This window comes from Cytobacillus gottheilii, assembly GCF_900166665.1.
In the GTDB taxonomy this organism is placed as follows: Bacteria; Bacillota; Bacilli; order Bacillales; family Cytobacillaceae; genus Cytobacillus; species Cytobacillus gottheilii_A.
The window spans coordinates 1,499,695-1,546,034 of record NZ_LT800494.1; the positions used below are offsets into that span (position 1 = coordinate 1,499,695).

The 46,340-nt window shown below is 38.3% G+C and carries 46 protein-coding genes (1 of these 46 running past the window's edge); 33 read left to right on the forward strand and 13 right to left on the reverse strand.

Translation table 11 applies throughout. From position 1 onward, the window contains the following. Together B7E07_RS07300 and vrrA are read right to left on the reverse strand one after the other, a co-directional pair. Window positions 1–315, reverse strand: the beginning of a protein-coding gene (locus tag B7E07_RS07300; protein ID WP_080845030.1) for a 4-hydroxy-3-methylbut-2-enyl diphosphate reductase. It extends 630 nt beyond the left edge of the window; the window shows 315 of its 945 coding nt (coding positions 1–315); it begins with the start codon at window positions 313–315; the stop codon falls past the left edge of the window. Between the two features lie 190 nt (window positions 316–505). Next, window positions 506–1,069 carry a VrrA/YqfQ family protein gene (gene vrrA, locus B7E07_RS07305; RefSeq protein ID WP_080845033.1) on the reverse strand — a complete coding sequence of 188 codons (564 nt, stop codon included), beginning with the start codon at window positions 1,067–1,069 and terminating at the stop codon, window positions 506–508. Window positions 1,070–1,654: 585 nt separating this feature from the next. Between vrrA and B7E07_RS07310 the strand changes: the two genes are divergently transcribed. Then, a complete protein-coding gene (locus tag B7E07_RS07310) occupies window positions 1,655–2,965 on the forward strand; it encodes a DEAD/DEAH box helicase (protein WP_139785584.1) in 1,311 nt (436 codons plus the stop codon). Between the two features lie 17 nt (window positions 2,966–2,982). Then, a complete protein-coding gene (locus tag B7E07_RS07315) occupies window positions 2,983–3,876 on the forward strand; it encodes a deoxyribonuclease IV (protein WP_080845041.1) in 894 nt (297 codons plus the stop codon). A gap of 149 nt (window positions 3,877–4,025) precedes the next feature. Here the strand turns inward: B7E07_RS07315 and B7E07_RS07320 are convergent, their stop codons facing one another. Further along, window positions 4,026–4,280 carry a DUF2624 domain-containing protein gene (locus tag B7E07_RS07320; RefSeq protein ID WP_257391411.1) on the reverse strand — a complete coding sequence of 85 codons (255 nt, stop codon included), beginning with the start codon at window positions 4,278–4,280 and terminating at the stop codon, window positions 4,026–4,028. 234 nt (window positions 4,281–4,514) lie between these two features. On the opposite strand from B7E07_RS07320, the gene B7E07_RS07325 reads away from it, so the two are divergent. The 3 genes from B7E07_RS07325 to B7E07_RS07335 are packed head-to-tail and all read left to right on the forward strand — an operon-like array spanning window position 4,515 to window position 6,610. Further along, window positions 4,515–5,312 (forward strand): metal ABC transporter ATP-binding protein, encoded by a 798-nt coding sequence (locus tag B7E07_RS07325; RefSeq protein ID WP_080845047.1) that lies wholly within the window; start codon window positions 4,515–4,517, stop codon window positions 5,310–5,312. Continuing rightward, a complete protein-coding gene (locus B7E07_RS07330; protein WP_080845049.1) occupies window positions 5,309–6,151 on the forward strand; it encodes a metal ABC transporter permease in 843 nt (280 codons plus the stop codon). The genes B7E07_RS07325 and B7E07_RS07330 overlap by 4 nt, the downstream gene beginning before the upstream one ends. Window positions 6,152–6,199: 48 nt before the next feature. After that, entirely contained in the window at window positions 6,200–6,610 is a 411-nt protein-coding gene (locus tag B7E07_RS07335; protein ID WP_066443572.1) for a Fur family transcriptional regulator, read from the forward strand. A 39-nt stretch (window positions 6,611–6,649) separates the two neighbouring features. Here B7E07_RS07335 and B7E07_RS07340 read toward each other — a convergent pair whose 3' ends face one another. Continuing rightward, on the reverse strand, window positions 6,650–7,231 hold the full coding sequence (locus B7E07_RS07340; protein WP_080845052.1) for a 5' nucleotidase, NT5C type: 582 nt from the start codon (window positions 7,229–7,231) through the stop codon (window positions 6,650–6,652). A 259-nt stretch (window positions 7,232–7,490) separates the two neighbouring features. Here B7E07_RS07340 and B7E07_RS07345 point away from each other — a divergent pair, with 259 nt between their 5' ends. Then, window positions 7,491–7,883 carry a hypothetical protein gene (locus B7E07_RS07345; RefSeq protein WP_080845053.1) on the forward strand — a complete coding sequence of 131 codons (393 nt, stop codon included), beginning with the start codon at window positions 7,491–7,493 and terminating at the stop codon, window positions 7,881–7,883. A 47-nt stretch (window positions 7,884–7,930) separates the two neighbouring features. On the opposite strand, the gene ispG is transcribed toward B7E07_RS07345, so the two are convergent. The 3 genes from ispG to B7E07_RS07360 form a co-directional block, all read right to left on the reverse strand. Next, the gene (ispG, locus tag B7E07_RS07350; protein ID WP_176215286.1) at window positions 7,931–9,052 is read right to left on the reverse strand and encodes a flavodoxin-dependent (E)-4-hydroxy-3-methylbut-2-enyl-diphosphate synthase; all 1,122 of its coding nucleotides are present in this window, start codon (window positions 9,050–9,052) and stop codon (window positions 7,931–7,933) included. 150 nt (window positions 9,053–9,202) lie between these two features. Beyond that, window positions 9,203–9,523, reverse strand: coding sequence for a hypothetical protein (locus B7E07_RS07355; protein WP_080845058.1), 321 nt, complete (start codon window positions 9,521–9,523; stop codon window positions 9,203–9,205). Window positions 9,524–9,874: 351 nt separating this feature from the next. After that, a complete protein-coding gene (locus tag B7E07_RS07360) occupies window positions 9,875–10,657 on the reverse strand; it encodes a DUF1189 domain-containing protein (protein ID WP_306807548.1) in 783 nt (260 codons plus the stop codon). A gap of 246 nt (window positions 10,658–10,903) precedes the next feature. Between B7E07_RS07360 and B7E07_RS07365 the strand changes: the two genes are divergently transcribed. Together B7E07_RS07365 and B7E07_RS07370 are read left to right on the forward strand one after the other, a co-directional pair. Further along, window positions 10,904–12,535: a Na/Pi cotransporter family protein gene (locus B7E07_RS07365; RefSeq protein ID WP_176215126.1), complete on the forward strand. Its 1,632-nt coding sequence runs from the start codon at window positions 10,904–10,906 to the stop codon at window positions 12,533–12,535. A 447-nt stretch (window positions 12,536–12,982) separates the two neighbouring features. Then, complete coding sequence (locus B7E07_RS07370; protein WP_080845061.1) at window positions 12,983–13,465, forward strand: DUF456 domain-containing protein; 483 nt, start codon at window positions 12,983–12,985, stop codon at window positions 13,463–13,465. Window positions 13,466–13,529: 64 nt separating this feature from the next. Here the strand turns inward: B7E07_RS07370 and B7E07_RS07375 are convergent, their stop codons facing one another. Further along, entirely contained in the window at window positions 13,530–14,225 is a 696-nt protein-coding gene (locus B7E07_RS07375) for a Crp/Fnr family transcriptional regulator (RefSeq protein WP_080845063.1), read from the reverse strand. A 345-nt stretch (window positions 14,226–14,570) separates the two neighbouring features. Here B7E07_RS07375 and B7E07_RS07380 point away from each other — a divergent pair, with 345 nt between their 5' ends. The 9 genes from B7E07_RS07380 (at window position 14,571) to phoU (ending at window position 25,568) form a co-directional block, all read left to right on the forward strand. Then, on the forward strand, window positions 14,571–15,179 hold the full coding sequence (locus B7E07_RS07380) for a superoxide dismutase (RefSeq protein WP_080845066.1): 609 nt from the start codon (window positions 14,571–14,573) through the stop codon (window positions 15,177–15,179). Between the two features lie 120 nt (window positions 15,180–15,299). Then, a complete protein-coding gene (locus tag B7E07_RS07385; RefSeq protein ID WP_080845068.1) occupies window positions 15,300–16,514 on the forward strand; it encodes an MFS transporter in 1,215 nt (404 codons plus the stop codon). Window positions 16,515–16,615: 101 nt separating this feature from the next. Then, window positions 16,616–18,751: a peptidoglycan D,D-transpeptidase FtsI family protein gene (locus B7E07_RS07390; RefSeq protein WP_080845071.1), complete on the forward strand. Its 2,136-nt coding sequence runs from the start codon at window positions 16,616–16,618 to the stop codon at window positions 18,749–18,751. A gap of 266 nt (window positions 18,752–19,017) precedes the next feature. After that, the gene (locus B7E07_RS07395; RefSeq protein ID WP_257391534.1) at window positions 19,018–20,703 is read left to right on the forward strand and encodes a methyl-accepting chemotaxis protein; all 1,686 of its coding nucleotides are present in this window, start codon (window positions 19,018–19,020) and stop codon (window positions 20,701–20,703) included. Between the two features lie 383 nt (window positions 20,704–21,086). Continuing rightward, window positions 21,087–22,103 carry a PstS family phosphate ABC transporter substrate-binding protein gene (locus tag B7E07_RS07400; protein WP_080845075.1) on the forward strand — a complete coding sequence of 339 codons (1,017 nt, stop codon included), beginning with the start codon at window positions 21,087–21,089 and terminating at the stop codon, window positions 22,101–22,103. Window positions 22,104–22,263: 160 nt separating this feature from the next. Further along, window positions 22,264–23,169, forward strand: coding sequence for a phosphate ABC transporter permease subunit PstC (gene pstC, locus B7E07_RS07405; protein WP_080849133.1), 906 nt, complete (start codon window positions 22,264–22,266; stop codon window positions 23,167–23,169). Window position 23,170: 1 nt separating this feature from the next. Continuing rightward, window positions 23,171–24,055, forward strand: coding sequence for a phosphate ABC transporter permease PstA (gene pstA / locus B7E07_RS07410; RefSeq protein ID WP_080845077.1), 885 nt, complete (start codon window positions 23,171–23,173; stop codon window positions 24,053–24,055). Window positions 24,056–24,074: 19 nt separating this feature from the next. Beyond that, window positions 24,075–24,896 carry a phosphate ABC transporter ATP-binding protein PstB gene (gene pstB / locus B7E07_RS07415; RefSeq protein WP_080845079.1) on the forward strand — a complete coding sequence of 274 codons (822 nt, stop codon included), beginning with the start codon at window positions 24,075–24,077 and terminating at the stop codon, window positions 24,894–24,896. Between the two features lie 12 nt (window positions 24,897–24,908). After that, window positions 24,909–25,568: a phosphate signaling complex protein PhoU gene (gene phoU, locus B7E07_RS07420; protein WP_080845081.1), complete on the forward strand. Its 660-nt coding sequence runs from the start codon at window positions 24,909–24,911 to the stop codon at window positions 25,566–25,568. Between the two features lie 26 nt (window positions 25,569–25,594). On the opposite strand, the gene B7E07_RS07425 is transcribed toward phoU, so the two are convergent. Together B7E07_RS07425 and B7E07_RS07430 are read right to left on the reverse strand one after the other, a co-directional pair. Continuing rightward, window positions 25,595–26,098: an MltG/YceG/YrrL family protein gene (locus B7E07_RS07425; RefSeq protein WP_080845083.1), complete on the reverse strand. Its 504-nt coding sequence runs from the start codon at window positions 26,096–26,098 to the stop codon at window positions 25,595–25,597. Then, on the reverse strand, window positions 26,091–26,453 hold the full coding sequence (locus B7E07_RS07430) for a hypothetical protein (RefSeq protein ID WP_257391412.1): 363 nt from the start codon (window positions 26,451–26,453) through the stop codon (window positions 26,091–26,093). The genes B7E07_RS07425 and B7E07_RS07430 overlap by 8 nt, the downstream gene beginning before the upstream one ends. 381 nt (window positions 26,454–26,834) lie before the next feature. Between B7E07_RS07430 and B7E07_RS07435 the strand changes: the two genes are divergently transcribed. The 7 genes from B7E07_RS07435 to B7E07_RS07465 all read left to right on the forward strand — a co-directional run bounded on the left by B7E07_RS07435 (window position 26,835) and on the right by B7E07_RS07465 (window position 33,050). Beyond that, complete coding sequence (locus tag B7E07_RS07435) at window positions 26,835–27,473, forward strand: DUF4912 domain-containing protein (RefSeq protein ID WP_176215127.1); 639 nt, start codon at window positions 26,835–26,837, stop codon at window positions 27,471–27,473. Then, complete coding sequence (locus B7E07_RS07440; protein WP_080845092.1) at window positions 27,474–29,744, forward strand: glycosyltransferase; 2,271 nt, start codon at window positions 27,474–27,476, stop codon at window positions 29,742–29,744. Window positions 29,745–29,765: 21 nt separating this feature from the next. Beyond that, complete coding sequence (locus tag B7E07_RS07445) at window positions 29,766–30,398, forward strand: hypothetical protein (RefSeq protein ID WP_080845095.1); 633 nt, start codon at window positions 29,766–29,768, stop codon at window positions 30,396–30,398. 56 nt (window positions 30,399–30,454) lie between these two features. Further along, window positions 30,455–30,604, forward strand: coding sequence for a 50S ribosomal protein L33 (rpmG, locus tag B7E07_RS07450; RefSeq protein ID WP_066443624.1), 150 nt, complete (start codon window positions 30,455–30,457; stop codon window positions 30,602–30,604). 90 nt (window positions 30,605–30,694) lie between these two features. After that, the gene (locus tag B7E07_RS07455; RefSeq protein WP_080845096.1) at window positions 30,695–31,267 is read left to right on the forward strand and encodes a 5-formyltetrahydrofolate cyclo-ligase; all 573 of its coding nucleotides are present in this window, start codon (window positions 30,695–30,697) and stop codon (window positions 31,265–31,267) included. Window positions 31,268–31,286: 19 nt separating this feature from the next. Further along, window positions 31,287–32,051, forward strand: coding sequence for a DUF92 domain-containing protein (locus B7E07_RS07460; RefSeq protein WP_257391413.1), 765 nt, complete (start codon window positions 31,287–31,289; stop codon window positions 32,049–32,051). Window positions 32,052–32,075: 24 nt separating this feature from the next. After that, entirely contained in the window at window positions 32,076–33,050 is a 975-nt protein-coding gene (locus B7E07_RS07465) for an L-lactate dehydrogenase (protein WP_080849134.1), read from the forward strand. A 53-nt stretch (window positions 33,051–33,103) separates the two neighbouring features. On the opposite strand, the gene B7E07_RS23555 is transcribed toward B7E07_RS07465, so the two are convergent. Beyond that, window positions 33,104–33,280 carry a hypothetical protein gene (locus tag B7E07_RS23555; RefSeq protein WP_176215128.1) on the reverse strand — a complete coding sequence of 59 codons (177 nt, stop codon included), beginning with the start codon at window positions 33,278–33,280 and terminating at the stop codon, window positions 33,104–33,106. A 274-nt stretch (window positions 33,281–33,554) separates the two neighbouring features. Here B7E07_RS23555 and B7E07_RS07470 point away from each other — a divergent pair, with 274 nt between their 5' ends. From B7E07_RS07470 to B7E07_RS07485, 4 genes are all read left to right on the forward strand, one after another. Next, window positions 33,555–35,096: a rhomboid family protein gene (locus B7E07_RS07470; protein WP_080845101.1), complete on the forward strand. Its 1,542-nt coding sequence runs from the start codon at window positions 33,555–33,557 to the stop codon at window positions 35,094–35,096. A 301-nt stretch (window positions 35,097–35,397) separates the two neighbouring features. After that, window positions 35,398–36,888 (forward strand): spore germination protein, encoded by a 1,491-nt coding sequence (locus tag B7E07_RS07475; RefSeq protein ID WP_176215287.1) that lies wholly within the window; start codon window positions 35,398–35,400, stop codon window positions 36,886–36,888. 605 nt (window positions 36,889–37,493) lie between these two features. Beyond that, window positions 37,494–37,706 (forward strand): YqgQ family protein, encoded by a 213-nt coding sequence (locus B7E07_RS07480; RefSeq protein WP_080845110.1) that lies wholly within the window; start codon window positions 37,494–37,496, stop codon window positions 37,704–37,706. 4 nt (window positions 37,707–37,710) lie between these two features. Beyond that, a complete protein-coding gene (locus tag B7E07_RS07485; RefSeq protein WP_080845112.1) occupies window positions 37,711–38,676 on the forward strand; it encodes an ROK family glucokinase in 966 nt (321 codons plus the stop codon). Between the two features lie 752 nt (window positions 38,677–39,428). On the opposite strand, the gene B7E07_RS07490 is transcribed toward B7E07_RS07485, so the two are convergent. Next, a complete protein-coding gene (locus B7E07_RS07490; RefSeq protein ID WP_080845114.1) occupies window positions 39,429–39,788 on the reverse strand; it encodes a VOC family protein in 360 nt (119 codons plus the stop codon). A gap of 653 nt (window positions 39,789–40,441) precedes the next feature. Between B7E07_RS07490 and B7E07_RS07495 the strand changes: the two genes are divergently transcribed. The 4 genes from B7E07_RS07495 to B7E07_RS07510 all read left to right on the forward strand — a co-directional run bounded on the left by B7E07_RS07495 (window position 40,442) and on the right by B7E07_RS07510 (window position 45,394). Then, window positions 40,442–42,286 carry an LTA synthase family protein gene (locus B7E07_RS07495; protein ID WP_080849135.1) on the forward strand — a complete coding sequence of 615 codons (1,845 nt, stop codon included), beginning with the start codon at window positions 40,442–40,444 and terminating at the stop codon, window positions 42,284–42,286. A gap of 137 nt (window positions 42,287–42,423) precedes the next feature. Continuing rightward, window positions 42,424–43,611 (forward strand): M14 family metallopeptidase, encoded by a 1,188-nt coding sequence (locus B7E07_RS07500; RefSeq protein WP_080845115.1) that lies wholly within the window; start codon window positions 42,424–42,426, stop codon window positions 43,609–43,611. Window positions 43,612–43,900: 289 nt separating this feature from the next. Beyond that, window positions 43,901–45,067 (forward strand): YqgU-like beta propeller domain-containing protein, encoded by a 1,167-nt coding sequence (locus tag B7E07_RS07505; protein WP_080845117.1) that lies wholly within the window; start codon window positions 43,901–43,903, stop codon window positions 45,065–45,067. Between the two features lie 18 nt (window positions 45,068–45,085). Further along, window positions 45,086–45,394 carry an MTH1187 family thiamine-binding protein gene (locus B7E07_RS07510; RefSeq protein ID WP_080845119.1) on the forward strand — a complete coding sequence of 103 codons (309 nt, stop codon included), beginning with the start codon at window positions 45,086–45,088 and terminating at the stop codon, window positions 45,392–45,394. Between the two features lie 52 nt (window positions 45,395–45,446). Here the strand turns inward: B7E07_RS07510 and B7E07_RS07515 are convergent, their stop codons facing one another. Further along, complete coding sequence (locus B7E07_RS07515) at window positions 45,447–45,620, reverse strand: DUF2759 domain-containing protein (protein WP_066443657.1); 174 nt, start codon at window positions 45,618–45,620, stop codon at window positions 45,447–45,449. Between the two features lie 414 nt (window positions 45,621–46,034). Between B7E07_RS07515 and B7E07_RS07520 the strand changes: the two genes are divergently transcribed. Continuing rightward, window positions 46,035–46,340: MBL fold metallo-hydrolase (locus B7E07_RS07520; RefSeq protein ID WP_139785710.1), on the forward strand; the 306-nt coding region annotated here is incomplete at its 3' end.

Below are 46,340 nucleotides of genomic sequence, written 5' to 3' on the forward strand. Positions count from 1 at the left end.
ATCCGGACAAGTTGCATCAATTGTGACTAGCCCTTTTTCTTTCGCGCGTTTGCGAATCTGAGGTGAAACGCCATGAGCTGTAAAGATGACGGTGCCCTTTTCAACCTTTTCGAGAATTTCTTCTCTGTCTTTTCCATCTAATGTGATGATTCCTTCTTCTTCGAAGGCATCTGTTACATGTTTATTGTGGACGATCATACCTAATATATATATTGGCCTCGGCAGCGTTTTATCAAGTGCTGCATTGCGCGCGATCACCATTGCATCGACAACTCCATAACAATAGCCGCGAGGTGATATCTTAATAATGTTCAATTATATTCCTCCCCAAGTGAAACGTTCTATCTCTCAGATCGCTGTTTTTCAACCTGAAGATATGTGAAACCGATCAATTCTACCCTATTATATAAAACTTACAGCAATAATTCAAAGATCGTCTATTTCAGGTTCAGCAGATTATTGCTTCCTAAATAATAAAAACCCGCCAAAAAGCAGGCGGATTCAATTATATATATAATTTAGGTGTTGAGGTCCCTTTTTTTGCTTCTTTATTTGGAGTGAAATCTACAGATTCATCATTTTTAATATCAATATTTTGGGAAGTGTTCTTATCTTTGCTTTTCAAAGGTTTATTTTCTGTTTCTTCTGTTGTATCATCTGCATCTGGCATATCTTTTAATCCACGATAAAGCTTCCACATGGCCGGAAGGTTTTTCACCATTGGGCCGTATTGCTGGACCATTGGCCCGATTTGATTTGCAGTATGAAGCACCTTCTGCGTGTTATTTAAAAAACCGCTTATGGCAGCAGGATTTGTCAGTGTCTGCAAGAATCCTCCACTTGAAGCTGCACCGGCTCCGCCAGCTGTTCTGCTGCCCAAAAGCCCGGCTGCGCCTCCAGCTTTATTGCCGCCACCACCTAGAATTTTTGCAAGTAAACCACCACCCCCGCCTTGGCCGCGCATCGGTCCTCTCATCATCTGCCCCATCTGTGGCTGACCGCCCATCGGACCCATAAACGGACTGCGTGGCATTCCTCCCTGAAAAGGCCCGCGTTGTCCTGGAAACATTTCTTTTTCCCCCTTTCAAACTACATCAATTAGCATAAAAAATTCCATCGTCTACTGTGATAAATGACTGCTTTATAATAAACTATGCACCAATATGCAAATGGTTTAGGTTCCAGCGGAAAAAAAGCTTTTATTGTTAAAAAAACAAAAAATAGACCAACATAAATATATATGCAGTGAATAGGTGGTTATTTACACAAAACTTTATTATAATAACATGATGACCAGAAAAGCGGAATCGGCTTGTTCAGCCCCGACAAGCATAAGACAAGATGGCATAAAGGTTGTTCTTTAACCTTTAGGACAGATTGGCTTATGACCTCGAGGGGCTAGCCGATGGAGCTGGACAGAGAAAAGCGGATGGCGCTTGCTCAGGGGCGACTAGCTTAAGGCAAGCCAGCTGGGAGGTGTTCTTTACCTTCAAGATGGATTGACTTAAGACCTCGAGCCCCTAGCGCCAGGAGCTGGACAAAGAAAAGCGATGAGATCCACCTGAATTGCATCTGAACGTAATTTAGAAGTGTTTACAGAGCTAATATATGTAGTTGAAGTGTTTTTGGAAGAATTGAACCTTAAGGAGTTTATATAATGTCAACAAAATTTGAACGTTTTCAATTTACACCGTTTATTAATGATGCAATTAAGGATTTGGGTTTTTATGAGCCAACGGAAATCCAAGAAAGGCTTATCCCATCCATATTAAAAGGGGAAAGTGCAATCGGGCAGTCTCAGACAGGAACAGGAAAGACTCTTGCCTATGTCCTGCCAATGCTGCAAAAAATCGACCCTTCTAAAAAGGAGCTGCAGGCAATTATCACGGCTCCTACACGGGAGCTTGCCAATCAGATCTATCAGGAAGTCTTAAAGATCACAAAGCATTGTAAGGAAGGCGAAGAAATTGCCGCGCGCTGTTATGTTGGCGGTACGGACAAGCAAAGAACAATCGAGAAGTTAAAAAACCAGCCTCATATTGTGATTGGAACACCTGGAAGAATTTCAGATTTGGTTAAAGAAAATGCGCTGTTTGTGCACACAGCACATATGCTAGTAGTCGACGAAGCAGATCTAATGCTGGATATGGGCTTTATTGAAGATGTAGATGTGATCGCGGCAAGAATGCAGGAGAAGCTTCAGATGCTTGTCTTTTCAGCGACTATTCCAGAAAAATTAAAGCCATTTTTAAAGAAATATATGGAAAATCCTAAGTTTGTGCATGTTGAGCCGAAACAAATGGCTGCCAGCAAAATTGAACATATTTTGCTTCCTTCACGTCACCGTAACAAGGTTAACCTTGTATATGAAGCTTTAAAGGCATATAACCCGTATTTGGCGATTGTTTTTACAAATACGAAGAAAAAAGCAGATGAAGTGGCAGATGGTCTCATGAGCAAGGGATTAAAGGTCGGTAGAATCCATGGTGACCTGAATCCGCGTGAACGCAAAAAAATGATGAAGCAGATTGTTGATTTAGAATTTCAATATATTGTGGCGACTGATTTAGCTGCCAGAGGAATTGATATTCAGGGAATAAGCCATGTCATTAACTATGAGCTTCCAACCGATCTTGATTTTTACATTCATCGTGTAGGTCGTACGGGGAGAGCTGGCTTTTCAGGAATTGCTCTGACTGTCTATGATCCAGCAAACGAGGATGCGTTAAACAAGCTGGAAAAAATGGGTATTGCTTTTAAGCATGTTGATTTGCAAAATGGCAATTGGACTGAATTGGACGATCGCAATAAGCGGAAAAATCGTCAAAGACAAACAGACGATACAGACAAAAAGGCACAGTCGCTTGTCCAAAAGCCGAAAAAAGTAAAACCAGGCTATAAAAAGAAAATGAAGTGGGAAATGGATAAAATTAAAAAACGCGAAAGAAGAATTAAACGCAAGTAAGCTGGGGGGAGAAGAAGATGCTTAAAATTGGTTCGCATGTTTCAATGAGCGGTAAAAAAATGCTGCTGGCAGCTAGTGAGGAAGCGGCATCCTATGGTGCAAATACGTTTATGATTTATACAGGAGCACCGCAAAATACACGCAGAAAAAAAATCGAAGACTTGAACATTGAAGAAGGTCTTAAGCATATGCAAGCTAATGGAATGGCTGATATTGTTGTGCATGCTCCGTATATCATCAATATCGGCAATACCACAAACCCTGCAACATTTGAGCTTGGTGTAAATTTCTTGCGATCAGAAATTGATCGCACAGAGGCCTTAGGCGCGCGACAAATCGTTCTTCATCCAGGTGCTCATGTTGGTGCTGGAGCGGAAGAGGGGATTAAAAAGATTATTGAAGGTCTTAACGAAGTCCTGAATGGGGAAGAACAGGTTCAGATTGCTTTAGAAACAATGGCCGGAAAAGGATCTGAGTGCGGAAGAAGCTTTGAGGAATTGGCGATGATTATGGAGGGTGTCACCCATAACGAGCATTTATCCGTTTGCTTTGATACGTGCCATACCCATGATGCTGGCTACGATATTGTCGAAGATTTTGATGGTGTACTGGAAAGCTTTGATAAAATAGTCGGTTTAGATCGATTAAAGGTTCTTCATATTAATGACAGCAAAAATGAAAGAGGCGCACGTAAAGACCGTCATGAAAATATTGGCTTTGGCCATATCGGTTTTAAAGCTTTAAATTATATTGTTCATCATCCGCAGCTGTCTCATATTCCAAAAATATTAGAGACACCATTTGTCGGAGAAGATAAAAGCAGCAAAAAGGCGCCTTATAAGCATGAAATCGCAATGCTGAGAGACCAGGCCTTTAATGAAAATCTGCTGACTGATATTCAGGGTTCATAATGAAAAAGAGGAGGCCGTCTTATGCGGCTTCCTCTTTTTGGCATTTAGAAAGCGTCAAAAAACGAAGCAGACTTGCATCAAAAACATGTTAAAATACGATATAAAACCGAATTAAACTGCGGTATGCCATTCTTTAAGTAAGTATTGGGTTACTTGGAGAACATTAAAAATAATTTATTTACTTGTTTTGCGGTATCAGGACCAGCGATTTTGGCAATTTCTTTAATAACCTTTGCACGGTCGCTATCGTTAAATATATTAATTTTTTTACCTCGCAAATATTGTGCAATTTTCTCTGCATCTGCTTTCGCAACGGAAATTTGGAATTGATTCGCATATTTTAATAATTCGGCACCAGTAATATTACTTAATTTATGATTAATAATGTTTTCAAACAGCTTCAATGTCATCCCTCCCAATGTACTCTATGACATAAGCTTGAAAATCGTGACTAATTTTATCGTGCGGGTGCAGCAAAGCTAAAATAGGCACTTGGAATTAGAAATAAAATATATGGAAGTGGAATGATTCAGTAAGCGCTGCTGCCATTCGGCGAGTTTTCTTTACTTTTAAAAGAGCATGGGGTATACTACGGTTTGTTAAAAATCGTAATGATTCTTAAATAATAGGTGATTCAGATGGGGAATAAAGATTCCATTATTGTAATAGAGGATGTTTCATATCGTTATGAAAAAGAAAATGTGCTCGAGAATATTCAGCTGACAGTAGAGACTGGCTCTTTTTTAGCAATTGTAGGTCCAAATGGCTCTGGTAAATCAACTTTATTAAAGCTTCTGCTGGGCCTTTTAAAACTGCAAAGTGGCAAAATCAAGCTGTTTGGCCAGGATATTGCCAGGTTTAAGGAATGGCATAAAATTGGCTATGTCTCACAAAAGGCCAATTCGTTTAACACTGGCTTCCCTGCCACTGTATATGAAGTGGTTTCAAGCGGACTGACTACAAAGATCGGCCTTTTCCGTTTTATGAAAAAGTCTGACGAGCAAAAAGTACTGCAGGCGATTAGATCTGTCGGCTTGCTGGAATTTAAAGATCGTAATATTGGAGAACTTTCTGGGGGGCAGCAGCAGCGTGTGTTTATAGCGCGGGCACTGGTCAGCGACCCGCAAATTCTGATCTTAGATGAACCAACAGTAGGCGTGGATGCACAAAATGTAGAATCCTTTTATGCCATGCTGGAACATTTGAATAAAGAGCTTCAAATAACACTTTTATTGGTTACACATGATATTGGAGCTGTCTCTGATAAAGTTTCCCATGTCGCATGCATGAATAAAAAACTTCATTTTCATGGAGAAACTGAGGAGTTTGAACAATTAGATATGAAAGATATGTCATTATATTATGGACATGATGTTCAAGTTCTTTCCCATGATCATGGTCATCATCATCACCATCATGGAGGTGGCCATGCATGATTGAAGGATTAATGCAGTATGAATTTCTGCAAAATGCCTTTCTTACAGGGATCATTATTGGGGTTATTGCGCCTCTGTTAGGCGTATTTATTGTGGTGCGCAGGCTTTCTCTTATTGCGGATGCCCTTAGCCATGTCACATTAGCAGGAATAGCGGCAAGTTTGCTTCTGGAAAAAAAGTTTCTTGGATTGTCAGGACTTAATCCCCTGTATATGGGAATGGTTTTTTCTGTTGGAGGATCTTTGTTCATTGAAAAGCTGCGTGGTGTCTACAAACATTATCAGGAGCTGGCGATTCCCATTATTTTATCTGGGGGCATAGGGCTGAGTGTGATCTTTATTTCAATGGCGGACGGCTTTAACACAGATATATTCAGTTATTTATTTGGCAGTGTCAGTGCCGTGAGCAGACTGGATTTATGGACCATTTTAGTTATTAGTATGGTTGTGATCCTAATAGTTGTTCTTTTATATAAAGAGTTATTTCTGCTTTCATTCGATGAAGAACACGCAAAAGCATCCGGAATGTCAGTGAAAAGTCTTCATTTTATTTTTATTGTAATGGTTGCTCTTGTTATTGCTGCTTCTATGAGAATTGTAGGGATTTTATTAGTGTCTTCTTTAATGACCATTCCGGTTGCGGCAAGTATGAGAATAGCAAAAGGCTTTAAACAAACGATATTTTATTCTATACTATTTGGAGAGATATCCGTAATTGGCGGCCTGTTTATTTCTTATTACGCAGATTTGGCACCAGGCGGAGTGATTGTTGTTATAGCTGTCTGTATTTTGATTTTAACAATCTTTTCAAAAAAAATGATGGCAGCAAGGTCTGCTTAATATATGATAGTTATAGATTATTGAAATGTTTTTTTAGAGGTGATTACAATGAATACACAAGAAGCACTTGATCTTTTGAAGGAAAAAGGCTATAAGATCACTGGCAAAAGAGAAGAAATGTTAGAGCTTTTTGCTGCCAGTAATAAATATTTAACGGCTCGAGATGTAATTGAACATATGAAAGACAACTATCCGGGACTTAGCTTTGATACGATTTATCGAAATCTGTCCCTATTTGCAGAGTTGGATATTTTTGAGATGACCGAGCTTTCAGGTGAAAAGCATTTCCGCTTTACCTGTTCACATCATCACCATCATCATCATTTCATTTGCTTAGATTGCGGTAAGACGAAAGAGATTGGCACTTGTCCTATGGAAGGACTGAGTGAAAACTTAAAAGGGTACGATATTTCGGGTCATAAATTTGAGATTTATGGAAAATGTCCGGAGTGCAGCTGAAAAAACAGCATTAACCATTTGGTTAATGCTGTTTTGTTTTTATCGGGAAACTTTATCAGCAGCAAGCCAATTTTTCACCCAGTCCTCTGCTTCTTGCCAGCTGTATACACGGATGACTCCTTCTGGAATTGGATCTCGATTGTATGGAGTATCAAAAAGCAGTACTGGAATTCCGCATTGCTCATGGATCATTACTGCGTTATCGTGTTTGTCCTCGAAAAATATATCCACATTGTGCTTTTTTGCTGCAGCAATTTTATCATGGCTTCCGATTAATTCAATATGATGGAAGGTTAGTTCATTCTCCAAGAACCAATTTCTGGTTACCTCAAGGAGATGGCTGCCTCTAGCGCTTATAAAATATAATTCATGCTCATCCTTCCACTTTGTTAAGACTTCCCCGGCACCTTCTGCCATAGGCGAATCTTTGTAAATAATGGGTTCATTTGTTGTGAACCACTCTGCAAATTCTTCTTCGCTTACATTTACAAGCGGCATTAAGTCATATTGCTTAATATCCTCTAACGTTAACTTTAACTGAAAGGAAGAATTTAAAAACGGAATCATTGAGGATGGACATGTTACAGTACCATCAATGTCAATTCCAAATCGTTTCTTCATCGTATGCTGCTCCTTTTTATATATAGTAGATCCATACCGTATAAGGTTGGTCGTCCCATGGCTAGAAATGCTATCTTAAGACATGATTCCCTATAATATCTTAACAAATGATTTGTAAACACGAAAGAACTCGATATATATTGATATAAAAGTGGATATTCAACCAGTATTTAGCATTGTAAAATCAGTGGTATTGGCCATAATAATAACTGCTTCACCTGATACACTTCAGCAGTGATAAGGAAAGCGAGGGATTTTGATGGCAGATCAAGATCAAGATCAAAAATTCGATGGTAAAACAAATCATCGATATGGTACAGATATTGGAGAAGTAAAGCAATATGGTGCCTATGGAGCGGGAGATTTTACTGAAGAAACAGCAGCAGAGATTGCTGCTCCTGTCACAACTTATAACCGAAGCAGGTCAGAGACTAATGAGCAGCCAAGAGCAGGGGAAGGAAAAGGTGTTGGCTATACGGCCCTAATCCTTTCAATTCTTTCGCTATTCATCTGGCCGGTTCTAATGGGAGCGGCAGGAATTGTTTTAGGCTTCGTTGCAAGCCGCAGGGGTTCTAAAACGCTCGGAGGATGGGCAATTGGAATTGGAGCAGTATCCATTATTATAGGTCTGTTCATATTGCCATTCTTTTAAGCAGCAGATAAAAAAAGAGTCCGGCTTTTGCCGGGCTCTTTTTCTGCTTATTGCGAAATAATTTCTGCTTGTTCAGCTTTTGCCTTTTCTTCGGCTTGTTTAGCGAAGTATTCTTCGGCGATTTTATCAATTTCAACTTTTAGTTCTTCTACCATGGTTGCTTCAGGTACTTTGCGAACAATTTCTCCTTTGCGGAAAAGCAATCCTTCTCCACGGGCACCTGCAATGCCTATGTCAGCCTCACGAGCTTCACCAGGACCGTTAACAGCGCAGCCTAAAACGGCTACTTTAATTGGAGCTTTAATTGTTGAGATATACTCTTCCACTTCATTTGCGATTGAAATTAGATCAATTTCAATACGACCGCATGTAGGACATGAAATAAGTGTTGCTGCATTAGAAGAAAGGCCAAATACTTTTAGCAGTTCTCTTGCTACCTTTACCTCTTCAACAGGATCAGCACTTAAAGAAATACGAAGGGTATTTCCGAGTCCTTTGCTTAAAATGGCTCCTAGACCAGCAGCACTTTTTACCGTACCAGCAAACAGGGTTCCAGACTCTGTGATGCCAAGGTGAAGCGGGTAATCAAAAGCCATAGATGCTTTTTCATAGGCTTCGATGGCCAAGTTTACATCTGATGCCTTCATGGATACGATGATATCGTGGAAATCAAGATCCTCAAGAATTTTAATGTGATGCAAGGCACTTTCAACCATGCCATCAGCTGTGGGATATCCGTATTTTTCCAGAATTCTTTTTTCTAATGATCCAGCGTTAACCCCAATACGAATTGGAATTCCTTTCGCTTTAGCAGCCTTTACGACAGCTTCAACCTTTTCGCGTCTGCCAATATTACCAGGATTGATTCTGATTTTATCTGCTCCGCCCTCGATCGCTTTTAAGGCAAGTTTATAATCGAAGTGGATATCAACCACAAGTGGAATATTAATTCTCTTTTTAATTTCAGCAATTGCATTAGCCGCTCTTTCATCAGGGCAAGCTACACGGACAACTTGACAGCCTGCTTCTTCTAGACGTTTGATCTCTGCAACAGTTGCCTCAACATCATGTGTCTTTGTTGTTGTCATGCTTTGTATAAATAATTCGTTGCTTCCGCCAATAGTTAAAGGACCAACTTTTACTGGTCTCGTTTTTGTACGATGTATCATCTCAGTCAATGGAGATTCGCTCCTTTTTTTATTCATAAATTTAAAGAACTATGAAAAGAAAGTTCACTTCATTGTATCAATGAAACGCTGAAGTTGACAAGAATGTTGCAATGAATATAAAAGGTTTAACACTGCCTTAATATTATTTGTTTATTTATAAGAAGGGAATTTGTAAGTTTTCCCATTTTGGATTTGTTCAGGCTGGATGCCTGTATTTAAGGTTTGGAAATCGCTCACAACCGTGTCGATTGCTACAGGTACAGGTCCGCCCAGCTGCGCTTCAATGATCGTTAATACGGTTTCACCTGGTCCGACTTCTTTTTCAAAGTACTCTAGACCTGCTTCTTGATTGGCTGCAGAGGCTTCTACGGCAATTTCCTCATTTTGATTGGGAAGTGTGCCGCTTGTTAAATCAAAATAAATAGCATAGATACAAAGAATGGTTAGGATGAAAGCTGAAAGTCTCTTCATATTGGCAGGCCTCCTAGGCATAATGTTCGTACTTAACCAATATGTATGCTCGTCCCCGATAGTTTATTCCTATAAAAATAAGGATACTGGACAAAACATAAAGTAATTCCTAAATACGAACAATTACAGTATGCGTTATGCTGATAGACCAGGCACATGCCACCTGCGCTGCGGATAATATTCTTTCAGGATCATTAAGTCTGATCCTCCTTGTCTCTAGTGCTCCGCGGGGTCTCACCCTTTCTTCTATTGCTCCTATTTAAAATTTTATATAAAAAAAACCGAATGGTGGGAATAGTAATACCCAGTCATTCGGAAATATAGCTAAACTGAACTTATGTCTCAGCAACATTAAACATTATTATTTTTAGGCTGTGGAACTTCTCTGATTGCCAGTAATAGGACAACTATTCCAACAAGCCAGCTAATCAGTGCTCCATTCGGCACAACAGTTTGAAGAGATGCCATAATGGTAAAGAAGATGGTAGACAATGTTATACTGTAAGCAGACATGCGCCAAGTTTGGCGATACTGCAGCTTGCGGTTCATCATGTTTTTGATTAGAAGGCCGATTAAAGCTAAGATGGATACTTCGATAAATCGCAATCCTGCTGAGAAGAGATAAATAATGATCGCCATAATAAGCAGAACGATGATCAAAAAGGAATCAGCAGCTGCTAAGTATTCGGTAATTTCTTGTTTTGAGAAGGTCATTCCAGTCAGCATGCTGTAATCATAAGTTTGTACTTGTCCGCCAGCAACGAAAACAAATTCGTCTTTTAACAATGCAACGGTATTCTGATCAGAGCGTATATCTTCACTTGTTAGCGTGCCAGTCGAATCGAATTGAATAACCATGTCATTTCCTGGAATAGTCAAAGGTTTGTTTTCTTCTGAATGCAATTCACCATCTTCAATATAGAAGTCTGGGAACTCATTCTCTATACTATTTGTTATTTCTTCAACACTATTCATAATAGAAGTACTGAGGAAATAAATGGTCGGAATGACAGAGATCAAAGTAAGGAAAAATACATATAAAATGGTTTTTCCAATTCCTTGAAAGCGAAACATGCTAATATCCTTTGGGGAATAAAGACTTTTAATAAACTGTTTAAAAATATTCATTTTCATTTAGTCGTACACACACCCTTTTTCGTATTCAATGCTTATTCTAGCTTGTTACTTGGAGTTGTACAAGCAAATGAAAATGACTTAATAATGAAACAATTGTAATCAAAATGTAATATTACTACTTAATGTTAAGGTAATGTAAATTCGCGTTAATAATTCTTTACTTTTGAATGTGTTCCCATAATAATTGGTAAGGGGTTTTGAAGAATATTGTCGATTGATTATTAAAAGTAGGGGTTGAAACTTTTGGAACTAGATGTTCAGCAAATGATTTTTGAATTTCTTGGAGGGCTCGGAATATTCCTATACGGAATTAAGACGATGGGGGATGGACTCCAAAAATCAGCTGGTGATCGATTAAGAGATTTACTGGACAGATTTACAACCAATCCGTTTATGGGAGTATTAGCAGGGATACTTGTTACGATATTAATTCAGAGCAGCTCTGCTACAACCGTTATTACGGTAGGTCTGGTTAGTGCTGGTTTTATGACTTTACGTCAAGCTATCGGTGTCATAATGGGTGCGAATATAGGTACAACTGTAACAGCATTTATTATTGGCATTGATGTTGGTGAATACGCATTGCCTATATTGGCAGTAGGTGCGATTCTTTTATTCTTTATTAAAAACAAAAAAGTTAACAACTTTGGTCAGATTCTATTCGGTTTTGGTGCATTATTTTATGGTTTAGAGTTAATGAGCGGCGGAATGAAGCCTTTAAGATCGCTGGAAGCTTTTCATGATTTAACTGTCAGCATGAGCTCTAACCCAATTCTAGGTGTTGTTGTAGGTACTGTATTTACAGTTATTGTTCAAAGCTCCAGTGCGACAATTGGGATTCTGCAAGGGTTGTTTGCTGAAGATTTAATCCGATTAGACGCTGCATTACCTGTGTTATTTGGAGATAATATTGGAACAACGATTACAGCTGTTTTAGCTGCCATTGGTGCTTCTGTTGCTGCTAGAAGAGCAGCAGCCGTTCACGTAATATTTAACATTGTAGGTACGACGATTTTTATGATATTACTGACTCCGTTTACCTATGTAGTGGAAAGTTTACAATCTTTCTTAGACTTGAATCCGCAAATGACGATCGCATTTTCTCATGGAATGTTTAATATAACAAACACGCTTATTCAGCTGCCATTTGTTGGGGCACTAGCTTATATTGTTACTAAGATGATTCCTGGAGAAGACTCTGTTATTGAATATAAAGCAAAACATCTCGATCCAGTTTTCATTCAGCAATCACCTTCAATAGCGCTTGGACAGGCAAAGGAAGAAGTATTGAGAATGGGCCAATTTTCAGTAAAAGGTCTTGAGGAAACTCAAGATTTCTTGACAAATGGCCAACAAAAGCATTCCGATAACGCCTATCAGCTTGAAGAAGCGATAAATAATTTAGACCGTAAAATTACAGATTATCTTGTATTATTGTCTACAAGCTCGCTATCGGAACATGAATCGGAAGAACATACAATGCTGATGGACACAGTCCGTGATATTGAACGGATCGGGGATCACTTTGAAAATATTGTTGAATTGATTGAATTTAAAAAGGCAAATAAAGTAACCATAACAGATCAAGCAATGAAAGATCTGCAGGAGATGTTCGGATTAACCATTACTACGGTCAAAGAAGCGCTCCAGGCATTAGATCATAAAGATAAAGATGCTGCCATTGACGTAGTGAAAAAAGAGGAACAAATTGACCAGATGGAGAGAAAGCTCCGCAAGCAGCATATTCAGCGATTAAACGAAGGATTATGCACAGGTCAATCAGGTATCGTCTATGTTGATATTGTCAGCAACCTGGAAAGAATCGGTGATCATGCTGTTAATATCGCTGAAGCGGTGCTGGGAGAAACAAAATAAAACTGATTTCTGCGTTGCATGCATGATTATACAGAAAGAGGCTGGGACATAGGTTTTAACACAGCCACAGAACCGAATGATTAGGGAGTAAATCTTTCTAATCATTCGGTTTTTGTTTGTTTAACATTTAATATTTCTGAGTGAAATGGAGCGGAGGACCCTTGACTCCTATGGGCAATAGAGGAAAAGGTGAGACCCCGCAGGAGCTTTGCTCCGAGGAGGCTCAGCTTCCTCCCCATGGAAAGCGAGGGTCTGGAGCGAAGGTGGAACGGGCTTTGTTAACACATAAACCTTGAAAATGAACATTCGTGTTTTACAAATAGCAGTTTCGTTTTGTCCCAGCCTCTATTTTGGTTTTTTTATGAAGAGCTTCGCTTTTCAATTCCTATTAGAGATAGTACAATAAGAAAGATGTAAATCGGATATTATTGGCAGGAGAGTGATCAGGTGGAGGCTATTTATTGGATCATCATTGCGATCTTATTTATCGTCGCATTTGTTGGACTTGTATATCCAATTATACCAAGTGTTCTTTTTATTGCGGCAGGTTTTTTGTTATACGGATTTTTATTTTCATTTGAGCCTTTCAGCTGGCTTTTCTGGACTATTCAGATCCTATTTGTCATCTTGCTATTTACCGCAGATTATGCAGCAAACTTAATTGGAGTAAAAAAATATGGCGGCAGCAAAGCAGGCATATGGGGAAGCACCATTGGCTTATTGGCTGGTCCGTTCGTAATTCCTGTTCTGGGAATATTAATTGGTCCGTTCTTAGGTGCTGTTATTGCTGAAGTCGCAGTTCATAAGAAAAATCTGAAAGAAGCTGCAAAGATAGGTTTTGGCTCAGTCGTTGGCTTTGTCAGCAGTGTTGTGACAAAAGGAATCATTCAAGCTATTATGATTATATATTTCCTGCTGGTTGTTTTTTAATAAAAAAGCAAGCATGCGTGCGCCAGGTCGGTACCGCTGCTTGCTTGCTGCTTTTCCCTTCATGTCAGTTAACCCCACAGATCTCAAGGGGACAGTGCTGACAATCAACCTCCCTTTTTAAATGGCTCATATTTAGAATCGTGAACTTTTGGTTCTCATAAGAAATAATGCCTTCTTCACGCAACTCTTTCAGAAGTCTCTGTACAACCTCGCGGGTACCGAATGTTAAATTAGCAAGTTCCTGGTGCGTAAGTACAAGGTCAATTAGAATGCCTTCTTCAGTACGTACTCCATAGCTGTTAGCGAGTCGGATAAGCATTGAATAAAGTCCGCCTTTTTTACCGTTAATAATTAAGTCCTGGCATTTCATTTGTGCTTTTAAATAGCGGGTGCTTAGCCAGGATGTTAAGTTTGCGAGGAGTTTCTTATCATTCAGCAAATACTCCTCAAATTGTTCTCTTTTAATTTTCAGAAGTTCACAATCGGATAGCGATTTGACAAAAAAGTGATAGGATGGATTTTCCTTAAATAATTGATATTCAACGATAATTTCTTCGTCCTTTAAGATCTTAAGAATAAATTCTTTGCCTTTAATATGATGCCTGCCCAATGCAAGATTTCCGGACATCAGCAAGTAAACATAGTCAACAGGATCTTTTTCTTGAAAAAGGATTGTATCTGCTTTAATATGAACAATTCTTTCATTTGCTATAAAATGCTGGATAAGAAGGCTATAAAACGAGATATTAAATTCTGACATATTGTCACTTCCTTATTGGATGCTATACCTCGATTTAAAGCAAAAGTTGGCATGGTGTCAATATAGTTAAGGTACTGTTTTATCCGTGTTTATAAGGGGATTTGCTCCTAGGGTGTTGGCATAGAGACATTTAGGTGATATTTGACAATTTAGCGAAATTTCATGGTTTGTATCTCTATTGGAGAATATAAACGAAAAAAACGGGTATTTTAACTTTGTCAGCAAAGCGTTTTGTTTGAAAGAACAGGCTATCTTTGGTAATCTAACCATGAAGTTCTTGAAGTTTCTTAAAAACGAAGAAGCTTTGGAGCCGAAACTATTCATATACATAGGGAGGAATTATTAATGGCTTTTGAATTACCACAATTACCTTACGCATACGATGCTTTAGAACCTCATATTGACAAAGAAACAATGAATATCCATCACACTAAACACCACAACACATATGTGACGAACTTAAATAACGCATTAGAGGGAAATGAGGAACTTCTTTCTAAGTCAGTTGAAGAGGTTATCTCTAATCTTGACGCTGTTCCTGAGTCTGCACGTACAGCTGTTCGCAACAACGGTGGCGGTCATGCTAACCACAGCCTTTTCTGGCAAGTAATTGCTCCTAACGGGGGTGGTGAGCCAACTGGTGAGCTTGCAGAAGCGATCACTAGCAAGTTTGGCAGCCTTGATTCTTTCAAAGAAGAATTTGCAAAAGCAGCAACAACTCGTTTTGGATCTGGCTGGGCTTGGCTTGCTGTTAACAATGGTGAGTTAGAAGTAACAAGCACTCCAAACCAAGATTCTCCATTAATGGAAGGTAAAACTCCAATTTTAGGTTTGGATGTTTGGGAGCACGCTTACTACTTAAACTACCAAAACCGTCGTCCAGAGTATATTACTGCATTCTGGAACGTAGTGAATTGGGACGAAGTTTCTAAACGCTATAGCGCTGCAAAATAATAGTCTTAATTAAGAGCACAGCAGATTTTCTGCTGTGCTTTTTAAATTCTAAAGTCCAATTTTGCATAATGCATTGCTCTCTGTCTAAAACTACCCTTAGAACCAAAGGGGAGTTTTTTTATGAGCAGATTTAAAAAGATACTAGGTGATATAGAGGTAACCAGGGATTTAACTTTATTGCTGCTTATTGGAGGATTGTATTCTTTAAGTATTGCCCTTTCCAATACGTTTGTGAATATATTTCTTTGGAAGCAGTCTGGAGAATATTTTGATCTTGGTTTATACAATTTGTCCATTGTTGTATTACAATTAATTACTTTTACAATTGCAGGAAGTTGGGCGAAAAAAGTTGATCGAGTTATTGTTCTTCGAATCGGAGTTATTTTTCTTGGAGTCTTTTATTTAGCAGTTCTGATTGCAGGAGGAAAAGCGTCAGCATATCTACTCTTATTAGGAGCCCTGCTGGGTGTAGGCTATGGTTTTTATTGGCTGGCGTTTAATGTTTTAACCTTTGAAATTACAGAGCCGGAGAATCGTGATTTTTTTAATGGTTTTCTTGGCATTTTAAATTCCGTAGCGGGGATGGCTGGTCCGATCGCTGCAGGATTTATTATTTCAAAGATGGAGAAGTTTACAGGCTATTCGATGATTTTTGGGATTTCTTTAACCTTGTTTTTAGTGGCAGTGGTTTTAAGTTTCTTTCTAAAAAGAAGACCGGCGAGCGGGCGGTATTGGTTTGGTAGAATCCTGCAGGAAAGAAAGAACAGCTTTAATTGGAAGATGATTACGAATGCTCATTTTTTTCAGGGACTGCGGGAAGGGACTTTTGCATTTCTCGTGTCAGTCTTTGTGTTTATCTCGACAGGAAGTGAGCTTGCACTAGGAACTTTTGGTCTTGTTAATTCAGGTATTTCTTTTGTGGCCTATTATATAGTTTCTCGAATGCTAAGGAAAAATCAGAGAAAAAAAGCGATATTAATTGGTGGAATCCTATTGTATGTCAGTATCTTTTTTATTTTGACGGACATTACGTTCACAAAGTTAATGATCTATGCAGCCATTATTGCAATCGGATACCCAATCTTATTTGTTCCTTATGTTTCGATGACTTATGATGTTATTGGCACTGCGTGGAAGGCAAGGGAAATGAGGATTGAGTATATTGTAGTCAGGGAACTTTATTTAAATATAGGCAGAGTTGTTTCTGTCCTAGCCTTTCTAACTGGAATAGCTATTTTTAAGCCAGAAAACAGTATCCCTGTCCTTATCGTTTTATTAGGAACAGGACATACGCTTATTTATTATTTTGTTCATAAAGTGAATCTGGCTGCTTAATGGAAAACATTACATTGTAAAAGAAAAGTTATTAATAGAATTTTTTTCTCACTTCTTATAAAATAAAACTAGAATCTTTTTAGGGGAAGTGTGGTTACATTTTGAACAGAAAGAATAAAAAGAAGAATCATGTTCCTTTTCGTCTGAATTTGCTCTTCTTTGTTGTATTTGGATTATTTTCTGTCTTAATTCTGCGTTTAGGATTTGTACAGATTGTTTATGGAGAGGATTACAAACGGGAAATTGAACGAACTGAGGATGTTACGGTCAATAATCCTGTGCCTCGCGGAAAGATGTATGACCGCACAGGGCAAATTATTGTGGATAATACACCGCAAAATGCAATCACTTATACCAATAACGGTGCCAGCCAGAAAGAAATGCTTGAGGTGGCTGCTAGACTGGCTAAGATGATTGAAAAAGATACGGAAAAAGTTACGGAGCGAGATCAAAAGGATTACTGGATCATCAAAAATCCAGAGCGTGCGAAAGAAAAAGTATCAAAAGAAGAATCAGAAGCTTTAGCGGAAAGTTATGAGGGTTCTGATCTGAGCAATCAAGTGTATCAATTGCAATTAGATCGTATTACAGAAAATGACCTTGCTGAACTAACTCCTGAGGATATCGAAATCCTTGCGATATACCGGGATTTTTCAAGTGGATATGCACTTACTCCGCAAATCGTTAAAAATAAAGATGTTACAGATGAAGAATTTGCGATTGTAAGTGAAAATCTGCAAATATTGCCTGGGGTTGATACCACAACAGATTGGGAAAGAGATTATGCATATGATAATACGTTAAAATCTGTACTTGGTAAGGTTACTTCTTCTGATGAAGGTGTTCCTGCAGAACAGCTTGACTATTATTTAGCAAGAGATTACAGCCGAAATGACCGTGTCGGGAAGAGCTACATTGAGCTTCAATATGAAGAGGTCCTTCACGGGCAAAAGGCAAAGGTTAAAAATGTCACCGATAAAGCTGGAAATGTACTGGAGACCATCCCGATTAGTGAGGGGCAGCGTGGAAAAGATCTTGTTTTAAGCACAGATATGGAGCTGCAGCTTGAAGTAGAGAAGATTATTGAAGAAGAATTGACTGCAGCGAAATCTTCGGCTGGAACCACCTTACTCGACCGCGCCTACGTAGTGTTAATGGACCCTCATACAGGGGAGATTTTAACAATGGCAGGAAAGAGACTTGTGAAGAATGAGAAAACAGGCAAAACAGAAATGCAGGACGATGCACTTGGCAATATTACGACAACGTATAATGTTGGATCTGCTGTCAAAGGTGCAACCATCCTAACCGGATATAATGAAGGAGTCATAAGTCCAGGGACAGTCATTACAGACAGACCATTACTTATTAAGAATACACCTCCCAAAAAATCCTGGAAAACATTTGGTCCGATTAGTGATGTTAATGCCTTAAAGGTGTCATCAAACGTTTATATGTTTGAAACGGCGATACGAATCGGCGGAGGGAAATACCAGCCGAATCAGCCGTTGCCTTTAAATACCGATGAGGGCTTTAGTATTTTTCGTGATTCCTTTGCTCAATTTGGTCTAGGTGTGAGAACAGGCATCGATCTGCCAAACGAGCAAACAGGCTTTAAAGGTGCGAGCAATCTGCCAGGTTTCATGCTCGACTTTTCCATAGGACAATATGATACATATTCAAATATGCAGCTCGCACAATATGTATCGACAATTGCCAACGGAGGCAATCGTATGGAGCCTCATATGGTAAAAGAAATACGTGAACCTGTTATGGAAGAGGGAGAGCTTGGTCCGCTTGTTCAGGAGATATCTCCTGTAGTACTGAATCGGATTGATGCCAAACCTGAATGGATGGCTGTAGTTCAAGAAGGGTTTAGACGTGTGATGCAGGAGAGAGAGGGAACAGCATACTCTTATTTTGGCAGTAAAGACTATTCTCCTGCAGGTAAAACGGGCACAGCCGAGGCTTTCTATGATGGTCCACTGCGGAGCAATTATGGAAAAGAGCCTCCAGAAGTCATGAATTTAAGCCTAGTCAGTTATGCGCCGGCGAAGAACCCAGAAGTGGCGATGGCTGTTCTGGTACCTTGGGCCTTCCAAGGAAGTGTTGACCATAAAGCGAATTTAAAAATTGGCAACCGAGTTATGGATGCATACTTTGATCTGAAAACAAAGGATACATCTGATTCTGACACTGAGGAAAACGAAAATATTGAAGAAAACACAGAAGAATAATTACGGTAAAAAACCTGCTCCTTATTATGGTGCAGGTTTTTTAAATTTCTGCACCTTAAAAAGTCCTATGGATTTTTAGTAAACATAGGTCTAAAAACCTGTAGTTTATATAAAATTCACATTGAATTTACAATTTCTTAATATAAAACTGTGATAATGGAAGGGGAACTTTAGGGAGAGGGCGTGTCTTTTTGCAACCAATTCAACAGAAATTAGCACATTTATTCCAGAAGATAAAGAAACGGAAATTACCTATATCATTCAAATTGTCTATTCAAAGAAAAATTATTCTGACTTTTTGTTTAGTGCTGTTTATTTCAGGAGGACTTGCAGCGTATTCCATCATAAATACTGCAAAGTCAAATGAACTTGCTGAAGAGTTAATATTGGATGAATCTGCCGAATTAAATTTATTGCAGAATATTCGTTTTAATATGTCCGAGCGTCTTCGGCTGGTGACGAATTATTTGCTTGAAGGATCTCCGCAATCCATTGAAGAATTTGAAGCAAATGCGGCAGAAAGTGAAAAGCTTGATAGTGATCTTCTTAAGCGAATGGAAGGCGAGGAAATAGAAGAAGAAATACATAAACTGATCAGCTATGGAGTGCGCTGGAATGATATTATGAGAGACAATGTTATAGCTGTTTATGATAGTGGAGATGAGCATCAATCACTATTGAACCTTGGTGCTGAACAAGAACAGGCCCAAGACACCATGGCTAGCTTAAAACAGATGGCAGATGAAAAGCAGAATAATGTTTCTGAACTCGGAAAGACGATTATTGCAAACGGGCAAAAAGTTACCTATATGACAATAATTCTAACGGTTGTTATGGCGAGTATCTCAATCTTAGTTGGAGTTATATTGGCGAGGACTATTCATAAATCTGTTAAGCGCATATCAGAAAGAATCCAAGTTGTTGCAGAGGGTGATTTCAGTCAGCCCGAAATAAAAATCTCTTCTAACGATGAACTTGGTGATCTTACATTTTCCATAAATAAAATGGTTAAAGATTTAAAACAATTAATTCATCAGGCTACCTTAACTACATCTCATGTACTGGATTCGGCCGACGAACTGACTGCGAGTTCATCAGAAACAATGAAGGGAACAGAGCAGATTACAGGTTCCATTCAAGAAGTGGCAGCATCATCAAGCAAACAGCTGAATACTGTAAATGAAATTATTAGCACCATTGATCACTTGCAGGATCGATTGCAGAGATTAACAAGTTCGGTACAAAAGCTTGATTCGGTTGCTGATCAAGTTGCTGAGATGTCCAAACAAGGAAATGAAGTTGTAGGTAATTCTATTATAAAAATGAAGCAAATTAATGATTCGGTGCAAGATGTATCTTCCTATATAGATGTGCTAGGAGAAAACTCCGAAAAAATAGGCACAATTACAGATGTGATTACAAGTATATCTGAACAGACGAATTTACTAGCCCTTAATGCAGCTATAGAAGCTGCTCGTGCGGGTGAGCATGGCAGAGGGTTCGCAGTTGTCGCTGATGAGGTAAGAAAGCTTGCTGTACAATCCCGTGAATCTACTAATCAAATAACGGAATTAATTCTGCAAATTCAAACTGGAATTCAAGAAACGTCGCTGGCTATGAAAAAAAGCACCGATGAGGTTCAAGATGGAACAAAGGCTGTGAATGAAGCAGGGAATTCTTTTCAGAATATTAGTCACTCAATATCAGATATGAACAAAACCATTTATGCCATGAATGATATCGCTGCTGACTTTTCGAATAGTACAGAGATGGTCTCAGAAAATGTGAATATATTGACTGAAATGGCTAAAATCAATTCTGCCTACTCAGAGACTGTGGCAACATCAGCCGAAGAGCAGCTCGCTTCAAGCGGTGAGATAACCAATTCAGCAAAAAAACTAAATGATATGGCTGCACAGCTGCAAACTGTTATTAATAAATTTAAAATATAAATGATATGAAGAAAGAGCTGGATTCTCCTCACGGAAATCCAGCTCTTATCGTATAAGAATGATACTAGTTGCATTGAAATACCCCTTCGGGGAAAGAATAAAGAAGGAGCATATGTTCATTCTTCTTTCTGCAGATTTAAGGGTATATTAATAGATCCTTCTAGTATTCTGCACTTTTTAAGTTACAGTTACGCTTTTAATAGAAGATAATACGACTGTTTTTGTGCATAAACAACATAGTTCTACCCAATTTCGACATATTTACACAACAATCAACGAAGTTTACAAAACATTTACATTCGATTAAAACGAGATTAACAGAACACCTTTATTCTATTACTTGTAGGACAAAACATTGATAACTCTTAGGGGGAATTAAGAAGATGAAAAGCTTGAAGAAACTTAGCATGTTACTATTGCTTGCAGCTGTAATGACAATCATTGCTGCTTGCGGCGGTGGAGACACTGAGGAAGAACCAGAAGAAAACGCTGGCGGTACAGATGATAACACAGAAGAACCAGCTCCAGCTGAAGAAGAAGGTTTAGAAGGAAGCGTAGTAATTGACGGATCTGGTACTGTTTATCCTTTCATGGCTAAAATGGCTGAAAACTATATGACGAACGAACAAGAAAATGTTTCTGTAGAAGTTAGCCGTGCTGGTACTTCTGCTGGTTTCAAGAAATTCTTAGTTGAAGATGGAAATGATTTCAACGATGCTTCTCGTCCAATTAAAGAAGAAGAAATTGCAACTGCTCAAGAAGTTGGATTTGAGCCTTTAGAGTTAAAAGTAGCATTAGATGGTCTAACTGTTGTTATCAACAAAGAAAACGATTGGGCTACAGAACTTACTGAGCAACAAGTTAAAGATATCTTCCTTGCAAGCTCTGGCGTAAAAAACTGGTCTGACATTGACCCTTCATTCCCAGATGAGCCAATCTCAACAATGGGACCTAACGAAAACCATGGTACTTACGAGTTTTTCTTTGATGAAATTCTTGAAGGTCAAGATTTAGTAGAAGGTGTTAACCTTCAGCAAGATTACTCTACTTTAGTAGATCTAGTATCTAAAGATAAAAATGCGATCGCATTCTTTGGTTATGGTTACTATGAAAGCAACACTGACAAGTTAACTGCTGTATCTGTTGATTTCGGTGATGGCCCAGTTGCACCAAGCTTAGAGACAATTGGTGAAAGCGACGAATTCGCTTACTCTCCATTTACTCGTCCGGTGTTCACTTACCTAAACCCAGAAATGGCTAAAGAAAAGCCACAAGTTCTTGACTATGCAATTTACACAATGGAAAATGCTGCAACTGTAGCATCTGAAACTGGATTTGCTCCAATTCCAGAAGAAGAAATCCAAGCTAACATCGAAGCTTTAGAAGCTTTACAACAATAATTAACATCTATTACACAAAGATGATAGGAAGATGGGGACCATTAAGTCTCATCTTCCTATCTGTTTGATTAAGTATGGAAGATCAAATTGGATGAAATGGTTTTGGTGAAGGGGGTTTCACAACTTGAATAACAAGTTAGAAAAAAATGCAGTGCGCGAAATGGTTGCAAAGAATAAGCAATCACGTTCGGTTTCTGCCATTTTTGAGAAAATAATGCCTAAGCTGCTTTTGGTTATTGCTATAATTTCCATTTTAACAACAATAGGGATTGTCTTTACATTGTTAAGTGAGACAATTGAGTTCTTTAAATTAGTACCATTTTTTGAATTTTTCACCGGCACTGTCTTAAAGCCATTGGGAGAAAATGCGGAATTCGGGGTACTCCCATTGCTAACCGGTACAGTTATTTCTTCAACTATAGCCATGATCGTGGCTATTCCGATCGGTTTAATGACAGCTATTTACTTAAGTGAATACGCTTCTGAAAAAGTCAGAAAAGCCTTAAAACCAATACTTGAAATTCTTGCAGGTATCCCAACAATCGTATATGGTTTTTTTGCTTTTACATTTGTCACTCCTATATTGAGAGCGATTATTCCTTCTCTAGAACCCACGAATATCCTCAGTCCGGGGATCGTGATGGGAATTATGATTATTCCAATGGTGGCATCCTTATCAGAAGATGCAATGAGTTCAGTGCCATATTCAATGCGTGAAGGTGCATTAGCACTTGGTGCAACGAAACTAGAAGTAACTTGGAAGGTAATTGTTCCAGCAGCTATGTCTGGTATTATTGCTTCCTTTGTATTAGGGATTTCTAGAGCAATTGGTGAAACAATGATTGTAACGATCGCAAGTGGAAGTAATAAAGTATTCACCTTTGATGTTACACAATCCATGCAAACGATGACAGCTTATATAGTTGAAGTTACTGGCGGGGATGCTCCTGCCGGCTCTACCCTTTATTACAGTTTATATGCTGTTGCTATGACACTGTTTGTGTTTACGTTAGTCATGAACTTAATTGCACAGTATATTTCTCGTAAATTTAGGGAGGAATATTAAAATGAAACATATCGATACAAAACTAGTTGAGAAGAAAATGGGACCAAGACTGGCATTAAATACAGTAGCAAAAAACATTTTTCTAGCTGCGACGCTATTTGGTCTATTAGTTTTAGTAATCTTAATTTACCGTGTGGTTTCAGATAGTATTGGATGGATTGATTTAGAGTTTCTAACAAATAAGCTATCTACAGATGCTGAAAAAGCTGGAATCATGGGGGCTATATCGGGTACATTATGGTTAATGGTTGTTGTTGCACCCGTAACAATGATTCTTGGGGTTGGAACAGCTATTTACTTAGAGGAATATGCGAAAAAAGGTCGTCTTCAAGCTTTTATTCAGACCAATATTTCTAACCTTGCTGGTGTACCTTCCATTGTATTTGGAATTTTAGGTTTAACTGTTTTTGCCCGTGCCTTAGATTTAGGTTCTGTTGTTTTAGCAGGTGGCTTAACAATGAGTTTGCTTGTATTACCTGTTGTGGTTGTTGCAAGTCAGGAAGCTATTCGGGCTGTTCCCCAATTTCTAAGAGAAGCATCTTATGGAATGGGTGCAACAAAATGGCAGACAATTAAAAATGTGGTTCTGCCAGCCGCAATTCCGGGTATATTAACTGGAGTAATCTTAGCTCTTTCCCGTGCTATTGGTGAGACAGCACCACTAGTAGTACTCGGAATTCCTGCTTTGTTGATTCCGCTACCAGATAGTATTTTCGACAAATTCACTGTTATGCCAATGCAAATTTATTACTGGACCTTGGATTCTGCCCTTGTAGCAGAATACGCTAATCTTGCTGCTGCAACGATCGTTATTCTATTGCTTGTGTTATTTGTCATGAATTCGATAGCAGTATTAATTAGAAATAAGTTCCAGAGAAGATTCTAACGACGGGAGAGGTTCAAACATGACAGTTTCTACTTTTACAGCAAAAAATGCTGCCAATACAGTGAAAGACTCTACGGAGAATAAAAAGGGCATGGTGTATAATACTAAGGATTTAAACCTTTGGTACGGAGAAACTCATGCGCTTAAAAATATTAATCTTGAGATTCAAGAAAATGATGTTACTGCGATTATCGGTCCATCTGGATGCGGGAAATCAACTTATATAAAAACGTTAAATCGTATGGTTGAATTAACACCAATTGTAAAGATCTCAGGAGATATTCAGTATCGAGATAAAAGTATTTTTGATAAAAATTTCAAGGTGGAAGATTTGCGCACACATGTTGGAATGGTATTCCAAAAGCCAAATCCATTCCCTAAATCAATTTATGAAAATGTTGTTTATGGTCCAAAGATCCATGGTATTCGAGATAAAAAGGTTTTGGATCAAATTGTTGAAAAAAGTTTACGTGGGGCAGCAATTTGGGATGAAGTTAAGGATCGTCTTCACGAAAATGCATATGGCTTATCCGGCGGTCAGCAGCAGCGTCTTTGCATCGCACGCTGTTTAGCAATTGAGCCTGATGTCATTCTCATGGATGAACCAACATCTGCACTTGATCCAATCTCTACTTTAAAAGTAGAAGAGCTTGTACAAGAGCTTAAGAAGGATTTTAGTATTATTATCGTTACACATAATATGCAGCAGGCAGCAAGGATTTCAGATAAAACGGCTTTCTTCTTAAATGGTGAAGTAATTGAATATGCAGATACAGATGTGATCTTTTCGAATCCAACGGATAAGAGAACAGAAGACTATATTACTGGAAGATTTGGTTAATAGGAGGCCGCTATGTCTGTACGTGAAAAATTTGATGATGAATTAATCCGTCTTCAACAGAAGCTAATTGAACTGGGCGAGTTTGCTGAGTCTGCTTTAACAAAGTCAATTCAGGCTCTAGAAACAAAAAATATCGAATTAGCGATTGAAATCATGGAAGATGATATTAAAGCAGATGTTCTTTACGAAGAAATTAATGATTTTGCCATTTTGTTAATTGCGAAGCAGCAGCCGGTAGCGATTGATTTAAGACGAATCATTGTGGCGATTAAGATTGCAACAGATATTGAAAGAATTGCAGATTTTGCTGTAAACATCGCTAAATCAACCATTCGTATTGGCTCTGAGGAACATGTAAAGCCAATCGTGCACATTAAAGAGATGTATACGATCATGATTAAGATGCTGAAGCTATCTTTAGAAGCCTTTAACGAAGAAGATGTCGTAAAGGCGAAAAAAGTGGCAGATATGGATGATAAGGTTGATGATTTATACGGTGAAACGATTATGGATCTAATGAAAATTAGCGTGAGCATGCCAGATCGTCTACCACAGATTACTCAGCTTTCTTTTACTTCTCGCTATTTAGAAAGAGCAGCTGATCATGTAACAAATATTGCGGAACATGTTTTCTACCTTGTTAAAGGCCGTCAATATGATTTGAATTCTTAATTGAAAAAGCTAAAGGCCAATGGCCTTTAGCTTTTTGTTATGATTTTTGCAATTTCTTCAATACTCATGCCTTTAGTAACTTCAAAAGAGCCAAGTTGTATTTTTGTACTATACCCATTGTTTTCAACAAAATGTGTAAATTCAGCTTCATCCTCAATTAAACCAGCTTGTAGTAAAATAGAGGCAATTTGGGTCGGGTTCATTCCTTCGCTAATTTCAAGCTGAAATGGTGGAGGCGGTTCCTCAGGTGCTGTTTTTTCTTCTAGAGCTTCATTCGAATCATTTTCTATTTCTTCTTCTGCAGCTGGGGAGCGCTGCTCTGTTTCTTTTTCAGTTGTTGTTTCCATTCTTTCTTGGATCTCTTCCTCTGTTAGTACCGTGTATCCAGCTTCTTCAAGATAAGCTTTGGCATCATTCTTGTTATAGGCAGTTTCTATAGGTTTTTCATCAGTGATTAACGTGTAAAGTGCAACAATTATTACGGAAAAAAGAATACCGAATGAAAAGGCGCGTACATTTCTCTTATGCATAATAATCCCCTTTTAGACTTGTTGAACTTAAGATAATTTCTACTTCCTCCGCAGTTAATGACGATTGCCGTGCAATCTGATCAATGCTTAATCCTTGTTTACTAAGAACCAGGACCTGATTTTTGATAATATCATGTATTTCTTTCTTTTCAGGTTTCGGTGAAGGTGCTGGTGATTTTGATGTGTTCATCATTTGCGGCATGACTTGCTCATCCAGCAGCAGCTCTTCTTCTAGAACTTTAAGCTTCTTTTTTACCACATACATCTCCTGAATTTGCTGCATGGAAAGCTGATCGATTTCTTCTCTTAAGCTTTTATACGGATCTTTTAAGAAAATAGAAAGGATAAAAAGCAATATAGAAATCACTATTAAAGTAATTAAGACATATATCAATGTTTTTCAACTCGCTCTCTGTATATTAGACAAACACATTCTATCATATGCAGCCGACAATTTTCGAATGTCGTTAAAAAAAAGGGTGATTCTGTCGTATTTATTCGCTGATCTAGTCGAATGAACTTCTTTTTTCAGCCTAATAGATTTCAATGAAATTTTTTTTGTATATATAGTATGCATCAGACGGTGCTTAAACAATTCCCGACAAATTCCGTTCATTGCTGGTATAAGGGTTCGATGATAACATTAAATTACAGAATATCAAGAAATAATAGAAATGATGAAATTATACAAAATTTTTATATATCAAATTTAAAGCATGAAAGTGAGTTGCAAAAGATGATTGAAGAAATTATTGCTTTAAAACGAAGTGGTCTCTCTTTTCGTAAAATCGCTAAAGAGCTTAATACATCCGTAGGAAAGGTTCAATATCAATGGGTAAAGCTTATCAATCATAAAAAGGTTCAAAAGGATGATAGGAACATCGAAGGTCAGCAGCATTCTATCAGGCATGTACAAAACAATCACTTAACTATGTCTTTAATTTCACCTCAGCAAGTATTTTTACAGTGGCATGTGTGTATGGGCACGAAAGAGCTTGTAAAGCAATTTTTTCATTTAGAAGATATAAATCTTGCTCTTAGGTTAAATGACGTCACCTGCATTATTTATGATGGTTCTAACGCCCATTCAGCTATCGACATCGGGATTACAAATAAGGATTCTCATTGGATTCTTTCAGGATTAAAAAGTAATCATTGTTATGTTGCTGAAATTGGTGTACTACTTTCCAATTTAGATTTCTTTCCGCTTGTCAAATCCAATGCCATTCATGTTCCAAGGAATAGTACTGAGCAGACAGGGCATCTCGGACATGATGTTCAGCAATTTTTAATGCACAGCAATCAAACGCCGAATTGGGTAGAACATGTAAGTACATATAGTTATTACGAGAAAGAACTGAAGGAGAATGAATAGATGGACAAGCAGCCCATTACGATAATTGTTTATCCGGAAGTACATTATTATCCTATGCAGGAAGCGTTTTGGTCCGAATTATTTCCTTTTGTTCATAAGCTTCTTCAAGTGCTTCAGCACCTGGAAAGATCAGAGCACCAAATGACTATTCAACTTGCTTTATCATCATCCTATTACAGGATTTTTGCTAATCCAGAGTTTCAGAAAGAAATGGACACCTATTTAAATACATTTCCAGAGGTACATTCATATTGGGACGATCGAAATCAAGATATCAATCAGATGATCGCTAAACTATTGCAAAAAAAGTGTCTTAAAGTCTTAGCTACTTCAACAGGAATTCTTCCTTATGCAACAACATCCGTTGGAACGGAGCTGCAGCTGCAAGAAAGCATAACTTGTTTGCAGAGGCACTTACAGGAAAAGCCAACAGGATTTTGGTTCCCATACGGCATGTATGCTCCTGGACTTGATTTAAGTCTTCAGGAACAAGGATTTTCATATACATTTGTAAGTTCTGAAACAGTTCAATTTGCTGATCCTTCACCAGCTAATGGAGGATTGAGCACAGTTAATACTCCGCACGGTCTAACGGTCTACCCTCTTCATGTGAATCTTTCAGAGCAATTCAGGAGCCAAGAGGTTTCGATTCAGGAGTGGGTGAATCAATCCTCTTTATTTACAGAAGTATTGTTTATCTATTCTGACCTGAACACGCTTCTTGCTCGATTGGATGAGCTAGAACATTATGACCTCCGATTACGAGGAAGTGACATACGGAACAAGCCTCAAACAGGAAAAATTGAAACAGTGCATTTATGCCAATCTTTCCTGCCAAATATGGATCCTCAATCTTTCTATTCGAAAGACCTGGTACATCTATGGGACACAGTCTACAAAATGGAGCAGGAAATTGAAAAAAATAGAGCTGACCTTACACAAGACACAGGGATGAATTGTTTTATTAATGAGTGGTTAGATCTTGCAGGAAGAGTGTCTGCTGGACAGCAGCTTCCTGAGAATGATTCTTATAATCGCTTTTTTAAAACAACTAATGCAGTTCAGAGGGAAGGATCTGATCATTCAAAAAAGCTGCTGCTTCTCTCGTGGGAGTATCCGCCCAATTTGGTAGGTGGATTGGCAAGACATGTTGGCGCACTTGCTGAAAGCCTTGTGAAGCTTGGGTTTGAAGTACACGTCATTACAGCTAATCCAGGGAATTTGACTAAAACAGAGACCGTAAACGATGTCCTTGTTCACCGTGTGGAGCCATTAAATGGGAAAGATCCCGACTTTCTGCGCTGGATTGGCGGATTAAATGTCGCGATGGAAAGCAAAGCTAGAGAGCTAAGCTATACTCATACCTTTTCATTGGTTCATGCTCATGATTGGCTGGTTGGGGCGTGCGCTATAAGTTTAAAAGATGTGCTGGGCATTCCGCTGATTTCCACCATCCATGCGACTGAATCCGGCAGAAATGGCGGTATATATACGGAATTGCAAAGCTTTATACACAAAAAGGAAGAGCAGCTGATTCAACAATCGGATCAATTGATTGTCTGCAGTTTATATATGAAAAATGAAGTGATTGAATTATTTAAAGCTTTGGAAAGCAAGCTGACGATTATTCCGAATGGAGCAGAACATACTTCCCAGCATCCAATTAAATTTTCCGCTAAGCAAATGCCTTACGTAAAAGAAAGCGGAAGATTAATCTTTTCAATTGGAAGAATGGTACAGGAAAAAGGCTTTGAAACACTTATTTCAGCTGCCCATGAGCTTAGAGTACACTATAATGATATTTATTTTATTATCGCGGGCAGAGGTCCGATGTTAGAAGAATATCGAAAAAAAGTAAAAGAGTGCGGACTGGAGAACGTCGTATTTTTTCCTGGTTTTATTAGTGATCAGCAGCGTGCAGAGCTTTTTACCATTTGTGAGATGGCTGTATTTCCTAGTATCTATGAACCATTTGGGATAGTGGCACTCGAAGCAATGACTGCTGGAAAACCAGTTATCGCTTCGAATACTGGAGGATTAAAAGGGATTGTACAGCATGGTTCAACGGGTTTATTGATGAACCCTAATGATCACAACAGTCTGATTGAACAAGTATCATTTCTCCTTGACAACAGAGAAGATGCACGTATGCTCGGAGTTAATGGAAAGCAAAAAGCGAAAAGCCTTTTCAGCTGGACACGAACTGCGGAACTAACAAAAAGAATATATGAAGAAATCCTAATTGAAAGCATAGTGATGAAACAAAAATAAATATAAAAAGGTGTCCTGAAAATGAATACAAATTCTCTTAGAAAAACAGAACATGATCCTAATTTTGAAGGTATGAATCGTAAACTGAGAATGTTTCCTGGTCTGTGGGTGGATGGAGTAACCTATTGGCTAAATGATGGGCTCCAGCAAACACTCCATGAGATCGGTTTATCTATTCATGTGAAGGAATTGCCCGTACATTCAAAGGTGCGATTCTATAAAGTTTATGTAACCAATCATTACCCTTTTGCACGAAAAGTTAAGATATTGCTTCAATATACACACGAATCGCCTTCTAGAGAGCATGTTTCCTTTGTTTCCCCTGCAGATAATCTTGTGTACCATCTGGCCGATCAAACCGTTTATTTAGTGAACGGATATATGCAGAAGGAAAAAATCAAAGAGTGTACCATACAGCCGTATTGGAATATTTATAGTGATAATATTTGGGCATCTTCAGCACTAGGGAAATTGAAATATATTCCGATGTTTAAGGGGAATGCAGTCAGTCTATTTACAAAAGAAATTGAATTTGACGGCAGGCAGACATGTGAAGGGGAGTCTTGGGTTATTAGCGGGGAGAGTAAATCAGAATTGCAGAACTTAAATTCTGTACTTTTAAAAAACACACTAGCATTTCAAACTAAAAAGTGATATTATAGAAAAGTCGTATGAACGAACTAGTCATCTATAGTTTGGAGGGAAATTACATGCGTGTGAATATTACGTTAGCTTGCACAGAATGTGGAGATCGTAACTATATTTCTAAAAAAAATAAACGAAACAATCCAGATCGTCTTGAGCTTAAGAAATATTGCCCAAGAGATAAGCGTTCTGTTACACATCGTGAAACAAAATAAGCAGCGGGATCATTCCTGCTGCTTTTTTTGTATTCAAAAAGATACATAAAACGCTCACTTTGAATGGAAGCTACTGAAGGGAGATTGGGAATGACACAGCTAAAAAAAGAGATACGAAGGCATATAAGAAATAAACTTGCACAGTTATCAGAAGAGCAATATGTGGAGCGGTCAAAAATGATTGCTCAAAAACTTTTTCAGCAGCCGGTATGGATGAGAGCAAAATGTATTGGCATTACAATATCCCTTCAGCCAGAGGTTGATACATACTTAATCATTGAAAAAGCATGGGAGGAAGGCAAGACCGTGACAGTTCCTAAATGTGAGCCAAAGGAACGGAAAATGACTTTCAGAGCCATTACAGATTTTAAGCAGCTAGAGCGAGTCTATTTTGATCTATTAGAACCAATTGAAGCACAGACGAAAGCGAAAAAAGCCGATGAGATTGATTTATTAATTGTTCCTGGACTCGCCTTTACCGAGCAGGGTGTACGCCTTGGCGTTGGCGGCGGCTATTATGACCGCTATCTTGCACATTATAAAGGTGAAACGGTTGCGCTTGCATTCAATGAACAAATAGTAAAAACATTGCCAGTTGATGTGTATGATCAGTCTATTAAGCGAATCATAACAGATGAGTTGGTATTCGGACAAAATGACTAAGAATCTTCTTCTCATTTTTTTGATCTTAACAGCTGCATTTGGCGGTTATCGATTAAAAGTTCTGTCTCTTTCAGGTGCTTTCTCTGCATGTATCGTTGGGATTAGTGTAGGCTTAGGGTTTGGGTTTAACGGTTTAATTATTCTTGGCATGTTTTTTCTCACTTCCAGCTTATGGTCGAATTATAAGAAGCAGAAAAAAGCAATGATAGAGGAGATTGTTCAAAAAGGAGCAAATCGGGATTGGCAGCAGGTTCTTGCCAATGGAGGGGTTGCTGCAGGAGCCAGTCTACTTTATTGGCAAACCTCTGCTGAAGTATGGCTGCTTGCTTTTTTTATTAGTATAGCGAGTGCCAATTCGGATACATGGGCTTCCGAAATTGGCTCACTGAGTAAAAAAGCACCTGTTTATATTAGGACCTTAAAACCGGCTCCGCCTGGAACCTCTGGTGCAGTAAGTCTGCTAGGTACCATTGCTGGTATTGCTGGATCTTTTGTCATAAGTTTTACAGCTTTATCATTATTTGATATTGAGTACTCCACTTTTTTGCTCGTATTTTTGTTTGGATTCGCAGGAAACCTCGTGGATACTTTGCTAGGAGCCTATGTTCAAGCCGTTTATGTATGTCCAGTTTGTGGAAAACATATGGAAAAGATCGTTCATTGCCAAGTGAAAACAACCCTCCAAAAAGGGAAGGCTTTCTTTACGAATGATGTGGTGAACTTTTTATCCGGATTCATTGCTGTCATTTTAGGCTTCATATATTTTCAATTTACAAATGGTTAATATTTATCTGCTACAATGATTAAAATGATAAAGGAGGAGAATATTGTGCCAAGAAGAGTGAACCGAGTTGCTTTAATCGGAACAGGGTTTGTTGGATCAAGCTATGCCTTTGCGCTGTTGAATCAAGGAGTAACAGAGGAACTGGTTTTAATTGATCTTAATAAAGAGAAGTCAGAGGGCGACGCGATGGATTTGAATCATGGACTTCCTTTTGCTCCTTCTCCGACAAATATATGGTATGGAGATTATTCTGATTGCCGTGATGCAGATATTGTTGTGATATGTGCTGGAGCCAATCAAAAGCCTGGTGAAACCCGATTGGATCTTGTTGAAAAGAATACAAAAATATTTAAAAATATTGTCGATCAAGTGATGGCCAGCGGCTTCGACGGTATTTTTCTTGTGGCGACAAATCCAGTAGACATCCTTACATATGCGGTTTGGAAATATTCCGGACTTCCACAGGAAAGGGTCATTGGATCTGGAACGATTCTGGATACGGCCCGTTTCCGTTACTTGCTTGGGGACTATTTTCAAGTAGACTCAAGGAATGTTCATGGCTATATCATTGGAGAGCATGGAGATACGGAGCTTCCTGTATGGAGTCATGCAGATATTGCCGGTAAAACCATCGCTGATTGGGTAAAAAAGAAAGAGCAATATAAACAAGAAGACTTAGATCAGCTGTTTTTAAATGTAAGGGATGCGGCTTATCACATTATTGAACGTAAAGGTGCCACTTACTATGGAATCGCTATGGGGCTTGTTCGCTTAACAAAAGCAATCCTGCAAAATGAAAATTCAGTTTTGACGGTTTCGGCATATTTGGATGGCAAATATGGACAAAGTGATGTTTACATTGGTGTTCCTGCTATTGTGAATAGAAAAGGAATCCGTGATGTAATTCAGCTTAACTTGAATGAAGATGAACTAAAAAAGTTTACGCATTCGGCTGAAGTGCTCAAGAAAACAATGAAGCCGTTTTTCGGGAATGACTAAATAGGAAAAAAGAAAAAAGGCCGTTATGGCCTTTTTCTTATATCATTTTTTTTCTAACGAAAAACTGATTTCATCATACGGTCACGCATTCCTGGCATATCCATGAAAGAGCCGACAACAAACCTGCGAAGCCACACATTGCTTAATACAACATTTAATAAACGATAGCGATTTTGAAAAAATAAGTATCCGCCTAGCCCAATTACAAAGATAGAAACAATTCTTCCCATGATCCAACCTCCTGTTTTTTTATTAGTTTGAATGAAAGACAGCATTTTTATCCAATATTTTTCATGATATTACTAACAGGCTTCTGTCTGTAAGAGGATGATATTACTTTACAATAGGGAACATTCTTTTCTATAGTTAAAGGATAAGTTAATTAGTACTTATTCTGAAGCCGGCTTAGCGCAGAGTGATTAGTAGCAGACAGGTGTCAGAAAATAGGCTTATCTATTGATGAACCTTTTTTTACCCAAGTTAACATAGAGTGGTGGAGAACGTATGCAAGAAGAATATATGTTTTGGAGATTAGCATTGCATTTTATTTCTGATCTTGATTTTCGTATTGTCCAATTAGGAGAAGGTGAGAAAGAATTATGGCTTGAAAAGATGGAAAACAAACAGCTCCAGGTAATCAGATTGCTTCGATATGATTTGGACTGGAGCAGCTGGATGGAGAGAGATATTGAAAATACAGCTGCAAATGGCGAGAGAATCAGACAGCGGCTGGCGAAGAAACAATTAGGGATTTTGAATATTTATGTATCCTCATATCCTCCTGTTGATGATTATGAATATCGGTTGGAGTCTCCTTTTCAGCTTCCAGAACGCAGTAAAACAGAAGTGACGTCGATGATTATGGCACCTGCACTTTATGAAATAGAAACAGCGAAGCTCAATCGGCTCTTCTCTGCTCCATTTCATATTCCTGCGGATGTACATATAGAGCCAGAAGAAATAGAGGATCTCAAGCAAAAAACGCTAATGGGAGCAGTGAAAAAGGAAAAGGAAGAACAGGCCGTTTTTCGGGCTGCAAAACCTGTTTTTACTTATGCGTTTATTGTGATTCAAGTACTTATGTTTCTCTTACTTGAATGGAGAGGCGGAAGTACAAATACTTCTACGCTGATTCAATACGGTGCAAAGTTTAACCCATTAATTCTTGAAGGAGAATGGTGGCGCTTTTTTACTCCGATGGTCCTTCATATAGGCGTTGTTCATTTGCTTATGAACACGCTGGCATTATTTTATTTAGGAGCTGCAGTTGAGAGGATTTTTGGAAATGTGCGCTTTCTCCTCATTTATATTTTTGCTGGTTTTTCAGGAACTTTAGCCAGTTTTACATTTAGCGACAGTCTTTCTGCAGGTGCGAGTGGAGCCATTTTTGGCTGTTTTGGAGCATTGCTTTATTTTGGCTGTATCTATAAAGAGCTATTTTTTAGAACGATTGGAATGAATATTATTGTCGTTTTAGGCATTAATCTTGTATTAGGCTTTGTTCTGCCAGGTATTGATAACGCAGGTCATATTGGCGGAATCATTGGAGGTTTTCTTGCCGCAGCTATAGTTCATCTTCCTAAAAAGAAGAAGCCGCGTTATCAGCTGCTTGCCTTTATCTCTGCAGTGTTACTTATAGGTTCGTTTCTATGGTACGGATTTAGCGACCATTCCAGAGTGGTGGATGAACAATCATTGCTGATTGCTGCAGGTGAATATATACAAGCAGAAGAATATGAAAAGGTCATAGAACTTTTAGAAGGTCCTGCACAGTCTGATGATGCTTCAGCCAATATATTGTTCCAGCTGGCGTATGCGGAAATTCAGTCAGGAAAAATAGCACAAGCAAAAGAGCACTTTCAGTCTGTTATCGACCAGGATGACCAGTTTCATGAGGCATATTATAATTTAGCGCTGATTTATTTAAACGAAAATAAGGTCACTGAAGCAAAGGATCTTGTGAATAAGGCAATTGAACTGAAAAGTGATGAAGAATTATATACAAATCTATTAGAGCAAATTAGAGAATATGAAGCGGGCAACTGATCATATGCTTTTAAATTCACCGCATTTTACACTTCTGAGTAGCACAGAGAAATGTTCGGCTTATGAGATCATTTTAGGAGGCTGAGCAAGCCGCTGCGCATTTCTTATTGTCCAGCTTCAGCGTCTAGCCCCTCGAGGTCATAAGTCAAGCTGTCCAGGAGGTTAAAGAACAACCACCTAGCCAGCTCGCCTTATGCTTGTCGGGGCTGAGCAAGCCGCTGCCGCATTTCTTATTAATCATACCAGTTTATGGTATGATTTTTTTTCTGTATGTCTATGCTGATAGGTATATGCATTGAAAATGCTGGAAAATCATATCGAGGTGGAGATTTTGGAAGAAAAAAGTAAAAAACAAGTATCTGCCAGACTTAAAGAGAATACGGCATATTTAAGAGAAGCTTTAGGTGTAGAAAAGAGCTTTGATATCATTCAGCTTGATGTGGAATATGCAGAGAGAGAAATGGCGCTCTATTTAGTTGATGGATTCGTTAAGGATGATATACTCCATTACTTGATGAAGATGCTCTCAGGCCTTGATGCAGAGCAGCTTGAAGGCAATACATTATCCAAGCTAGTTAAAACATATATTCCTTATGTTGAGGTTGAAACGACAAACGAATTGGATACAGCAGTAAGTTCCGTCCTTGCCGGACCTACCGCACTTGTGGTGGATGGTGTTCCTGAAATTATCTTAATCGATGCTCGTACGTATCCTGTTAGAGGACCGCAGGAGCCGGATACAGAACGGGTTGTCCGTGGTTCTAGGGATGGATTTGTTGAAACACTTGTGTTTAACACTGCTTTAACAAGAAGAAGAATTCGTGATAAAACCCTGCGGATGGAATACATGCAGGTCGGCAGAAGGTCGAAAACGGATATTGTGGTTAGTTACATTGAGGATATAGCAGATCCCTCTATCGTGAAAGAAGTGAAGGATGCGATATCAAAAATTGATACAGACGGCCTGCCAATGGCAGAAAAAACGATTGAAGAATTTATCTCAGGACGACATTGGAATCCGTATCCGCTTGTTCGTTATACAGAGAGACCTGATACAGCTGCTACCCATTTATATGAAGGGCATGTCTGCATCATTGTAGACGGTTCACCAAGTGTTATCATTACACCGACAACATATTGGCATCATCTGCAGCATGCTGAAGAATATCGCAATAAGCCATTGGTTGGTGCTTATTTGCGAGCAGTTCGATTTCTGGCTGTATTCGCATCCCTTTTTCTGCTTCCATTATGGTACTTATTTGCTGTAAAACCCGAGCTTTTACCTGACACACTTTCTTTTATCGGTCCGAATGATACCGGACAGCTGCCGCTTCTCCTGCAGTTTCTCATCATAGAGGTCGGACTTGATATGCTGAGAATGGCAGCAATTCATACGCCATCCTCTTTGGCAACAGCGCTTGGTTTAGTGGCCGCTTTAATGATTGGTTCTGTTGCTGTAGATGTAGGGCTTTTAATTAATGAGGTTGTCTTATACCTGGCAATTGCAGCGATTGGAACGTTTGCAACACCAAGCTATGAGATGAGTCTTGCGAACCGGCTGATTCGAATAGCTCTGCTGCTGATGACAAGCTTATTTCACGAGTATGGCCTGATGATAGCGGTGGTCTTGCTGATTATTATGCTGACAAGAATGAAGTCATTTGGCGTTCCTTATTTTTGGCCGTTTATTCCCTTTAATTTTCGTGCCTTCCGGGATGTCCTGATCCGTTCGCCAATTCCTCTGAAAAATAGGAGACCGCGATCCATCCATCCCAAGGATCCTGATCGATGAATCGAAGCTTGTGAGTAGTTGGACAAAAGCTTCAACGAATAGAAAACCCGAACAAATAGCAGATTTTTCATCTGTATTTTGTTCGGGTTTTCTATTATATTGGCCCCCTATTTATAAATATAAAAGTGAAGAGGAGGTGGGAAATATAAAATGAGACCGCACAGACTTTCCGAATACCCTTCCTCTTAGCGGGGATACAGTGTTTATTGCTTGTATGTTCCAATTTAGTTCTCCCTGTTTAAGGGTTTTAAGGAATTGAAAATGATTGTTAAGCTAATTAGGTATATGTTCTTAAAATTGTTAGATTTCTTACACATCCTTGATCCAGCTTGATTAGGTGCGCAAGTGTCTGGCCGTTTATTCTCTTTTTTACATGGGCTAGCTCTTGAGAGGACAGGATCTTTCGATTATACTTTAGGTTGGGCAGTGAGATAGGACAGCTCCCTTTTAAATATTATTTTCATTGAAAAGTGTCTATCTTTTATTTTGTATCAATCGGTTTTCTAATCCTTCTAGCAGGTGAAAGTTAACATATGGCTGCTTCCTGTTTTGTAGAGGTTTTATTTGAGGATTGAACAGTTTACACTTTTCAGTAAGGAGCAAGTATGAATACGATATACGATATTCAGCAGCTGCTGAAAAAATTTGGCATCTTTATTTATATAGGCGATCGTATTGCTGATTTAGAATTAATGGAAGCAGAGATACAAGAGTTATACGATTCCTTGCTAATAGAACCACAGCAATATCAAAGTGCGATTCTGCTGTTAAGGCATGAAGCGCAGCTATTAAAAGAGAAGCTTCAGAAGGGTGAGTAAGTTTATGGAGAAATGGTTAATTGGAGTAGATTTAGGAGGCACCTCTACAAAGCTGGCACTGCTAAATACATATGGAGAAATTCAGCATAAGTGGGAAATTCCTACCGATAACAGTCAAGAAGGAAAACATATTACTGTAAATATAGCTAAAACGATTGATGAAAAATTAGAAGAATACAATATTGAAAAAAGTCAGATCAAGGGAATTGGGATGGGAGCACCAGGACCAGTCGATCTAGATGCAGGAATTGTATACCATTCTGTAAACTTAGGATGGCGTGATAATTATCCGGTTAAGGACTTGCTTGAGGTTGAAACAGGTCTTCCTGTTGTTGTCGATAATGATGCCAACTGTGCGGCATTAGGGGAAATGTGGAAGGGGGCTGGAAATGGCGGCAAGGACCTTGTTTGCGTTACGCTCGGAACAGGTGTTGGAGGCGGTGTTATTGCCAACGGAGACATCGTGCAAGGAGTTGCTGGTTCTGGAGGAGAAATTGGCCATATTACAGTGATTCCGCATGGTGGGGCTCCGTGCAATTGCGGCAAAACGGGCTGTCTTGAAACGATTGCATCTGCAACAGGCATCGTCAGACAGGCAATGGAAAAAATGAAAGAAGCGGATTCAGGGGATAGTGAACTGGTTGCGCTTTATCAGAAAACAGGTGCTGTTACAGCTAAAGATGTGTTCGATACCGCACGTAATGGGGATCAACTGTCATTGGAAGTGTTAAAAGAGACTGCTTTTCACCTTGGTTTTGTTCTAGCGAATATTGCAAATACCCTAAATCCTGAAAAAATAGTATTAGGAGGAGGCGTTTCTAAAGCAGGGGATATTTTATTAAAGCCTGTTATAGAACATTTTCAAACATACGCTTTTCCAGGAGTAAGAAATACAAGTACAATTGATTTAGCGATTCTAGGAAACGATGCTGGTGTCATCGGAGCGGCCTGGCTGGCAAAAAATAAATAATAGAATATTAAAGAAAGCCCCTTATTATTTAAGTAGTTCAGTTAACATGGAGTAAATCGAAATTCACATCTCTTTTTCAATAACAAAAAGCAATTAAAATAGCATTAGAATTAACAATTAATTTAGCAATATAAAAGTGGCTGGGACAAACGAAAATATTATTTGTAAAACACGAATATTCATTTTACAAGGTTTGCGTATTTCCACAAGCCCGTTCCATTGCGCTTCAGACCCTCGCTTTCCGTGGGGAGGAAGCTGAGCCTCCTCGTCGCTAAAGCTCCTGCGGGGTCTCACCTTTTCCTCTACTGCCCACAGGAGTCGAGGGTCCTCCGCTCCATTTAACTCATGTTTAGATTAAATATTAATGTTAAACAAATAAAAAACCGAATGATTAGAAAGATGAACTTCCTAATCATTCGGTTCTGTGGTTGGGTTAAATCCTTATGTCCCAGCCTCTTATATTGTGAATAATTTTTGTTCTTCAATTAATACCTTCTTTATTGAAGAACTTACTTCTATTCAATTGGTATCCAAATTTCCATTTCATATTCATCTGTTCCTTCTTTACCGAACATAATAGTTTTCACTATTTTAATTTCGGGCATTCCTTTTTAATTTTATAAACCTCCTTGTCAAAAAAAAACACCATCCATAATCTGGAATTGGATAAACGATCTTACCACTCCATTCTCCTGCCGCACTATAACCGACTAATACAAAAGAACTCGTTATAATTTCTTTAAATTTCATACTCATTTACCTACTAAAACAAATACATTTCCGTCTGGTGCCTGCATTACAGCTACATAACCTCCTAAAGAGTTTTGAAATGGAGTACGAATCCACTGAACTTTAGGGATAGATTTTAATGCTTCGTAAGTTTCACGAACGTCTTCAACAACAATCTCAGTTTCAGAAAAGTTCAAATTAGGGTTATTCTTTAATACTAACTCTGAATTACCATTAGGAAATTTCATCCCAATTAGTCTCCATTGTTTTTCTTCATCTTGAAAGGTTTCCCAAGATTTAGTTAAACCTAAAGATTGATAAAATTTTACCGACTTTTCAATTTCCTCTGTATAAATTGCAACACATTCTATTCTTTTCCACATAAACTATTCTCCCTTTTGCATAAGAACTTATGTTCTCTTATATTATAAACCAAATTTATCCAAATGGGAAAGAGTTTCAATCTAATAATTGGATAAATGCAAATCTGTGATTTGGTCTTAGAATTGATATGCTATTTCCGCTGTTTCTCCACAAAAACTGAACTATTTACTTTTTATTAAAGGTGCTTATTTTGTATCCCAGAATGAAGTTAATTTCTTTATAAAGGTTAATGGTTTGATAATCTTTTTAAAAGGGGACATTTTAGTACTATGCCTATTGAATGGTACGAAAGTGTGCGAGTTTCATGCTCATGCCACTGTGAAGCCGAGCCCCCGCCTCGCCGGAAAGCGAGTATTCTGTAGGGAAATCTTCGAACAGTTATGTAAAAAATTGCTTAAACAGGCTTTTGTTTTAACCTGAAATGTATAAGTCATTTCATTTTTATTTTTCTAAAATATGTTAAATTCGAAACTTTTTGAGGTTTCAAACGTCTATTTAAAGAGCACTTCATAATACAATTACATATACATAAAGCTCCACTTTAAAAGCCACTAACAAACCTACTTAAATGAAAGCAGCGTGTATTAAAGATTGATCTTACTCAATTCTAATTCTTAAGCAAGGAGGTCTAAATGGCGTGAAAAAAATCACGATGCCCAAAATTTCTATTACTGCGATTGCAATCCTATTATTATGGATTAAAACTTATATTGTTTACAAAACAAGTTTTGATATCCCAATCGACAACTGGAAGCAAGAGCTCATTTTGTTTATGAATCCTTTAAGCTTTTTATTGATTATTTTAGGTGTTGGATTATTCTTAAAAGAGAAAAAAAGAAATATATATATAGGAACAACCACCATTGTTATCTCATTTGTCCTTTATGCAAACGTTGTCTTTTACCGATTTTATAATGATTATATAACCATTCCCGTCTTATTTCAGACAAGCAATATGAGTGATCTTGGCAGCAGTGTAAGTGAATTGCTCCATTTCAGTGACCTGCTTTATTTTGCGGATGTATTCATTATTTTTCTTGTGATCCTATTGAAACCGGCATTTGCTGTAGACAAACAATATACAAAAATAAGCAGGACTGCTTTTTTTATTACAGCTGCAGCGGTGGCTTTCTTAAACATTGGTTTGGCGGAATCACAATGGTCTAATCTTCTGACACGCACCTTTGATCGTGAAGTACTGGTGAAAAATATTGGTACATACAATTACCATGTTTATGACTTGTTTTTGCAGACAAAATCATCCGCTCAGCGGGCAATGGCAGATGGAAGCGAACTCGCTGATATTAATCAATATATTCAAGAAAGCTATACTCCTCCCAATGATCAATTATTCGGAGCAGCGAAAGACAAAAATGTGTATTTGATTGCCATGGAATCTGTGCAAAGCTTCGTAGTTGATCAAACAATTAATGGAGAAGAAATCACACCATTTTTAAATGACTTTATAAAAGAAAGCTATTATTTTGATCAATTTTATCACCAGACAGCACAGGGGAAATCGTCTGATGCCGAATTTATTGTTGACACTGCATTGTATCCTCTAGGCAGAGGTGCTGTTTTTTTCACACACTCAGGGAATCAATATGATGCTATGCCTGGAATCCTGAGGGAAAATGGATATACAACTGCAACCTTCCATGCAAATAATAAAAGCTTTTGGAACCGTGATATTATGTACAATAGCCTAGGTTACGACCGTTTTTATTCATTGCCGTATTATGAGGTGAATCAGGATAACTCAGTAGGATGGGGCTTAAAGGATATTGAATTCTTTGAACAATCAATTGAACATATTAAAGATTTGCCTTCACCATTTTTGGCAAAGTTTATTACCCTTACAAATCATTTTCCGTTTGAATTAAAAGAAAATGATCAACTGATGGAACCATATGCCTCTGGAGACAGTATCGTCGATAATTACTTCCAAACAGTCCGTTACACAGATGAAGCGATTAAGCAGTTTGTTCATAACCTGAAAAAAGAGGGATTATATGAAGAGTCAATCATTGTTCTCTATGGTGATCACTATGGAATATCAGAGAATCATAATCACACGATGGGTGAGTTTTTAGGTCAGGAAGTGACTCCGCTCGTCAGCATGGACCTGCAGCGGGTTCCATTTGTTATTCATATCCCAGGACAAAAAGGAGAAACCATTTCAACGGTGGCCGGCCAAATTGATGTGAAGCCTACACTGCTAAATTTACTTGGAATTGAGACAAGAAATGCCTTCCAATTTGGTGAGGATCTCTTTTCGGAAAATCATTCGCAGTTTACGGTGCTGAGGGATGGAAGTTTTATTTCTGAAGATTACGTCTATACTCGCAATACTTGTTATGATCGGAGTACAGAAAAACAAATTGGAAAAAATGAATGTGGCGCATTTATTGAGCAAGCCGAAAAGGAGCTTGGATATTCAGATGCCATTATTAATGGTGATTTGCTTAGATTTTATACAGATTTTCATGAATATTAATGATAGTATCTGGTCAGCTTTCTTTACGATAAATCCAAACGTTTTCTCCTTTTATTCTGTGTTTAGCAATTAAACGTTGTCATTATCCTCCTCCTTACCTCATACAGTATAAATGATGGAAAGGAGGAGTGAATAGTATGGAAATTACTGTTCGTTCAGGTGACTCATTATGGTACTATAGTCAGCTGTTTATGGTTCCATTAAATTTAATTATTGATTCTAATCCAAATATAAACCCATCCGCTCTGCAAATTGGGCAGGAGGTGCAAATCCCCGGTTTTACGATTGATCGATATACAATAAAAAGAGGGGATACTTTTTGGAAATTAAGTGCAGGCCGGCATCTTTCTGCAGATGCACTGATGTTAGTTAATCAAGACATCAATCCTAATCAGCTGCCAATCGGATCAACAGTCGATTTGCCTAAAAGAGTGATTACACCGTCGCTAAACAGGCGTATGAATTATACATTTGAATCTCTGCAAACGGATCTTTCTTCTTTAAAAGAAGTCTTTCCATTTATTCAAATTAACGACATTGGAGAAAGTGTTCTAGGGAAACCAATACAAGAAATTAAAATTGGCACGGGACCAAAGAAAGTGCAGATCAATGCGTCATTTCATGCAAATGAATGGATTACGACGCCAATCTTAATGGCATTGGTTAATAATTACTTGCTTGCTCTAACGAATATGCGTCCGATTCGAGGTTTAAACGTTCTGCCTTATTACCAAAATGTCAGCTTATCAATTGTTCCAATGGTTAATCCTGATGGAGTTAATCTTGTTTTAAATGGTCCTCCACCTCAGATGAGGGAGGAAGTTCTAAGGATTAACAATGGCAGCTCTGACTTTTCAGGCTGGAAAGCCAATATAAGAGGCGTGGATTTAAATAATCAATATCCAGCCAAGTGGGATGTAGAAAAGGAACGGAAAGAAGAAAAAGCACCAGCACCAAGAGATTTTCCTGGTGATGCACCATTAACAGAGCCAGAAGCAGTTGCAATGGCAAATTATGCAAGAGAAAATCAATTTGACAGAATGCTTGCCTTTCATACACAAGGAGAAGAATTTTATTGGGGATATGAAGGATTGGAGCCGCCAGAATCTCAAACGATTGCAGCTGAATTTGAACGTGTCAGCGGCTATGCATCTGTACAATATATTGACAGTTTTGCAGGCTATAAGGATTGGTTCATTCAAGAATTCCGTATGCCTGCCTTTACCATTGAATTAGGTCAAGGAATTAATCCATTGCCATTATCGCAGTTTGATGAAATATACGAAGAAGTGCTCGGCATTTTCCTAGCCTCTCTCTATATGTAACAAACGCTTGTTTTTTGGGGCGGAAGAAAAGTATAATAGCTTGAAGTCTATATTGCTCGAACTCAACAAAGCAATGGGACATCGTTCTATGCACATAAAATTTTTCTTGCAAAAAGTACAAAAAGCCGGTCTCGGCTTTTTGTTGTTTTCTTTTATACTTCAGGAAGGTATAAATTAGCAGCGCAGGGAAACCGGGCATAGTAGATTATCTTTAAAAATATTGAAATAATTGAAACGTTTTTTACATATGGACGTACAAATTAATAGTGAATGAAAGGAGGGGAAGAAGATGAGTAATTGTCAGAAGCAAAAGTCGAATATGCATGTTAAACCTGCCTATTTACATGTGGGTTTTTTTCTGGTTTTGGCATTTTCTCTTCTTCTCTTGTCAGGCTGTCAAAAGGACGATGACAGTGAAATCGAGGCGGATGGCAAGGAGGCGAATCCTCCAGAAGCTATAATTGAGCCTAAGGAAGAAATCGTTCCTATTGAGGTGGAAAGCGGGCAATTTTCCGGAATTCATGGATGGTTATCAGAGGAAACGGTTTTATATACTGTTTCAAAAGGTGCAAGTTCTGATATTTATATAAATAACCTTTATACAGGTGAGAAATCATTAATATACACATCGGAACTGCCAATTGTGGATGTCTTAATAAGTCCTGATAAGGAACATCTTTTTATACATACATCCGTCTCTACATATGAAGGACTCCTCACGGTCACGGATCGTCAAGGAAAAGTAATGGATTCACAATCTTTGACAGCTGCTGAGCTTACTTACACTTGGAATCCGTATAATCCAAACCTGATTCTTATATCTGCTTTTTCTGAAGACTGGACATTTTCTTCATACCTAATGAATATTGAAGAAAAAAGTTTAAATGAGCTGACTTTAAAAGAACCGTTTGTGGAGTGGTTAAATAGCGGTGAGGTTGTATATCTTGACTGGAGTTCAGAAAATCCTGCTTTGTTTGCGCCGCTTGTTAAGCAAGCCATTGACAGTGAACAAAATGAAGTCATACTTGATCAAATTTTTCAGGTTAAAGGGTTTGAAAAAGGGATTATGACGATTACTGCTGAAAATGATAAAATGGATAAAGCTGTTTACACCTTTATGACTGATCAGTTTGAGGTTTTATCTTCCTTCTCTGTTCCGCAGCTGACAAATTATTCAGATTGGCTAATACCTTATTCTGATTTCGTTAAGAATCAATCTTTTCTCTCTTTCCAGCCTTTACATAGCTCAGAAGCAGATTTATATCAGAATGGATTTCAGCTAATTAACACAAATTTGAGCAGTGGAGAAAGGGAAATTCTGCTGGAAAATGCAGAAAATGAGCCGCTCAGTTGTTCACCAGATGGGAACGCTTGTCTTTATGGGTATTACTTTGAGAAGCTGATACTATTGGAAAAAGGCGAGATTGTTTCTTTAGTAAAAGAAGAAGTTTTATAAGAAGGGAATGTATTAAATATGGCAATAGTTGATGTAACAGTCATTCCAATCGGAACAAAAACGCCTAGTGTAAGTATGTATGTGGCAGAGGTTCAGAAAATCCTAACATCCTATGAGGAAGCGGGTGTCATTCGTTTTCAGCTGACCCCGATGAATACAATCATTGAAGGTGAACTGCCTGTGTTATTTGAAGTTATTCAAAAAATCCACGAAGCACCTTTTCATCAGGATATTAAACGGGTCGCTACCAATATTCGCATTGATGACCGCCGTGATGTTCAAAGAAAGATGGAAGATAAGGTGAAACGAGTTCAATCTTTATTGTGAGACTAAAAAGAAGAGGATTGCCATCGCGGCAATCCTCTTCTTTATACCTGACTTAGTGTACAGCTGGGTAACCGCTGTTGATTAATGTCATGACCGCGAACCAGCCAAAAACAGCTAAAGTTCCTCCGCCAAAGACAATTCCAAGTAAATTCTTGTTTTTTAGCGCACTAATTGTACCAAACAGTGCCAGCAGTGCTGTTAAAGCAAAGATAATGACAAGTCCCATGAGTTAGCCTCCTTTATGGATTTGCAGCAGGCGAAAAGCCTTGTACAGTTTACTATGTACTTCTTTTGCCCATGGCTAAACGTAAAATGAATGCTTTCTTCATATACAGGATAGGAAGCGCAAATTAAACGTTTACAAATGGCCAGTAGCTGACTGCATTTTTAAGAAGTATTTACCTTACTATCATTATGCATTCATTATTATTTTATAAGTTTTTCGAGAATTTGTCGAGATCTAAAAATGACACTTATATGTCTTTCAGGCAATGAATAATATCACTTTGACCAAAGATTTAAAGGTTTGGTGCAAATGTTATTAGCAGGGAGTGTCTATACGTCGCATGCTTCTCATTAACATCTTGATTGATGTAGTGTAAAATGAAGGAAACATAAGGACTAGTTGGAGGTAGAGTAAATGAAATGGCATTGTATTCCTTTAGGAGCATTACAGACCAATTGTTATGTTTTAGCAATGGAGAATCAGTCTTGTTTAATTGTTGATCCAGGCGGAGAAGCTGAAAAGCTTATTAGCTTTTTGAATGAAAAAAAATACCAGCCAACCGCCATATTACTTACACATGCTCATTTTGATCATATTGGTGCACTTGATGAGATTCGTGAGCATTTTGGGATTCCTGTTTATTTACACGAACAAGAAGCCAGCTGGCTCCTTGATCCATCTTTAAATGGCTCGCAATTTTTTCAAATTGGCTCATTAATG

What these genes read in the sequence shown, in the direction of transcription:
- vrrA (WP_080845033.1), bottom strand. Translation starts at nt 1,069, where the DNA reads ATGTTTCCAGGACAACGCGGGCCTTTTCAGGGAGGAATGCCACGCAGT.
- B7E07_RS07315 (WP_080845041.1), top strand. Translation starts at nt 2,983, where the DNA reads ATGCTTAAAATTGGTTCGCATGTTTCAATGAGCGGTAAAAAAATGCTG.
- B7E07_RS07325 (WP_080845047.1), top strand. Translation starts at nt 4,515, where the DNA reads ATGGGGAATAAAGATTCCATTATTGTAATAGAGGATGTTTCATATCGT.
- B7E07_RS07330 (WP_080845049.1), top strand. Translation starts at nt 5,309, where the DNA reads ATGATTGAAGGATTAATGCAGTATGAATTTCTGCAAAATGCCTTTCTT.
- B7E07_RS07335 (WP_066443572.1), top strand. Translation starts at nt 6,200, where the DNA reads ATGAATACACAAGAAGCACTTGATCTTTTGAAGGAAAAAGGCTATAAG.
- B7E07_RS07340 (WP_080845052.1), bottom strand. Translation starts at nt 7,231, where the DNA reads ATGAAGAAACGATTTGGAATTGACATTGATGGTACTGTAACATGTCCA.
- B7E07_RS07345 (WP_080845053.1), top strand. Translation starts at nt 7,491, where the DNA reads ATGGCAGATCAAGATCAAGATCAAAAATTCGATGGTAAAACAAATCAT.
- ispG (WP_176215286.1), bottom strand. Translation starts at nt 9,052, where the DNA reads ATGATACATCGTACAAAAACGAGACCAGTAAAAGTTGGTCCTTTAACT.
- B7E07_RS07355 (WP_080845058.1), bottom strand. Translation starts at nt 9,523, where the DNA reads ATGAAGAGACTTTCAGCTTTCATCCTAACCATTCTTTGTATCTATGCT.
- B7E07_RS07360 (WP_306807548.1), bottom strand. Translation starts at nt 10,657, where the DNA reads ATGAAAATGAATATTTTTAAACAGTTTATTAAAAGTCTTTATTCCCCA.
- B7E07_RS07375 (WP_080845063.1), bottom strand. Translation starts at nt 14,225, where the DNA reads ATGTCAGAATTTAATATCTCGTTTTATAGCCTTCTTATCCAGCATTTT.
- B7E07_RS07380 (WP_080845066.1), top strand. Translation starts at nt 14,571, where the DNA reads ATGGCTTTTGAATTACCACAATTACCTTACGCATACGATGCTTTAGAA.
- B7E07_RS07385 (WP_080845068.1), top strand. Translation starts at nt 15,300, where the DNA reads ATGAGCAGATTTAAAAAGATACTAGGTGATATAGAGGTAACCAGGGAT.
- B7E07_RS07400 (WP_080845075.1), top strand. Translation starts at nt 21,087, where the DNA reads ATGAAAAGCTTGAAGAAACTTAGCATGTTACTATTGCTTGCAGCTGTA.
- pstC (WP_080849133.1), top strand. Translation starts at nt 22,264, where the DNA reads ATGGTTGCAAAGAATAAGCAATCACGTTCGGTTTCTGCCATTTTTGAG.
- pstA (WP_080845077.1), top strand. Translation starts at nt 23,171, where the DNA reads ATGAAACATATCGATACAAAACTAGTTGAGAAGAAAATGGGACCAAGA.
- pstB (WP_080845079.1), top strand. Translation starts at nt 24,075, where the DNA reads ATGACAGTTTCTACTTTTACAGCAAAAAATGCTGCCAATACAGTGAAA.
- phoU (WP_080845081.1), top strand. Translation starts at nt 24,909, where the DNA reads ATGTCTGTACGTGAAAAATTTGATGATGAATTAATCCGTCTTCAACAG.
- B7E07_RS07425 (WP_080845083.1), bottom strand. Translation starts at nt 26,098, where the DNA reads ATGCATAAGAGAAATGTACGCGCCTTTTCATTCGGTATTCTTTTTTCC.
- B7E07_RS07435 (WP_176215127.1), top strand. Translation starts at nt 26,835, where the DNA reads ATGATTGAAGAAATTATTGCTTTAAAACGAAGTGGTCTCTCTTTTCGT.
- B7E07_RS07440 (WP_080845092.1), top strand. Translation starts at nt 27,474, where the DNA reads ATGGACAAGCAGCCCATTACGATAATTGTTTATCCGGAAGTACATTAT.
- B7E07_RS07445 (WP_080845095.1), top strand. Translation starts at nt 29,766, where the DNA reads ATGAATACAAATTCTCTTAGAAAAACAGAACATGATCCTAATTTTGAA.
- rpmG (WP_066443624.1), top strand. Translation starts at nt 30,455, where the DNA reads ATGCGTGTGAATATTACGTTAGCTTGCACAGAATGTGGAGATCGTAAC.
- B7E07_RS07455 (WP_080845096.1), top strand. Translation starts at nt 30,695, where the DNA reads ATGACACAGCTAAAAAAAGAGATACGAAGGCATATAAGAAATAAACTT.
- B7E07_RS07465 (WP_080849134.1), top strand. Translation starts at nt 32,076, where the DNA reads ATGATAAAGGAGGAGAATATTGTGCCAAGAAGAGTGAACCGAGTTGCT.
- B7E07_RS23555 (WP_176215128.1), bottom strand. Translation starts at nt 33,280, where the DNA reads ATGGGAAGAATTGTTTCTATCTTTGTAATTGGGCTAGGCGGATACTTA.
- B7E07_RS07470 (WP_080845101.1), top strand. Translation starts at nt 33,555, where the DNA reads ATGCAAGAAGAATATATGTTTTGGAGATTAGCATTGCATTTTATTTCT.
- B7E07_RS07475 (WP_176215287.1), top strand. Translation starts at nt 35,398, where the DNA reads ATGCTGGAAAATCATATCGAGGTGGAGATTTTGGAAGAAAAAAGTAAA.
- B7E07_RS07480 (WP_080845110.1), top strand. Translation starts at nt 37,494, where the DNA reads ATGAATACGATATACGATATTCAGCAGCTGCTGAAAAAATTTGGCATC.
- B7E07_RS07485 (WP_080845112.1), top strand. Translation starts at nt 37,711, where the DNA reads ATGGAGAAATGGTTAATTGGAGTAGATTTAGGAGGCACCTCTACAAAG.
- B7E07_RS07490 (WP_080845114.1), bottom strand. Translation starts at nt 39,788, where the DNA reads ATGTGGAAAAGAATAGAATGTGTTGCAATTTATACAGAGGAAATTGAA.
- B7E07_RS07495 (WP_080849135.1), top strand. Translation starts at nt 40,442, where the DNA reads ATGCCCAAAATTTCTATTACTGCGATTGCAATCCTATTATTATGGATT.
- B7E07_RS07500 (WP_080845115.1), top strand. Translation starts at nt 42,424, where the DNA reads ATGGAAATTACTGTTCGTTCAGGTGACTCATTATGGTACTATAGTCAG.
- B7E07_RS07505 (WP_080845117.1), top strand. Translation starts at nt 43,901, where the DNA reads ATGAGTAATTGTCAGAAGCAAAAGTCGAATATGCATGTTAAACCTGCC.
- B7E07_RS07510 (WP_080845119.1), top strand. Translation starts at nt 45,086, where the DNA reads ATGGCAATAGTTGATGTAACAGTCATTCCAATCGGAACAAAAACGCCT.
- B7E07_RS07515 (WP_066443657.1), bottom strand. Translation starts at nt 45,620, where the DNA reads ATGGGACTTGTCATTATCTTTGCTTTAACAGCACTGCTGGCACTGTTT.